The 57671-nt window shown below is 46.7% G+C and carries 55 protein-coding genes, 1 pseudogene and 2 riboswitches (1 of these 58 running past the window's edge); of the genes and pseudogenes, 49 read left to right on the top strand and 7 right to left on the bottom strand.

Going from position 1 to position 57671, the window contains the following annotated elements:
- From ACFFLE_RS09680 to ACFFLE_RS09575, 22 genes are all read left to right on the top strand, one after another.
- Positions 1–270, top strand: the final stretch of a protein-coding gene (locus ACFFLE_RS09680) for an SDR family NAD(P)-dependent oxidoreductase (protein WP_380572115.1). 414 nt of this gene lie to the left of the window's left edge; 270 of the gene's 684 nt are visible here — the last part of the coding sequence; its start codon lies off the left edge, out of view; the stop codon is at positions 268–270.
- A complete protein-coding gene (locus tag ACFFLE_RS09675; RefSeq protein ID WP_380570895.1) occupies positions 267–1097 on the top strand; it encodes a DUF3388 domain-containing protein in 831 nt (276 codons plus the stop codon). The genes ACFFLE_RS09680 and ACFFLE_RS09675 overlap by 4 nt, the downstream gene beginning before the upstream one ends.
- Before the next feature lie 10 nt (positions 1098–1107).
- The gene (locus tag ACFFLE_RS09670; protein ID WP_380570894.1) at positions 1108–1953 is read left to right on the top strand and encodes a helix-turn-helix domain-containing protein; all 846 of its coding nucleotides are present in this window, start codon (positions 1108–1110) and stop codon (positions 1951–1953) included.
- A 4-nt stretch (positions 1954–1957) separates the two neighbouring features.
- Positions 1958–2542, top strand: a complete 585-nt coding sequence (gene pgsA / locus ACFFLE_RS09665) for a CDP-diacylglycerol--glycerol-3-phosphate 3-phosphatidyltransferase (protein ID WP_380570893.1) — start codon at positions 1958–1960, stop codon at positions 2540–2542.
- 171 nt (positions 2543–2713) lie between these two features.
- Positions 2714–3766: a recombinase RecA gene (gene recA / locus ACFFLE_RS09660; protein WP_380570892.1), complete on the top strand. Its 1053-nt coding sequence runs from the start codon at positions 2714–2716 to the stop codon at positions 3764–3766.
- Between the two features lie 157 nt (positions 3767–3923).
- Positions 3924–5483, top strand: coding sequence for a ribonuclease Y (gene rny / locus ACFFLE_RS09655; RefSeq protein WP_380570891.1), 1560 nt, complete (start codon positions 3924–3926; stop codon positions 5481–5483).
- Between the two features lie 79 nt (positions 5484–5562).
- Positions 5563–6321, top strand: a complete 759-nt coding sequence (locus ACFFLE_RS09650; RefSeq protein ID WP_380570890.1) for a TIGR00282 family metallophosphoesterase — start codon at positions 5563–5565, stop codon at positions 6319–6321.
- A 99-nt stretch (positions 6322–6420) separates the two neighbouring features.
- The gene (locus tag ACFFLE_RS09645; protein ID WP_380570889.1) at positions 6421–8157 is read left to right on the top strand and encodes a 2-oxoacid:acceptor oxidoreductase subunit alpha; all 1737 of its coding nucleotides are present in this window, start codon (positions 6421–6423) and stop codon (positions 8155–8157) included.
- Positions 8157–9023 carry a 2-oxoacid:ferredoxin oxidoreductase subunit beta gene (locus ACFFLE_RS09640; protein ID WP_380570888.1) on the top strand — a complete coding sequence of 289 codons (867 nt, stop codon included), beginning with the start codon at positions 8157–8159 and terminating at the stop codon, positions 9021–9023. The genes ACFFLE_RS09645 and ACFFLE_RS09640 overlap by 1 nt, the downstream gene beginning before the upstream one ends.
- 121 nt (positions 9024–9144) lie before the next feature.
- Positions 9145–10866, top strand: coding sequence for an ABC transporter ATP-binding protein (locus tag ACFFLE_RS09635; protein ID WP_380570887.1), 1722 nt, complete (start codon positions 9145–9147; stop codon positions 10864–10866).
- Positions 10859–12685 carry an ABC transporter ATP-binding protein gene (locus ACFFLE_RS09630; protein WP_380570886.1) on the top strand — a complete coding sequence of 609 codons (1827 nt, stop codon included), beginning with the start codon at positions 10859–10861 and terminating at the stop codon, positions 12683–12685. The genes ACFFLE_RS09635 and ACFFLE_RS09630 overlap by 8 nt, the downstream gene beginning before the upstream one ends.
- 48 nt (positions 12686–12733) lie before the next feature.
- A riboswitch (TPP riboswitch) is annotated at positions 12734–12824 on the top strand.
- 70 nt (positions 12825–12894) lie between these two features.
- Positions 12895–13473 (top strand): ECF transporter S component, encoded by a 579-nt coding sequence (locus tag ACFFLE_RS09625; protein ID WP_380570885.1) that lies wholly within the window; start codon positions 12895–12897, stop codon positions 13471–13473.
- Positions 13474–14874 carry an ABC transporter ATP-binding protein gene (locus ACFFLE_RS09620; RefSeq protein WP_380570884.1) on the top strand — a complete coding sequence of 467 codons (1401 nt, stop codon included), beginning with the start codon at positions 13474–13476 and terminating at the stop codon, positions 14872–14874.
- The gene (locus tag ACFFLE_RS09615) at positions 14867–15658 is read left to right on the top strand and encodes an energy-coupling factor transporter transmembrane component T family protein (protein WP_380570883.1); all 792 of its coding nucleotides are present in this window, start codon (positions 14867–14869) and stop codon (positions 15656–15658) included. The genes ACFFLE_RS09620 and ACFFLE_RS09615 overlap by 8 nt, the downstream gene beginning before the upstream one ends.
- A 123-nt stretch (positions 15659–15781) precedes the next feature.
- Positions 15782–16207: a YlbF/YmcA family competence regulator gene (locus tag ACFFLE_RS09610; protein WP_344701462.1), complete on the top strand. Its 426-nt coding sequence runs from the start codon at positions 15782–15784 to the stop codon at positions 16205–16207.
- A gap of 169 nt (positions 16208–16376) precedes the next feature.
- On the top strand, positions 16377–18893 hold the full coding sequence (mutS, locus tag ACFFLE_RS09605) for a DNA mismatch repair protein MutS (protein ID WP_380570882.1): 2517 nt from the start codon (positions 16377–16379) through the stop codon (positions 18891–18893).
- 4 nt (positions 18894–18897) lie between these two features.
- Positions 18898–20751: a DNA mismatch repair endonuclease MutL gene (mutL, locus tag ACFFLE_RS09600; RefSeq protein WP_380570881.1), complete on the top strand. Its 1854-nt coding sequence runs from the start codon at positions 18898–18900 to the stop codon at positions 20749–20751.
- Between the two features lie 11 nt (positions 20752–20762).
- Positions 20763–21638, top strand: a complete 876-nt coding sequence (locus ACFFLE_RS09595) for an alpha/beta hydrolase (RefSeq protein ID WP_380570880.1) — start codon at positions 20763–20765, stop codon at positions 21636–21638.
- Entirely contained in the window at positions 21631–22560 is a 930-nt protein-coding gene (miaA, locus tag ACFFLE_RS09590) for a tRNA (adenosine(37)-N6)-dimethylallyltransferase MiaA (RefSeq protein WP_380570879.1), read from the top strand. The genes ACFFLE_RS09595 and miaA overlap by 8 nt, the downstream gene beginning before the upstream one ends.
- Positions 22561–22562: 2 nt before the next feature.
- Positions 22563–22757 carry an RNA chaperone Hfq gene (gene hfq, locus ACFFLE_RS09585; protein ID WP_380570878.1) on the top strand — a complete coding sequence of 65 codons (195 nt, stop codon included), beginning with the start codon at positions 22563–22565 and terminating at the stop codon, positions 22755–22757.
- Positions 22758–22911: 154 nt separating this feature from the next.
- A complete protein-coding gene (hflX, locus tag ACFFLE_RS09580; RefSeq protein WP_380570877.1) occupies positions 22912–24147 on the top strand; it encodes a GTPase HflX in 1236 nt (411 codons plus the stop codon).
- Positions 24148–24173: 26 nt separating this feature from the next.
- Positions 24174–25400: a methionine gamma-lyase family protein gene (locus ACFFLE_RS09575; protein WP_380572113.1), complete on the top strand. Its 1227-nt coding sequence runs from the start codon at positions 24174–24176 to the stop codon at positions 25398–25400.
- Between the two features lie 45 nt (positions 25401–25445).
- Here the strand turns inward: ACFFLE_RS09575 and ACFFLE_RS09570 are convergent, their stop codons facing one another.
- From ACFFLE_RS09570 to ACFFLE_RS09555, 4 genes are all read right to left on the bottom strand, one after another.
- The gene (locus ACFFLE_RS09570) at positions 25446–26750 is read right to left on the bottom strand and encodes a nucleobase:cation symporter-2 family protein (RefSeq protein WP_380570876.1); all 1305 of its coding nucleotides are present in this window, start codon (positions 26748–26750) and stop codon (positions 25446–25448) included.
- Positions 26750–27334 (bottom strand): xanthine phosphoribosyltransferase, encoded by a 585-nt coding sequence (locus ACFFLE_RS09565; protein WP_380570875.1) that lies wholly within the window; start codon positions 27332–27334, stop codon positions 26750–26752. Before ACFFLE_RS09565 ends, ACFFLE_RS09570 begins: the two co-directional genes overlap by 1 nt.
- Before the next feature lie 73 nt (positions 27335–27407).
- A riboswitch (purine riboswitch) is annotated at positions 27408–27509 on the bottom strand.
- A 195-nt stretch (positions 27510–27704) separates the two neighbouring features.
- Positions 27705–28202, bottom strand: coding sequence for a CueP family metal-binding protein (locus ACFFLE_RS09560; protein WP_380570874.1), 498 nt, complete (start codon positions 28200–28202; stop codon positions 27705–27707).
- Positions 28203–28282: 80 nt separating this feature from the next.
- Positions 28283–29155 (bottom strand): 2-dehydropantoate 2-reductase N-terminal domain-containing protein, encoded by an 873-nt coding sequence (locus ACFFLE_RS09555; RefSeq protein WP_380570873.1) that lies wholly within the window; start codon positions 29153–29155, stop codon positions 28283–28285.
- 87 nt (positions 29156–29242) lie between these two features.
- Here ACFFLE_RS09555 and panB point away from each other — a divergent pair, with 87 nt between their 5' ends.
- The 4 genes from panB to ACFFLE_RS09535 are packed head-to-tail and all read left to right on the top strand — an operon-like array spanning position 29243 to position 32327.
- The gene (gene panB / locus ACFFLE_RS09550) at positions 29243–30049 is read left to right on the top strand and encodes a 3-methyl-2-oxobutanoate hydroxymethyltransferase (protein ID WP_380570872.1); all 807 of its coding nucleotides are present in this window, start codon (positions 29243–29245) and stop codon (positions 30047–30049) included.
- Positions 30049–30888: a pantoate--beta-alanine ligase gene (gene panC, locus ACFFLE_RS09545; RefSeq protein WP_380572111.1), complete on the top strand. Its 840-nt coding sequence runs from the start codon at positions 30049–30051 to the stop codon at positions 30886–30888. The genes panB and panC overlap by 1 nt, the downstream gene beginning before the upstream one ends.
- Positions 30885–31277, top strand: coding sequence for an aspartate 1-decarboxylase (panD, locus tag ACFFLE_RS09540; RefSeq protein ID WP_380570871.1), 393 nt, complete (start codon positions 30885–30887; stop codon positions 31275–31277). Before panC ends, panD begins: the two co-directional genes overlap by 4 nt.
- A 60-nt stretch (positions 31278–31337) precedes the next feature.
- Positions 31338–32327 (top strand): CAP domain-containing protein, encoded by a 990-nt coding sequence (locus tag ACFFLE_RS09535; RefSeq protein WP_380570870.1) that lies wholly within the window; start codon positions 31338–31340, stop codon positions 32325–32327.
- 838 nt (positions 32328–33165) lie between these two features.
- Here the strand turns inward: ACFFLE_RS09535 and lexA are convergent.
- Positions 33166–33780, bottom strand: coding sequence for a transcriptional repressor LexA (lexA, locus tag ACFFLE_RS09530; RefSeq protein ID WP_380570869.1), 615 nt, complete (start codon positions 33778–33780; stop codon positions 33166–33168).
- 137 nt (positions 33781–33917) lie between these two features.
- Here lexA and ACFFLE_RS09525 point away from each other — a divergent pair, with 137 nt between their 5' ends.
- The 8 genes from ACFFLE_RS09525 (at position 33918) to ACFFLE_RS09490 (ending at position 41737) form a co-directional block, all read left to right on the top strand.
- Positions 33918–34169, top strand: a complete 252-nt coding sequence (locus ACFFLE_RS09525; protein WP_380570868.1) for a hypothetical protein — start codon at positions 33918–33920, stop codon at positions 34167–34169.
- A gap of 71 nt (positions 34170–34240) precedes the next feature.
- Positions 34241–34477 (top strand): DUF896 domain-containing protein, encoded by a 237-nt coding sequence (locus ACFFLE_RS09520; RefSeq protein WP_380570867.1) that lies wholly within the window; start codon positions 34241–34243, stop codon positions 34475–34477.
- A gap of 14 nt (positions 34478–34491) precedes the next feature.
- The gene (gene tkt, locus ACFFLE_RS09515) at positions 34492–36477 is read left to right on the top strand and encodes a transketolase (protein WP_380570866.1); all 1986 of its coding nucleotides are present in this window, start codon (positions 34492–34494) and stop codon (positions 36475–36477) included.
- 66 nt (positions 36478–36543) lie between these two features.
- Positions 36544–36801: a YneF family protein gene (locus ACFFLE_RS09510; protein WP_380570865.1), complete on the top strand. Its 258-nt coding sequence runs from the start codon at positions 36544–36546 to the stop codon at positions 36799–36801.
- 104 nt (positions 36802–36905) lie between these two features.
- Positions 36906–38681 carry an ABC transporter transmembrane domain-containing protein gene (locus ACFFLE_RS09505; protein ID WP_380570864.1) on the top strand — a complete coding sequence of 592 codons (1776 nt, stop codon included), beginning with the start codon at positions 36906–36908 and terminating at the stop codon, positions 38679–38681.
- Complete coding sequence (locus ACFFLE_RS09500; RefSeq protein ID WP_380570863.1) at positions 38682–40454, top strand: ABC transporter ATP-binding protein; 1773 nt, start codon at positions 38682–38684, stop codon at positions 40452–40454.
- An 89-nt stretch (positions 40455–40543) separates the two neighbouring features.
- The gene (locus tag ACFFLE_RS09495; protein ID WP_380570862.1) at positions 40544–41248 is read left to right on the top strand and encodes a cytochrome c biogenesis protein CcdA; all 705 of its coding nucleotides are present in this window, start codon (positions 40544–40546) and stop codon (positions 41246–41248) included.
- Positions 41249–41251: 3 nt separating this feature from the next.
- Complete coding sequence (locus tag ACFFLE_RS09490) at positions 41252–41737, top strand: CcdC family protein (protein ID WP_380570861.1); 486 nt, start codon at positions 41252–41254, stop codon at positions 41735–41737.
- Here ACFFLE_RS09490 and ACFFLE_RS09485 read toward each other — a convergent pair.
- The gene (locus ACFFLE_RS09485; RefSeq protein WP_380570860.1) at positions 41729–42223 is read right to left on the bottom strand and encodes a DUF2621 family protein; all 495 of its coding nucleotides are present in this window, start codon (positions 42221–42223) and stop codon (positions 41729–41731) included. The genes ACFFLE_RS09490 and ACFFLE_RS09485 overlap by 9 nt on opposite strands.
- Before the next feature lie 90 nt (positions 42224–42313).
- Between ACFFLE_RS09485 and ACFFLE_RS09480 the strand changes: the two genes are divergently transcribed.
- The 10 genes and pseudogenes from ACFFLE_RS09480 to rbsK all read left to right on the top strand — a co-directional run.
- On the top strand, positions 42314–42514 hold the full coding sequence (locus tag ACFFLE_RS09480; RefSeq protein ID WP_380570859.1) for a DUF1659 domain-containing protein: 201 nt from the start codon (positions 42314–42316) through the stop codon (positions 42512–42514).
- A 16-nt stretch (positions 42515–42530) separates the two neighbouring features.
- Positions 42531–42743 (top strand): DUF2922 domain-containing protein, encoded by a 213-nt coding sequence (locus tag ACFFLE_RS09475; RefSeq protein ID WP_344701020.1) that lies wholly within the window; start codon positions 42531–42533, stop codon positions 42741–42743.
- Between the two features lies 1 nt (position 42744).
- Entirely contained in the window at positions 42745–42864 is a 120-nt protein-coding gene (locus ACFFLE_RS09470; RefSeq protein WP_344701018.1) for a YvrJ family protein, read from the top strand.
- Positions 42865–42935: 71 nt separating this feature from the next.
- The gene (locus ACFFLE_RS09465) at positions 42936–44060 is read left to right on the top strand and encodes an exonuclease SbcCD subunit D (protein ID WP_380570858.1); all 1125 of its coding nucleotides are present in this window, start codon (positions 42936–42938) and stop codon (positions 44058–44060) included.
- Positions 44041–47052 carry an AAA family ATPase gene (locus ACFFLE_RS09460; protein ID WP_380570857.1) on the top strand — a complete coding sequence of 1004 codons (3012 nt, stop codon included), beginning with the start codon at positions 44041–44043 and terminating at the stop codon, positions 47050–47052. The genes ACFFLE_RS09465 and ACFFLE_RS09460 overlap by 20 nt, the downstream gene beginning before the upstream one ends.
- Before the next feature lie 33 nt (positions 47053–47085).
- Positions 47086–48498, top strand: a complete 1413-nt coding sequence (locus ACFFLE_RS09455) for an MDR family MFS transporter (RefSeq protein WP_380570856.1) — start codon at positions 47086–47088, stop codon at positions 48496–48498.
- 122 nt (positions 48499–48620) lie between these two features.
- Complete coding sequence (locus ACFFLE_RS09450; RefSeq protein WP_380570855.1) at positions 48621–49232, top strand: SCO family protein; 612 nt, start codon at positions 48621–48623, stop codon at positions 49230–49232.
- A gap of 95 nt (positions 49233–49327) precedes the next feature.
- Entirely contained in the window at positions 49328–50215 is an 888-nt protein-coding gene (locus ACFFLE_RS09445; RefSeq protein WP_380570854.1) for a cation diffusion facilitator family transporter, read from the top strand.
- Between the two features lie 20 nt (positions 50216–50235).
- Positions 50236–51177 carry a nucleoside hydrolase gene (locus ACFFLE_RS09440; RefSeq protein ID WP_380570853.1) on the top strand — a complete coding sequence of 314 codons (942 nt, stop codon included), beginning with the start codon at positions 50236–50238 and terminating at the stop codon, positions 51175–51177.
- A 2-nt stretch (positions 51178–51179) separates the two neighbouring features.
- Positions 51180–52022 (top strand): annotated as a pseudogene (rbsK, locus tag ACFFLE_RS09435) (ribokinase); the annotation flags it as partial.
- 44 nt (positions 52023–52066) lie between these two features.
- On the opposite strand, the gene ACFFLE_RS09430 reads toward rbsK, so the two are convergent.
- Positions 52067–52906, bottom strand: coding sequence for an aldo/keto reductase (locus tag ACFFLE_RS09430; protein WP_380570852.1), 840 nt, complete (start codon positions 52904–52906; stop codon positions 52067–52069).
- A gap of 285 nt (positions 52907–53191) precedes the next feature.
- On the opposite strand from ACFFLE_RS09430, the gene ACFFLE_RS09425 reads away from it, so the two are divergent.
- From ACFFLE_RS09425 to ACFFLE_RS09405, 5 genes are all read left to right on the top strand, one after another.
- The gene (locus ACFFLE_RS09425) at positions 53192–53689 is read left to right on the top strand and encodes an RrF2 family transcriptional regulator (RefSeq protein WP_380570851.1); all 498 of its coding nucleotides are present in this window, start codon (positions 53192–53194) and stop codon (positions 53687–53689) included.
- A gap of 34 nt (positions 53690–53723) precedes the next feature.
- A complete protein-coding gene (locus ACFFLE_RS09420) occupies positions 53724–53957 on the top strand; it encodes a DUF896 domain-containing protein (protein ID WP_380570850.1) in 234 nt (77 codons plus the stop codon).
- A 29-nt stretch (positions 53958–53986) separates the two neighbouring features.
- Positions 53987–54979, top strand: a complete 993-nt coding sequence (locus ACFFLE_RS09415; RefSeq protein ID WP_380570849.1) for an LLM class flavin-dependent oxidoreductase — start codon at positions 53987–53989, stop codon at positions 54977–54979.
- A 75-nt stretch (positions 54980–55054) separates the two neighbouring features.
- The gene (locus tag ACFFLE_RS09410) at positions 55055–55528 is read left to right on the top strand and encodes a SprT family zinc-dependent metalloprotease (RefSeq protein WP_380570848.1); all 474 of its coding nucleotides are present in this window, start codon (positions 55055–55057) and stop codon (positions 55526–55528) included.
- Between the two features lie 188 nt (positions 55529–55716).
- Entirely contained in the window at positions 55717–56676 is a 960-nt protein-coding gene (locus ACFFLE_RS09405; RefSeq protein ID WP_380570847.1) for an IS30 family transposase, read from the top strand.
- Positions 56677–57671: the final 995 nt, after the last annotated feature.

Raw genomic sequence — 57671 nt, 5'->3', positions numbered from 1 at the left:
AAAGGGGCTCAGGAAGCACTCATCAAATCTTTGGCGAAAGAATTGGCTCCAACGGGCGTAACGGTTAATGGAGTGGCACCTGGGATAGTCGAAGGTGCGATGACGGCACTACTTTCAGAGGCCGACCAGCAACATCTGCTGGATGAGCTGCCGCAGGCCTGTTACGTAAAACCTGCAGAAGTGATGCATGCTGTACAGTATCTGCTGGATGAGAATGCCCAATCTGTAACCGGTGAAATAATGAATGTTAACGGGGGATGGTATACATGAGTACTACAGACAGCAATAAGACGAGATATCCAGAACGTAATATCGAACAGTATATGGAGTATGAAATCATCAATAATCGGCCAGGGCTGCTTGGTGACATCTCATCCCTTCTAGGCAACCTCGGAATCAGCATCGACACCATAAATGGGGTAGAGAATGAAAGACGGGGGTTGCTGATCCGCACGGATGAGCTGAACAAATTGAAGCGTTTTGAACTGATGAGTGCGTATATCGACGACATCAATATTCTTAAAATAAGGAAGCCTCAAGTAAGGGACCGTCTGGCAGTACGGCATGGCCGTTTCATCAAAAGGGCCGAGGATGACAAGAAGATTTTCCGCTTCACACGGGAAGAGATCGGGATACTTGTCGATTTTCTGGCCGAACTGTTCAAGGAGGAAGGTCATAAAATGATCGGTGTCCGAGGCATGCCCCGTGTCGGCAAAACGGAATCCATCGTTGCAGCCAGTGTGACCGCGAAGAAAAAATGGCTTTTCTTATCTTCAACCCTGATCAAGCAGACAGAGCGCACAACTCTCATCAAAGGGGAGTACGACCGCAATAATGTCTTTATAATCGATGGCGCAGTTACGAACAAGTCCACCAATGAAGAGCATAAAAGCCTCATCAGGGAAGTGATGCGTTTTCCGGCTGTAAAGGTCATAGAGCATCCTGATCTGTTTGTGGACGGCATGAATTATACTCTTGCCGACTATGACTACATCATAGAGCTTAGGGAAGATGAAGATCAGGAGATAACCTATGAAAAACATCAGAAAAAACACTGGTTCCAAGATGAAGATATGAGCTTCTTCGGCGGGATGTAGGGAGGTTGCCATGAAACTTGGTACTTATTTAAAGGATAAAAGAGAAAAGTCAGGCATTACCCTTAAGGAGATGCAGGAGAAGTCGGGACTCAGGAAGGACATCATCCATATTATAGAAGCAGGAGATCTAAATGTCCTGCCAGAGCCTAGGCACGCACAGTTTCTCATTCAACAATATGCAGATGCAGTTGGCCTGGACCATGATAAGCTAAAGGAGCGCTTCGCCAGCGACTTACCGGATGATGGTGATCTGAGTGAGAAAAGAAGAGGCCATCCTGATGATGAGGAATATAAATATTTCAAGAGGACAATCATCGGGTTCCTTGGAATCATCCTAGGCTTGTTCATAATTTGGATGATCCTGCTGCAGGTTGGTTCCGAGGCGGATGTGTTTGAAGAGAAGCCAATATATGATTTCGATGAAAAGACTGCTGCATCCAAAGAGCCTGAGGAAAATTCCGAAGAAGAGAAGGATACAGCCGATGAATCAAGTACGGAGGAAGCTACGGAAGAAGAGGGGGAATCAGATGATTCACAATCAACATCAGATTATACCTTCAACAGTTCAGACGGTGCCACCTTCTATTATGATATCAAAGTGTCTCCCCCCCTTGTGATCGGTCTATCTGGAGAGACGCCCTCCTGGGTGACGCTGACGGATGACACAGGCAATAATTATGCCTATGAGACATTATCCGAGGGAGAATTCGAAATCTCTGAAGAAGCTAATGTACTGTATCTCACTTTAGGCGATGCAAAGAATTTCAATGTGGAAATTGATGGAGAACGTCTGCAGAACCCTAAGCAGGGAGATGCGGTCACCGTATATTACGAATTCAATCTGAAAAAGGAGTAGTCTAATGAATATACCCAATCAGCTCACTGTCTTCAGGGTCATACTGATTCCAATATTCCTCATTTTCATACTGATAGATTTCGGCTGGGGCAGCATTCAGGTCTTGGGCGGCGAGGAAGTGTCACTCAGCAGGTTCATTGCAGCGATAATATTCGTTACAGCCGCACTGACGGATTTTCTTGATGGTTATCTTGCGAGGAAATGGCACCTGATCACCAATATGGGGAAATTCCTTGATCCGTTAGCGGATAAATTGCTTGTTACTGCCGGATTGATTGTCCTGGTAGAGCTGCAAGTGATATCTTCCTGGATCGCAGTCGTAATAATAGCAAGAGAGTTCGCTGTAACCGGCCTAAGACTGCTTCAGATAGAGCAGGGTTATGTAAGTGCAGCAGGGCAGCTCGGCAAGATAAAGACCGTATTCCAGATGATTGCCCTTGTAATGTTGCTTTTTGGTGATATGTTTACGCAATATACACCATTCTCCCTTGGCATGACTGCAATGTACATCGCCGTCTTCTTCACCATCCTGTCTGGGATCGAGTATTTCTACAAAGGCCGCGCGGTCTTCAGTGGCGATGAAAAATGATGGCTGTAGGCCTTATGGGCCGTTATCAGCAATCTGAGCAGATGAATCTACAATATTCTATATACCGGACATATTTGTACAGAATCTGACGACCCACATACGAATATATGTTCGCATGAATTTGTGGATTATGTTATAATATATTATGAAATGAATTAATGGAGGGTAATTATGGACGAGAGACAAAAAGCGATAGATACAGTTATAAAAAATATGGAAAAGTCATTCGGTAAAGGCGCGGTCATGAAACTTGGGGACGACGCGGGACGTAAAGTATCAACGGTTTCCTCAGGCTCCATCACTTTGGATAAAGCACTTGGTGTAGGGGGCTACCCGAAAGGGAGGATCATAGAAATCTATGGCCCGGAATCTTCCGGTAAAACCACCGTGGCACTCCATGCCATTGCAGAAGCTCAAAAAAATGGCGGCATTGCAGCATTTATAGATGCTGAACACGCCTTGGATCCTGACTACGCCCAAAATCTCGGAGTCGATATAGAAAACTTGTATCTATCCCAACCGGACACTGGGGAACAGGCCCTTGAAATAACGGAGGCATTCGTCAGAAGTGGCGCTGTTGACATCGTAGTCGTCGACTCAGTCGCAGCGTTGACGCCTAAAGCTGAAATTGAAGGCGAAATGGGTGACGCGCACGTGGGACTGCAGGCGCGCCTGATGTCCCAGGCATTGAGGAAACTCTCCGGTGCCATTTCGAAAAGTAATACCACAGCGATGTTCATCAACCAGATCCGTGAAAAAGTCGGGGTCATGTTCGGTAATCCTGAGACGACATCAGGCGGCCGGGCCCTTAAATTCTACAGCTCTGTCCGTCTGGAAGTAAGGCGTGCCGAACAGCTTAAACTTGGCCAGGAGATTGTAGGTAACCGTACTAAGATCAAAGTTGTGAAAAACAAGGTCGCGCCTCCATTCCGTGTTGCAGAAGTGGATATAATGTATGGTAAAGGCATTTCAAAAACAGGTGAGATGATCGATCTTGGTGTCGAGTATGACATTGTAGAGAAAAGCGGTGCCTGGTATTCCTATGAAGGGGAACGCCTTGGTCAAGGTAAAGAAAATGCCAAGGAACACCTTACGAACAATCCTGCCACCCTTGAAGAGATTGAAAGGAAGTTGCGTTCTGCACTTGGCTTCGGAGGCGAAGCTAAAGAAGAGGAAATTGAGGAACCAGCAGAAGAAACCCTTTTTGAAGATGATGAATCATAAAAAAATAAGTCTTCACAGAGCGCAAGTATCGGGATGCTAAATTGATATTCCTGGTGCTTGCGTTTTCGCATGATTATCTTTAGAATTGAATCTATATAATATTTGTTTCAGTGTATTATATAATCAAGGAATAGAGCTTGTAGGAGAGGTGTTTATTATGGACATGATAGACATTTTCTTGATCTTGCTCGGTATTTTTCTAGGTGTTGTAATCGGATATTTTATTGTAAAAAATATTTTGACCAAAAAGCAACAGGAGGCGCGTGTTTCCGCAGAACATATTATCAGCGAAGCGAATAAGCAGGCGGAGAACCTCAAAAAAGAGAAGTTGCTTGAGGCAAAAGAAGAGAACCAGAATCTCAAGGATGCATTTGAACGTGAATCCACTGAGAAGAAAGAGGAACTCAGATCTCAAGAATCCAGGCTTTTGAATAGAGAACAGGTGCTTGACAGAAAAAGTGAAGTGCTTGATAAAAAAGACGAAGCCCTGGAAGTGAAGGAAGCTAAAATTGAAGAAAAGCAGCAAATGGTTGATGCCGAGGATCAGAAGATTAAAGAAATTATCGGTCGACATGAAGAAGAACTGACCCGCATCTCCGGGCTCACCCGTGAAGAGGCACGCAAAGAAATTTTCGACGAGGTGGAGCGTGAACTATCGCATGACATGGCTGTCATGGTCAAGGAGAAAGAGAACGAGATGAAGCTTGATGTGGATAAGAAGGCAAAAGAACTTCTTGCATCCACCGCCCAGCGTTACGCTGCGGAATATACGAGCGAATCGACAGTATCGGTAGTAACTCTGCCGAATGACGAAATGAAAGGCAGGATCATCGGCCGTGAAGGGCGCAACATCCGGACGCTCGAAACGCTGACGGGGGTTGACCTTATAATCGATGACACGCCTGAAGCCGTCATCCTTTCAGGATTCGATCCAATTCGTAGGGCCATCGCCAAAAATGCATTGGAAGCCCTTGTACAGGACGGTAGGATCCATCCAGGCCGCATCGAAGAGATGGTCGATAAGGCGAGACGCAACATGGAGACGAGCATTCGTGATGCAGGTGAGGCAGCTGCATTCGAACTGGATATCCATAATCTCCATCCAGAGCTGATCAAGCACCTTGGTAAGATGAAATATCGACTCAGTTATGGACAGAATGTGCTTAAACACTCTGTTGAAGTGGGTTATCTTGCAGGAATGCTTGCCAGCGAACTGGGAGAAGATGTTCAACTTGCCAAACGTGCCGGCCTGCTGCATGATATCGGTAAGGCCATCGACCACGAAATGGACGGTAGCCACGTTGAGATTGGCGTGCAGCTCGGAAAGCGTTACAAGGAGCCTGACACAGTCATCAATGCCATCCACTCCCATCATGGTGATGTGGAGCCGACAAGCATCATTTCGATTCTTGTCGCTGCAGCCGATGCACTGAGCGCTGCACGCCCGGGTGCGCGTAGAGAAACACTTGAGAACTATGTCAAACGCCTTGAAAGGCTTGAATCGATTGCAGAGGGCTATGATGGCGTTGAGAAAACATTCGCCATTCAAGCCGGTCGTGAAATCCGGGTGATGGTGAAACCGGATGAATTGGATGACTTGAAAGCACACCGTCTAGCGCGGGACATCAAGAAACAGATTGAAGAAGAACTTCAATATCCAGGGCACATCAAAGTAACGGTCGTCCGTGAAATGCGAGCAGTCGAGTATGCAAAATAAAGAGGCCAGCAGGCATGCCTGCTGGTCTTTTCTATTATCATGACCAAAAATATAAAGTGGATTAAAGGATGGATCTATAATGCGAATACTATTCATTGGAGATATTGTGGGAAAAGTAGGGCGGCGTATGCTGAAGGCGCACCTGCTTGATCTGAAGAGGCAGCATGGCGCTCAAGTGGCCATTGTGAATGGTGAAAATGCTGCACATGGTAAAGGCATCACAGAGAAGATATATAAGGAATTGTTGACGGCGGGTGCGGATTTCATCACTTTGGGCAACCATGCATTCGCCAAAAGGGAAATCTACCCATTTCTTGAGGGCGATGTGCGCATGGTACGTCCAGCAAACTTCCCGGAAGGGGCTCCAGGAAAAGGGCATGGAGTCATCAATGTGAACGGCAAGATGCTTCAGATCATCAATCTTCAAGCCAGAAGCTTCATGGATCCCATAGACTGTCCGTTTAAAAAGGCGGATGAAATACTGAAGCATTCGGAAGCGGATGAGATATTCGTCGATTTCCATAGTGAGACGACAAGTGAAAGTCTCGCCATGGGACATTATCTGGATGGTAGGGTAGGGGCTGTAGTCGGTACCCACACGCATGTCCAGACAAATGATGAGCAAGTATTGCCGAAGGGGACGAAATATATTACCGATGTCGGGATGACTGGTTTCAAAGACGGAATCCTCGGGATACGCAAAGAAGAAGTCATCGAACGGTTCATTCATCAAATGCCCGTCAGGCATAATGTTCCTGAAGAGGGGGCGGGGATACTATCCGGTGTCATCATTGATGCGGAGATGAATAGAATCAGTAAGATACGCATTGAGGAATAGGCTCAGCCGATAGACTGATTTTCATCGTGGAACCATCATGAAGATCGAAAAACATGCCGTATTTTGGTATATTAGCATAAGGACAAGGAGGCAATGTTTATGAAAGAGCAATTGTCATGGAAAGTCGGCGGTCAGCAAGGTGAGGGTATCGAGTCGACCGGAGAGATCTTTTCAACAACCCTAAACAGGATGGGGTACCATCTATATAGCTACAGACATTTTTCAAGCCGTATAAAAGGCGGCCATACAAATAATAACGTGAGAATTTCGACTAAAGAAGTTCGGGCGGTGAGCGATCATACTAATATATTGGTGGCTTTCGACCAGCAGACCATAGACTTGAACAGCCATGAGCTCGTTCAAGGCGGGATTGTGCTTGCAGACAGCAAGTTCGATCCAAAAAAGGAAGAGAATTTGGATATCCAACTCATCTCAATTCCGTTTACAGCCACTGCCAAGGAGCTCGGCAGCCAGCTGATGAAGAATATGGTGGCAGTGGGTGCAAGTGCGCGCTTGATGAATCTTGAGCTGCAGCCATTCAAGGATATGATCTATACGATGTTCATACGTAAGGGTGAACAGATCGTAGAAAGCAATAACCAGGCAATATTGGCCGGATATAACTTGATGGACGAGCAGATGCCGAACATTGACGGAGACTTTGAACTCGAGCCTACAGATGGCGAAAGTCAGCTTTTCCTGATCGGCAATGATGCCATCAGTTTTGGTGCACTCAATGCCGGCGTGCGTTTCGTGGCTGCCTATCCAATCACTCCAGCGAGTGAAATCATGGAGTATATGATAGACAACCTCCCGAAACTCGGCGGCACCGTAATCCAGACTGAAGATGAAATTTCAGCGGTGACTATGGCGATCGGCTCCAATTATGCCGGAGCAAGAAGTTTCACATCTTCAGCTGGACCGGGCCTGTCGCTGATGATGGAATCAATCGGCCTCTCAGGCATGACTGAAACGCCACTCGTCATAGTTGACACGATGCGTGGGGGGCCATCGACCGGTCTTCCGACGAAGCAGGAGCAGTCAGATCTGATGCAGATGATATATGGTACGCACGGAGACATCCCAAAAATCGTACTGGCTCCGTCCGATGTGGAAGATGCATTCTATACGACAATGGAGGCATTCAACCTGGCTGAATATTATCAGGTGCCGGTCATACTGCTTTCCGATCTTCAGATGTCCCTCGGCAAACAGTCTTCACGCCCATTCGACCAGTCCCGTGTCGAAATAAACAGAGGCAAGATAATCACAGAAGAAATCGACAATGATGAGGATTATTTTGAGCGCTACAGTGATGAGGAGGACGGCATTTCGCCGCGTCCGATACCAGGCGTCAAAGGCGGTATCCACCATGTCACCGGTGTAGAACACAGTACAGTCGGGACACCCAACGAAGGTGCAGAGAACCGCATGACCCAAATGGACAAGCGAATGAGGAAGCTGAAGGACTTTACAATGGATGAACCATTCAAAGTGCACGGTGGCGTCGAAAGCGACCTGCTCATCATCAGTATCCTGAGCGTCAATGGTGTGGTCGATGAAGCTGCCGAAAGAATAGATGCAGATATCACCACCATCAGCCTGAAGCAGATCCATCCATTCCCGACGAAACTCCTCAAGCCTTATCTAGATGGAGCGAAAGATATTCTGGTGATTGAGCACAACTACAGTGGTCAACTCCATAGTATCCTGAAGATGAACTATTATGGCCATGACCGTATGAATTCCCATGTAAAATATGATGGGACCCCTTTTAAGCCCGATGAGATTGAAGCACATATCAATTCGATTCTGAAAATAAAGGAAGTTATGTAATGGCGACATTTAAAGATTTTAGAAATAACATCAAACCGAACTGGTGTCCAGGATGCGGAGATTTCAGTGTCCAGGCGGCCATCCAGAAAGCGTGTGCGGCCAACGGACTTGAACCTGATGAACTTGCTGTCATAACAGGGATAGGATGTAGTGGACGTTTGAGCGGATATATCAAATCCTACGGTTTCCACGCAACCCATGGGCGCAGTCTGCCTGTAGCACAAGGTGTCAAAATGGCGAACGATGAACTGACGGTGATTGCTGCCGGCGGTGACGGTGATGGTTTTGCCATCGGTATGGGACATACTGTACATGCATTGAAGCGCAATATAGATATCACATACATCGTCATGGATAATCAGGTCTACGGCCTGACGAAAGGGCAGACATCGCCTTCTTCCGGCAAAGGTTTCGTTACGAAGACAACGCCGGACGGCTCGAAAGAGGATCCGATCCAGCCGATACGGACTGCCATGGCCAGCGGTGCGACATTTGTTGCACAAAGCGTCAGCTCAGACATCAAACAGCTGACTGCCATCATCCAGCAGGCAATGGACCACAAAGGATTCAGCTTCGTCAACGTCTTCAGCCCGTGTGTCACATACAATAAGGTGAACACTTATGATTGGTTTAAAGAAAATCTTGTGGCTGTAGAAGATCTGGATGATTATGATCATACGGACGCAGAAAATGCGATGCAGCATGTCATGGCGAATAATGGCCTTCTTAAAGGCGTCATCTATCACGACGCGGATTCAAAATCCTACCAGGAAAATATAGAAGGCTATCTCGATCAGCCTCTTGTCAAAAGGGACATGACGCTTGAAGATGAAACATTTGATGAGCTGATGGCGGCATTCCGATAAATTGATGCATTCGAAGCAGATATGCTTCGGATGCATTTTTATCTAGACTGTCAAAATTGAGTGAATTATGTCATAATTACTATAATACTTCGGTAATCGAAAGAAAAAAAGGTGGGAGAAATTGCTGACAGTCTATAAATTCGCATTGAAATATAAATGGTTCATAGCCACCGCCCTCTTCTTTATGCTGATAGAATTGACGGTTGAACTCACTCAACCCTATCTGATATCAAAAGTCATAGATGATGGTATTGTGGCAGAAAGCATCGACACTGTGTGGTTCTATCTGCTCATCATGTCAGCTATAAGCATGGTGGCATTTGTAAGCGGTATAATGAATTCGCTTTTTGCGAGTCATGTGGCAAATAGTTTCAGCTATGATCTGCGTACAGCACTTTTTCGGCGGGTCCAATATTTTACGCTGGCGACATTGTCCAAATTCCCTACCTCGAGCCTCATTACGCGCATGACCCAGGACGTCCTGCAGTCTGAGATGCTGCTGTATATGTCATTGAGGGTGATCATCAAGGCACCATTGCTTGTTGTCGGCTCCCTCATCATGTCTTTTGTCGTCAACCCGACGCTTGGGTTCTATCTTTCTTTTCTCACACCTATCCTTCTTATCTTCTTGATTTTTACAGCGAGAAAAGGTGGACAGATATTCTTAAGGGTCCAAAAACGACTGGATAAGATAAACCGCTTCATCCAGCAGAATCTGGAAGCTGTAAGATTGATCAAGGCAAACGACCGTGCAGGGTTTGAAATCAATAAATTCAGTAAAGTGGCAGGGCGCCTGCGTGATGATACCATTTATGCCCTAAGATTAATGGAATCCATCATGCCTGTGCTCCTTCTGATCATCAACGGAAGCCTGCTTGTTGTACTCTGGATGGCCTCCGATCTATTGCAGAACAACGCCGTCCAGGTTGGAGAAGTGGTGGCCGTCGTCAACTATGCATTAAGGATGCAGGGCGGCTTCTCGATGTTTGCATTCATCATCATCGCCTTCAGCCGCTCCAAAGCATCGAGCGACCGTATGGAAGAAGTGCTGAAATCTCCAATCAGCATAAATGATAACGCAGAAATCGTTAAAGAAAATCAGGCGGGGTCGGTCAAGTTTGAAGGGGTCTCCTTCAGATACCCGGGTTCTTCCCGCTATGTGTTGCGCGATATCAGTTTTGAAGTCCGCGAAAAAGAAAAATTCATCATTATGGGTGGGACTGGGTCAGGCAAAAGTACGCTGCTCAGCCTGATACCCAAAATGTACGAGACAGAGGAAGGCACCATCTACATCAACGGGCGGGACATCAAGGAATGGAATGAAGAAGACCTCAGGCAGGCCATTGGCTATGTCCCGCAATCGGCAGTGCTCTTCTCTGGAAGCATATTCGAGAATCTGCTGTGGGGTGATTTGGAAGCGCTGGAATCCGATATCTTCACATCGACCCAAAAAGCCCAGATCCATAATTCCATCGAATCGTTCGATCATCGCTACGACACGAGGGTCGGACAAAGGGGTGTAACATTGTCCGGTGGCCAGAAGCAGCGGTTGTCGATAGCGCGTGCACTCGTCAGGAAGCCGGGGATACTTATATTGGACGACAGCACTTCAGCGCTTGATATAAGAACGGAGTCTGCCCTTTGGGAGGCGATCAGGGAAGAGGAGACCACCCAGATCATCGTCACGCAGAAGATAGTCACCGCCAAGATGGCAGATCGGATTTTGCTGCTTGAAGGCGGCGAGATCAATGCGCTCGGTTCGCACGAGGAACTGTTGCAGCAATCCGACTTGTATCGTTCAATAGTCGAGTCCCAGACGGAAGGAGGGCAATTGGATGATTGATTTCATAAAGAAACCCTTTGGACACGAGCCTGTCCTGACCAAGGAAGACATCAAAAAAAGGAAGGATAAGGATGATCAGCGCCGTGCCAACGATATTTCAGGCACCTTGAAAAGACTCTGGAAATTCATTTCCGAGGAGCGGAAGCTGCTCTATTCGATCATCTTCCTGGTGACCCTGACCAGTCTGCTCAGCATAACCGGTCCGTTCCTGGTCGGCTATATCGTGGACAATTATTTCGTACCACGTGAATTTGATGGGCTCGGCCGCATACTACTTTTCCTCCTGGTCGTCTATATCCTGCTCTCCTCCATTCAGTACACAGCAGCTTTCTTTATGGTGGGTTTATCGCAGAGGACGATATTCAAGCTACGTTCGCGGTTGTTTTCGCACATGCAGAAGCTTCCTGTAAAGTTTTATGACAAGAGGCAGCATGGCGAGCTGATGAGCCGGATGACGAATGACATCGAAACCATTTCGCAGACATTGAACACTTCATTCATCCAATTTACGACAAGCGTCGTGACCCTGATCGGTACAATCAGCGTGATGCTTTACCTCAGTCCGCTGCTGACGCTGTTGACCGTCACCATCATACCGGTATTGATCGTGGCGGTGGCATTCATCACCAAGCGGACGGGACCGCTCTATAAAAAGAGGCAGAAGGCGACGGGTGAAATGAACGGCTATATCGAAGAAATGGTATCCGGCCAGGAAATCGTTAAAGTCTTTTCGCAGGAAGAAACGGCCATCCGCAACTTCAGCGAGAAGGCGGCGAACCTGAGGGAGATCACTTTTTGGGCCTTTTTGTTTGCAGGTCTGATCCCGAAGATCATGAATATGCTGAACAATGTCAGCTTCACAATTGTTGCCGGGGCCGGCGGCCTGCTCGTGTTCTATACAGACGGGCTTGTGACCATCGGGACGATTGTCGTCTTCGCTGAATATGCCCGCCAATTCACACGGCCCCTGGCTGACCTTTCGAACCAGTTCAACCAGGTGCTGTCGGCTCTTGCCGGCGCAGAGCGGGTTTTTGGAATCATCGATTCGGAGACTGAAACAGATGCAGGTCATATTGAGGATGTGACGATTCGCGGAGAAATAGAATTTGACGACGTTTCCTTCTCTTTTGATGCCGATCAGCAGAAGCCGACGATCAATCATCTAAGCTTCAAGATCGATGCCGGCGAATCGGTCGCCCTCATCGGCGCGACTGGGGCAGGCAAGACTACAGTCATGCAGCTGCTCGCCCGTTTCTACGAGACGGATGAGGGTGAGATCCGAATCGATAATCGGAACATATTGGATTATAAACGTACAGTAGTGCGTTCACAGACGGCTTTTGTGCTGCAGGATCCATATCTGTTCGAAGCGACGATACGCGAAAATATACGATATGGTAAATTGGACGCGACAGATGATGAAGTCATTGAAGCTGCAAAACTGGCTAATGCCCATGAGTTCATCATAGAGCTTGAAAATGGCTATGATACTGTGCTCGAGGCCGATGAGGGCTTCATCTCCCAAGGGCAGAAACAGCTCATTTCCATAGCGAGGGCCCTGATAACAGATCCGGCGATACTGCTTCTTGACGAGGCGACAAGCAGCATAGACACCGTAACGGAGCTGAAGATCCAAGAAGCGCTTGAGCGGCTGATGAAAGACCGTACAAGCATCATCATCGCGCACAGGTTGAATACCATCAAAGCGGTGGATCGTATATTCGTCATGGATCTCGGTGAACTCGTTGAAAGCGGCAGTGAAGAAGAACTGCTTGAAGCGGGTGGCAGATATCATCAGATGATTGCGGACAACAAGTGATTTTACAAAGGATTGAGAATGCGCTATCATGGAGTTAATTGAATAACAGCACACCACTAGGGGTGTCCTTTTGGACTGAGAATTACCCTTATCACCTGATCTAGATCATACTAGCGTAGGGAAGTGGCATATTACATAACATTAATATGCACACCACTACACTAGTGGTGTGCTTTTTTATTCTCTAATGATTTCAGGAGGGTATTAAAATGAAGAAAAGAAGAGGCTTAACATTGACGGACGTTTTGGTGACCGTCGTCGTTTCCCTGGTATTTGCAGTCATCTACTCGGTTTGGGGGGCTTTTTACACAGCTTTGAAACCTCTCGGCATCCATCTAAATGAATTGGTCTATGGCATGTGGTTCATCGCGCCGGTCATCGTATATCTGATAATCAGGAAGCCGGGAGTTGCATTGATTGCGGAATTTGCAGCAGCCTCTGCTGAAACGATAGTCCTGCTGCAGTTCGATGTCATGCTTATCATCTATGGACTTATCCAAGGGTTAGCCTGTGAACTTGTTTTTGCCATTGTACGATATAAAAGTACAGCGTTGATGGTTGCTGTATCAGCGGGAACAGCAGCGGCGCTCTCTACACTGCCTTTGGATTGGTACTATGGTTACCTTGCCCATCTCGAGATATGGAACCTGATTCTGATGGCTGGCTTCAGGATTTTGAGTGGGGCAGTGGTCGCAGGGTGGCTTGCGCATATCCTCTATAGAGCATTGCTTGAGACGGGTGTCCTTAAACTGCTCGGTCAGTATAAGGAAACAGAAAGGGAGGCATAGATGGGGATGGAAGTGGTGAATATGGCACTGCAGTTTCAAGGTGCCCATGAGCCATTGTTTACGGACATGAATCTGCAGATAGAAAAAGGTGAAAAAGTTCTGATAGTAGGACCAAGTGGTTCCGGAAAAAGCACTTTATTGAATATATTGAGTGGCCTCATGCCACGCGTCATTGATGCACTGCTGGAAGCGGACCATATGGATCTGCCTGATGGGGGGGCTGTGGTCTTTCAAGATCCCGATTCCCAGTTCACCATGCCTACAATCGGTGAAGAACTTGCTTTCATCATGGAGAACAATCAAGTGCATGTTGACGATATGACTTCGAATGCCTTGTCAACATTAGAAGCAGTGGGGCTGAAAAAGCCTCTTGAGACCCAAATCAGCAGCTTATCGGGAGGCATGAAGCAAAAACTGGCGATTGCTTCTGCATTGCTGCAGAAAGCCGATACTTTCTTTCTCGACGAGCCGACAAGCATGTTGGATGAAAACACTGCCTGTTCTTTATGGGAAACGATTCAGGAAGTGTGGGAAGAGCGTACCGTAGTAATTGTCGAACACCGGGTGGAACACGTGTGGTTTAGGGTGGATCGGATTATTTTGTTGAATGATGAAGGCTGTATCGTCGCTTCCGCTACACCAGGTGAGATGTTAAGTGACAATAGGGAAGCCTTGGATGCTCTGGGAGTGTGGCATCCACATTCATGGCAGAATGCCCCACGATTCACCAAAAGCATAGATAATGGCGTCCCGCTTCTCCAGATTAATGATCTTTCGATAAGTAGAGTAGGAAACGAGCTGCTCAGTGTGGATGAGCTGCATATTCCTAAAGGGCAATGGATTACACTGGAAGGGGAGAATGGAAGTGGAAAATCAAGTTTCATGATGGCAGTTATGAAGCTGATGCAGACACGAGGAGAAGTCATATTCGAAGACCACCCAATACGAAAGACCAAACAATTCCAAGGGGCACTCTATCCGGTTTTTCAGAACCCCGAACTTCAATTCATCACCAACAGTGTCTTTGATGAAGTATTCATCAATCTGGAAATGCATCATGATGAAGCGGCAGCTAAGAAGAAGACGGGGCAGGTGCTCTCACGGATGGGTCTCTCCCATATCAAAAGACTGCATCCGCTTGAAATATCAACAGGACAAAAGAGGCGGTTAAGTGTCGCAACCGCACTTGGCGGCATCCCGCAGATCATCTTTTTGGACGAACCGACCTTCGGCTTGGACGCGCGCCACACATTCAAACTGCTCGAATTGATTCATGAGCTGGTCGAAGACGGTACGACGATCATCATGATCACCCACGACAAGGAAATAAAAGAACGCTATCCGTCGCGGCGCCTGAAAATCCATAATGGTATGTTGGAAGAGGTGGGTGGCGGTGTTTGAATCCATAAAACGCTATTCCACATTTATAGATAGGACCAATCCGCTCACTAAAATAGTGGCGGCAATCTGTCTATTTATAGCGGTAGTATTGATACATGATCCGAACCATCTATTCCATCTGTTACTTTGGATGCTTTTATTATTTTTGGTCATGAGTGGAATTGAACTCAAGTATCAAGCATTGCTGATTGCCGTCACCGTTTTAACAGGGCTTGTGTCCAGCGCATATATGATTTTATATGGCGAAGGTGACACGACCCTATTTGAATTTGGTCTCGTGCATATCACTGAGGAAAGTGTAGTGAGGGGACTTCATATTACGATGCGTGGCCTGACGCTGTCATTCTTCGGCTCACTCATCATTTTTACCACAAGGTTGACCGATGTATTCTACAGTATGATGCAGCAGGGGAAAGTAAAGCCGAAATACGCCTATTCATTTATGGCCGCGATTCGTATGTTGCCTGTTATAGTCAATGAGTTCATCACCTTGAGGAGGGCACGCAAGGTGCGTCGTTCATTGGTCAGCCGAAAACATATCGGAGGGCTCAGGGGGTTCACGAGTACGGTGGTGATATTGCTCAGTCAGAGCATCAGACGGGCCCACCGTCTTGCGGTGGCGATGGAATCGAAAGGATTCGATGATGGGGCTAGGACCTACTATCGTCAGACAAGATTTTCCGGATATGACGTCTGTTTTATAGCGCTCATTGCTGTAGGTCTCATTGCATCCTACTATTCAGGGCAGTGGATAACGCCTTTTGGTACATCCGATGCAAGATAATGAAAGAATCGCTTTGAAATATAGCGATAAAAGATATATACTGATAGGAGATTTTAATAATCCGTAAAATATCATCTGCTATAAATGAAAGCCGGATGCAAAATAAGAAAAGGTGGCAGTCGAATGTATACGAAGGACGATATTGTAAATGAAGCGAAAGATCTTGGGAAGATGATCGCTCAAACCGATCAGGTGGAGTTTTTCAAAAAAGCCGAAGCCAAAATCCATGAAAATAAAGAAGTGCGCGAAAAGATGGCCAGTTTGAAGAGTCTCCAGAAGCAGGCGGTCAATTTCCAGAACTACGGTAAGGAACGGGCCTATCAGATGACTGAGGAGAAGATCAAGAAGATCGAAGCCGAGCTCGATGAAATGCCGATTGTCGACCAGTTCAAGGAATCCCAAGGACAAGTGAATGAACTCCTTCAGATGGTATCCCACGCAATCAGCCAGACTGTAACAAACGATATCATCACCTCAACCGGTGGAGACCTGCTCCAAGGTGAAACGGGCGCGGCAATGGAAAACATGCCGAACCAGAAAAAAGACTAGACATTCGGGAAGCTGCATATCCTTTTGGGTATGCAGCTTCTTTTTCGCTTGACGTGTGTATGGCTATGGTGAGAGCGCCCTTGACACAAGAAGAGTCGGTAAGGTTAAACAATGGAAGCGACACATGATATAATGCAGTTATATTTCAATCGATAATGGAAGTGTTTAAATGGCTACAGTTACACCTATGATGCAACAATATTTGAATATCAAAGATGAACATCCCGATACACTGCTTTTCTACAGGCTTGGTGATTTCTATGAGCTTTTCTATGAAGATGCAATTACAGCAAGTAAAGTGCTGGAGATTACATTGACTTCAAGGGATAAGAAAAAAGACCCGATTCCGATGTGCGGGGTCCCTTATCATTCGGCTGATGGCTATATCGAACGCCTCATCAATCAAGGCTATAAAGTTGCGATATGCGAACAGATGGAAGACCCTAAAAAAACAAAAGGCATGGTCAAGCGTGAAGTTGTGCGCATCATTACACCGGGTACTCTGATAGACGATTTTGGCATGGATGATGGACGGAGCAACTACATACTGGCGATCGGGGAAAACGATGGAGCATTCGCTGTCGCCTACTCCGATATATCGACCGGTGAGATACAGGCATTCACAACCGATCAACTCTCCCTTTTAAAAAGTGAAATTGAGCGCATCAACCCACGGGAAATTGTTGTGGAAGAAGAGATAACGGGAGTTTTATCAGAAATCTACCGGGATCCGCCAATCAATACGCCGTATACGGCACAGGGACATTTCAGCCTGGATTATGATGATGGTATAGGTGAAGCGGAGAAGGAGACGCTGGATCTTCTCATATCCTATATCAATGCACACAACATGAAAGAGTTGAAGCACTTCAGACAGGTCAAAAAGCACCGCCTCAACGAGACGATGCAACTGAATTATGCCGCCATCGCCAACCTCGAACTTCTTGAAAGCCTACAGACGAGAAAAGTGAAAGGTTCCCTGTTTTGGTATTTGAACCGTACCGAGACACCTATGGGGAAGCGCAAGCTCCGCAAATGGATCGAAAGGCCCCTGTTGTCAGAAGAACTCATCAGGGAACGGCAGGACACTGTTGCCGTGCTGCTTGAAAACTTTCTTGAGAGGGAAGATATCCGGGAATTACTGAATAATGTATATGACATTGAAAGGCTGGTCGGAAGACTGAGTTTCGGCAACATCGATGCAAAAGACCTGGTCCAGTTGAAGGATTCGCTAGAAGGCCTGCCCCGTATAGCCGATGCACTTGAGAAAACAGGGCTATCCACTTCGCCGTTATTCAAGGATTTTGATGTGTTGGATGATGTCCGCAAGGTACTGGAAGAAAGCTTGTCGGATACACCACCTAAAACCATAAGAGAAGGTGGCATATTCAAAACGGGATATGATGCACAATTGGATGAATATCGCTATATCGCCACCAACGGTAGAAAGTGGCTTGATGACTACATTGCAGGCGAGCGGGAAAAGACCGGCATCAAAACACTCAAGGTGGGATTCAACAAGGTTTTTGGCTACTACATTGAAATATCCAAGGGCAGTGCAGTCAACTTCGATGCCGAAGCATTCGATTACCAGCGAAAACAGACGCTGGCGAATGCTGAACGATTCATCACTCCGGAACTGAAGGATATGGAATCCAAGCTTCTGAGTGCGCATGATGAGAGCATCATACTGGAATATGACTTGTTCATTGCACTGAGGACGCATATGGAACAGTTCATCGGGCGGCTGCAGTATACGGCCGAATTGATCAGTACTCTCGACTGTCTTGTGTCCTTCGCCACTGTTTCAAATGACTACAGGCTTGTCCGTCCGGTATTCAGCGATGGTGAACTCAGCGTCAAGGAAGGGCGTCACCCGGTCGTAGAAAAAGTGATCGGTGAGAACACCTACGTGCCGAACTCGCTCGATATGGATGATGAAACTTTCATCTACCTTATTACCGGACCCAACATGTCCGGCAAAAGTACTTATATGCGTCAGACCGCAATCATCAGCATAATGGCTCAAATCGGAATGTATGTGCCTGCACAATCTGCAGTATTGCCGATCTTCGATCAGATATTCACACGCATCGGTGCGAGCGATGATCTGGCGAGTGGCAAATCGACATTCATGATTGAGATGATGGAGGCAAATGAAGCGTTGCTTAATGCGACAGAAAAGAGTCTCTTGATATTTGATGAAATCGGCCGTGGAACATCGACTTATGACGGTATGTCATTGGCGCAAGCCATGCTTGAATATATCCATGACAACATTGGTGCAAAAACACTGTTTTCAACGCATTACCACGAGATGACCCGGCTCAGCGGTGAGCTTGAACATCTGAAGAATGTCCATGTAAAAGCAACTGAATATGACGGTAAGCTGATTTTCCTCCATAAGGTCAAGCCAGGCGCCGTCGAAAAAAGTTATGGGATACAAGTAGCAAAGCTTGCAGAACTGCCGGATGCAGTTACAAAGCGGGCGCACGAACTGCTTAAAACCTTTGAAGACGGTACAGGCGTGGCAAGCCAGCAACTCGCACTGCCCCTTGACGATACCGAGAGTGAACAGCTGCATCCGGTGATGGAGAAATTGAAATACGTCGATATCAATCAGATGACGCCAGTCGATGCTTTGATGAAACTACAGGAGCTGCAGAATGAAATGAAGGGGGAATGATCCGATGGGCACCATAAAAGTATTGGAGAGCGCCATACAGAATAAGATTTCAGCAGGCGAAGTGGTGGAGCGTCCGAGTTCAGTGGTCAAAGAGCTTCTGGAGAACTCCATTGATGCCAATGCCACTGAAATCGAAGTGTTCATAGAGGAGTCGGGCATGAAGAAAATCCGCATCGTCGATGATGGCGACGGCATCCACCATACGGATGGCCCGCTCCTTTTTCAGCGGCATGCGACCAGTAAGATCTCCTCTGATTACGATCTGTTCCAGATCCGCTCACTCGGTTTCCGTGGAGAGGCGCTGGCCAGCATTGGCGCCGTCGCCAAAGTGTCCGTGGAGACGAAGCACCATTCTGGAGACCCCGTATTCATCCGCTTTGAAGGTGGGGAACTAATGAGACAGAGTCCTGGCAAGGAACGGCAGGGAACCGACATCACCATTACAGATCTGTTCTTCAACACACCCGCCAGACTCAAGTATATCCGTTCTTTGAAGACCGAGAGCGGCAAAATTATTGATGTGGTCCAGAAGATGGCGATGGCACATCCAAAAGTGAGCTTCCGGCTGGTGTTGGACGACCAGCAGAGACTGATGACTAAGGGGAACGGCAACCTCAAAGAAACCATGAGTGATATATATGGCCTCAATGTTGCGCGCAACGCGGTGGAAATCCAGGCGCAAGATGCTGATTTCAGGATACATGGATTCGTGGTTCGTCCAGAGATCAACCGCAGCAACCGCAATTATATGAACATTTCCGTCAATCAGCGCCACATTAAAAATTTTGCTTTGTCACAGTCGATAGTTAAAGGGTTTCACACACTGCTGCCTAAAGACAAATATCCAATTGCTGTAATTGATATTGAAATGGATCCGAAATTGGTCGATGTAAACGTACATCCCGCCAAAATAGAAGTGAAGTTCTCGAAAGAGAGGGAGTTGAACCATCTGCTTGAGAACGCAGTGCTTGAGAGCATGCGGAAAGAAGTGCTCATCCCTGATGTGGCAAAAAAGATACCGGACAGACAAAAGCCTGTCCAGGATGCAATTGATTTCACCCAGCGGAATACCTTTGATCGACCAAGATACGATGCGCCCCCGATGCCACGCAATTTTGAGGGGCGGCAATCTGAGCAGCCCGAAACAGTATACACTGTCGACCCCGTGCCGACCATCGCCCGGGAGGAGGGTCCTTCCCCAGAAACCAATCCTCCACCGGAACTGGAAGAAGAGCATGTTCCAGCTCCATCAAAAAGCGAAGGTGAAGCGGAAAAACTGCCTTATATGGAGATAGTCGGTCAACTCCACGGTACCTACATCATCCTCCAAAACGACTCCGGCATGTACATGATGGATCAGCATGCCGCACAGGAGAGGATCAAATATGAATATTATTCTGCAAACATCACTGCGGGGAAAACAGCTGCCGTGCCGCTCCTCATCCCATATACGTTTGAATTTCCGATGAATGATATAATAGAAATAGATGGGAAACTTGAGAAACTTAAACAATTGGGCTTTGACATCGACAAGGTCGGTCCGACACAGTATGCCGTGACCGGTTACCCGAATTGGATCGATGAGAAGCGTCCGGAAGAGGATATCGGGGAACTCATCGATTTTGTCAGCGAGAAGGAAGATTTTTCGGTAAATCAATATAAAGAAGAACTCGCAATCATGATGAGCTGTAAGCAGTCCATAAAGGCCAACCACTATTTGGACAGAAGCCAGATAGAAGCGCTGCTCGAGGCGCTGGGCAGCTGTTATTCACCCTATACATGTCCGCACGGAAGACCAGTGCTCATCCATATGAGCACGTATGAAATCGAGCGGATGTTCAATAGGATCATGAAATAGGATGTGGATATATGAGAATGATCGAAAAGATTGTAAGTAACAATGGCAGAGATATAGAGGTCAGCATATTCTTGCCGGAGGAGCCCATATGTGCGATTCAACTGATGCATGGCATGGCCGAACATAAAGGGCGCTACACTGCAATGATGACCTGGCTTGCGATGAATGACTGCATGGTGATCATGCATAATCATAGGGGACATGGCCCTGAAGCAAAAAAGCTAGGGCATTTCGAGTCCCTCGACATTCTGGCTGATGATGCCATTGCGGTGTCCCGCCTGTTGCCGGCAAATATCCCCTCATTCATACTCGGACATTCGATGGGTTCCATCATTGCCCGTAGGTTATTGGAGCAGAATATTTATGATGGTGCAATCATTGTAGCGACGGGCAATAAAAAATCCATGATTGAAAACATGGGCGTCAAACTACTCAAGCTCCTCGCGGCCGTCGCTCCGGAATATCGCTCCCCGATAATCAACAATGTGGCGGTGTCGGGATATGATGGTGCGTTTAAAGGTGAACAGAAAAACAGATGGCTATCGGAGGATGACTCCCGTGTATCTGACTACAATCAAGACCCTTACTGCGGCTTCCTGATGAGCAACCGGGCATTATTTGAGATTGCCCGCAATATCGATGAAAGTCTTGAGAAGAAGAATTTGAAGCGGTTGAATGTGGATGTGCCGATACTGCTTATAGGCGGTAAATCGGATCCATTCTCGAAGTATGGTGCTGACATCAGGAGTTTGGGTCGGACCTACAGGAAATATGTGGATTCCGTGACCGTACAACTCTATGATGAGAGCAGGCATGAAGTACTGTTCGAGAAGAACCGTGCACAAGTTTACAATAGACTGTTAGGGTGGGTGAGGAGACATGTCTGAAAGGAAGAAACTTCTGATACTCGTTGGGCCTACGGCCGTAGGTAAATCTTCACTCGCTGTGGAGATCGCCAAAAGATTCGATCTTGAAGTCATTAGCGGAGACTCTATGCAGGTCTATCAAGGCATGGACATTGGTACCGGAAAGATTACAGAAGAAGAGATGGATGGCGTACAGCATTATATGATCGACGTCATGCCACCTGATACGACATTCTCCGTCCACCAGTTCCAGCACCATGTGGAGGATCTGATTGATGAATTCCATGAAGATGCCCGTACCCCTTTTATAGTAGGGGGGACCGGACACTACATCCGTGCGCTGATATACGGCTATGAATTCGATGAAGAAGACGATGAAGAAAAAAGAAGATTGACCAGCCACTTCGAAAAGCTGGCCACACCGGTTTTGCATAACCAACTGCAAAGTATTGATCCGAAAAGTGCAGAAGAGATTCATCCAAACAATCGCAAACGGGTGATCCGTGCCTTGGTGAAACACGAACTGAGCAACAGGATCAGCAACAGGACGGGCCCTGGCTACACAGATGAAATGAAATATGATACATTTATAGTAGGATTGACACGTAACCGTAAAGTACTTCATGAACGGATCCGGAAAAGGGTCGAAAAGATGTTTGAGATGGGACTTGAAGCAGAAGTCCAGAAATTATTGGATAACGGACCATTATCAAAAACGGCGAGTGCTGCAATCGGCTATAAGGAATTTCTGCCCTATTTTGAAGGGCATGGATCTTTGGATGAGGTTAAAGAAGCGATCATTCAACATTCCAGGCAATATGCCAAAAGACAACTCACATTTTTTAGAAATCAGCTGCCTGTAACATGGTACGATCTGGATGTAGTCGATACGGATATAATATTGGAAGATATATATCAATTTCTGCAGGCGAAGGAGAGATAAAAATGACAAGTCTTAATTTGCAGGATACATTCCTGAGTGACTTCAAGGAAACTGAAGTTGAAGTGACGGTATTCTTGGTTAATGGGTTTCAGATGCGGGGTACAGTGATTGATTTCGATAAGTACGTGATCCAGCTCAGTTCCGGAGGCAAAGATCATTTGATCTATAAGCATGCGATCAGTACATTTACGAAATAAAAGGACATCCCACCAGGTGGGATGTTTTTTTAGCCTTCGGCGATGTTATTTTCTAAGGCAAGTAAATATTTGACGTGATCTGGGCATCCAGCAACTAGTGGCTGAAAAACACATACTATAGTGAAGAGCAGCATCAAAATTCGGAGGTGTCATAATGACTCATATATATAAAGGCGTCATCATCGCAGTCGATACACCAGACCGCACATCAATAGACACCGAGGTGGAAGAGTTGAAAAGTCTGGCGGAATCCGTCGGGATAGAGATCGTCGGCGTCCATGTCCAGAACAGGACCCGGGTCGATGCACGCTCCTATGCAGGCACAGGATTCTTAACGGAAACGGCTGAAGCATACGGGGAAGATGACCTGATAGACTATACCATCGTCAACGATGAAATCACGGCGAGCCAAAACCGTTCCATTGAATCCTATATGGACACTAAAGTAATTGACCGGACGCAAGTCATATTGGATATATTCAGTATGCGTGCCCACTCCAAAGCGGGCCAACTGCAAGTCGAATTGGCACAGCTCCAGTATCTCGTACCAAGACTGAAGGGCCAAGGCATCAACCTCTCGCGTCTTGGGGGCGGCATTGGTACAAGAGGGCCGGGGGAGACGAAGCTGGAAACTGACAGAAGGCATATCAACCAGCGTATAAAAGAAATCAAGAAGCAGTTGAAGACGGTTGAAGCCCATCGGGAGAGATACCGGGCACAGCGCAAACGCAATCAGGTCGTAAAGGTTTCGCTGATCGGCTACACGAACGCAGGCAAATCTTCACTGTTCAACACAATGGCAAAAAGCGATACGTTTGAAGAAGATGCACTCTTTGCCACACTTGACCCTAAGACGAGGCAGATTGTATTGCCTTCTGGTTTCGAGTGCATCATATCGGATACGGTGGGCTTCATTCAAAACTTGCCGACAACATTGATTGAAAGCTTTAAATCGACGCTCGAGGAAGCGGCGGACAGTGATTTCATCATCCATGTCATCGACAACAGCACTGATGCCCTCGGCACCCATTACGATACTGTAAAGCGTCTGATCGAACAGTTGGGGATGGATGACATACCGTCATGCGTGTTCTTCAACAAGACTGATATCGATGATGGACGTTATCTGACGCCTGGAGAACCGCATGCCTATGTCAATAAAGAGATGGCGGGAGAAGAGATTTTGGACATACTGGAAAACTTCCTGAAAGAGACGATGGAGGCCTATCACGTCAAATTGCCAATCTCTGAGCCACAGAAAGTCTATGACCTGAAACGTTATACAATCGTAGAAGAGGAGTCTCTGGATGAGGACGATGGATCCTATACCTTCAAAGGCTTCGAGCCACCAGGAGACTGGAGTAGAAGAATCGTTCAAAGAGGAGAATAAGTGTGGAACATACTGAAATAGCGAAGATGGTGTCTGACGCCGTCGAAGAGATTGACCCCATCATAAAAAAGAATAAAAAGATAGGACAGGCGAACTTCAATAAAGTCATGTCGGCGTTCTATGAAAATGGTGTCACCGAAAGTGACTTCAGCGGCACGACCGGGTACGGATACGACGACACAGGACGGGATAAGCTTGAGGATATCTATAGTGCAGTGTTCCGCAGTGAAGATGCACTGGTCAGAAGCCAGATCATCTCCGGGACGCATGCCATCAGCCTGGTATTACTATCACTGCTAGAAGCCGGTGATGAATTGCTTTATATCAGCGGAGAGCCGTATGATACTTTGGAAAAGGTGATAGGTACAAGTCATGACGATATCGGGAGTCTGATGGAAAAGGGCGTAGAATACCACGCTGTAGACCTGGTCGACGACCATTTTGATGAAGAGGCCATCATGACAGCAATCAATGAAAAGACTAAGATAGTCGCGATACAACGCTCCCGGGGCTACAGCATGCGCAAATCTTTGACTATATCAGAGATGGAAGAGATGATCCAAAAAATTAAAAAACAGCATCCTGAAGTGATCGTCTTCGTCGACAACTGCTACGGTGAGTTTGTGGAGACCCGTGAACCGATAGAAGCCGGAGCGGATGTAATTGCCGGCAGTCTGATCAAAAATCCAGGTGGCGGGATTGCGCCGATGGGAGGTTATGTCGCGGGCAATACGGATATCATTACGCGGGTAAGCTACAGGCTGACCGTACCGGGGATAGGCAAAGAAATGGGAGCAAGCCTAGATGGTCTCAAAGACATGTATCAAGGCTTTTTCCTGGCCCCACATACGGTGATTGAAGGATTGAATGGTGCGGTATTGACGAGCCATCTGTTGGCTTCGGTCGGACTCAAGACAGATCCACTACCGGATGCCGACCGGACAGATCTGATCCAAAGCGTCACGTTCAATACAGAAGAAGAGATGATTACGTTTACCCAAATGATCCAGAAGGCATCACCGGTGAATTCCAAGTTCCTGCCTATACCGGATGATATACCTGGTTATGAGAATCCGGTCATCATGGCTGCAGGCACTTTCATCCAAGGTGCATCGCTTGAACTGAGCGCAGACGGGCCGATCAGAAGTCCCTACACAGTATTTATACAGGGTGGGCTGGTCTTTGAGCATGTGGTATATGCTTTAACTATGGCCCTTCTGGAAATGACCGAAAAAGAAATGATTGAACTATAGAATAGGCGGCCCCCTATGAGGCCGCCTATTCTATTTATTCCTATACTATTCAATGATATGACGATTCTGCCTTTTATATCTAAGGAAGCTCAAGCGGGCATTGAATGCAATATTGAGTATAATTGCCGTCAGGCTTCCGAGGACGATGCCACTTTCCGTTATGACAGCTAAACTGTCAGGCACGATCGCAAAAAGGTCGGGCAAAGCCGTGACACCGAGACCCATACCGATCGATATTGCGACGATCATCAGATTGTTCTGGTCCTCAAAGTCCACTCTTGAAAGCATCTTGATGCCGTATGAGACAACCATCCCGAACATTGCCAGCATCGCACCGCCAAGGACTGGTGTCGGAATTGCCACTGCTGCAGCACCGATTTTTGGAACGAGACCGAGCAGAATGAGCATGGTGCCGGCAATGTAGATGATTTGTCTGCTTTTTATGCCTGAAAGCTGAACGAGGCCGACATTCTGGGAATAGGTGGTGTAGGGGAAGGCATTGAAAATGCCGCCGAGCAGGATAGCCCAGCCCTCTGCCCTGTAGCCTCTTTTCAAATCTTCTTGTCCGATATCCTCATCGCATATATCTCCAAGGGCAAAGTAGACACCAGTCGCCTCTATCAGACCGACGATTGTCACGAGCATCATCGTCAGTATAGGCACTATATTGAACTCAGGAAGCCCGAAATAGAAGACCCTAGGAAGATGGAGCCAATTGGCCTCACTGACTGCACTGAAATCCACCATGCCAAAAAAGCCACTGATGAAAGTCATGATTACTATACCGCATAGTATGGCAATCGATTTCAGGAAACCTTCTCCGAATCGGAACAGCACCAATATGACTGCAAGTGTACCGAAACCAAGTGCGAGATTCAGGCCTGATCCATAGTCGGCACTGCCCTGACCACCTGATATATCGTGCATGGCGACCGGCACGAGAGTAATTCCGATGATGGTCACTACGGAACCTGTGACCACAGGAGGGAAGAATCTGATCAGTCGACTGAAATATTTGGCAATGATGACGACGAACAGACCTGCAGCAAGGATTGCTCCGTATATTGAAGGGATGCCGTAAGTATTGCCTATGGCGATCATCGGCCCTACAGCAGTAAATGTACAGCCAAGGACGACCGGGAGCCCGATGCCCGAGTATTGCCTTTTCCAAGCCTGCAGGATCGTTGCGACGCCGCACATCATGATATCGATGGCAATGAGGTAGGTGAGCTGTGCGGGGGTCAAGCCGATGGCCGCGCCAACGATCAAAGGAACGACCACCGCACCGGCATACATGGCAAGGATATGTTGAAGGCCGAGTGAAAGTTTTTTAAGTGAAGACATCTGCATCACACTTCCACTCCAGACATGAAGGTTATCTCACCTTCCGCCAAAGAGGCGATCCGGGCAAGGGAATGGACATCGTATCCAGCAGTACGAAGCACCTCGCCGCCTTCCTGAAAGGCTTTTTCGATGACGATGCCGATACCGGCTACCGAAGCTTCAGTCTGTTCCACAAGTTCGAGCAGACCTTTAGCGGCTTCCCCGTTTGCCAGAAAGTCATCGATGATCAATACTTCATCTTCAGGTGAGATAAATTTCTCGGCGATGGCAATGGTATTCGACTCGTTTTTAGTATATGAGAAAACGTCAGCCGTCAGCAGTCCCTCATTCAAGGTCAACGACTGGCGCTTTCTGGCAAAGATTACAGGAACACCAAGTTCAAGACCAGTCATGACCGCCGGTGCGATGCCGGAAGATTCCAGCGTCAATATTTTAGTTATCCCGCGGTCGTCGAAGTATTCTTTAAACGCTGTCCCAATTTCTTTCATCAGCGATGGATCGATCTGATGGTTGAGGAAATGGTCGACTTTCAATACAGTGTCTGAAAGCGCAGTTCCTTCATCCAATATCTTCTGTTTAAGCAACTCCATGAAATCCACTCCAAAATCATATTTTGAAAAAGCCAAAAGCACACATCATGAGATGAGCAGACTTCAAGTGGTTGCACGAGAGTTACTCACTCATAGTCAAGGCGTTTACGGCGCCCCGGTAGAAACTTGCAGGCCATATTCCTGCGATTATATGAGTGCTTTGTATTCAAGATGCTTATTATGATAACACAAAAAACGAACCTTTCAATAATAATAATTGATGAAGTTCATTTTTTGATATCAAATAGAGTATTTACACCTGTCAACTTTCGTCAATAGAGGATTTCAGATTAAAAAATGCCAAAAAATATCCTTCCAGATGTGAACTCCTAAATTAAGGTTTTGGATCCACATCAGCAAGGATACTCTTTTACTTTTCCAGTTGGAAATCTGTCAGGCATGTCGAATCATTCTCATATGTTGAAAACGAGCCCTCGGTTTCATAGTCCCCGTATGTGATGGTGATATCATATTCACGGTCTCTTGGCAGCCACAGATCTATAAAGCCATTCTCAAGAGTCTCCATATTTTCATCTACATGGACCTCTCCTTCTTTATCGGCAATCTTTACATGCATCTCCTTGGACACGAGTTCACCCTGACAGCCTGTCAGGCTATGGAATTCGCATGGGTGCGTGTAATTGATGAACGGCGCGATCGATACAAAAAATTCATCGTCAGGCAAGTCGTGCCGCTCTTCCTGATTTTCGCCGATGATCAATTCGGAACCAGTGATGGAGGCTGCTTCTGCTTCCTTGTTTGCACTATATTGATCAACCTTTTCCTTTATATCCATTTGACCATCTTCACCGCCGCATCCGGCAAGAAAGAAAATGAGCAACAAAAATGGCAATATTAGTCTCTTCATAATCATTCCCTCCTTCTGAACACCTATTTTAGCATGAATAAATGTGTCTTAGGCAAGATGTACGAAATGACACAACATAGTCAATATCCGCGCTTATATTGATAGGCTTCCAATAGGGTAACGATGACGTCCAGGACAGGGGTTTCAAGAGGCCCCTTCCTGTCATGGAGATGCTTTTGGATATAGGCATACTCCGTTTTCACATCTGCCATGACATCATAGTACATGCTCGTGCCCATTTCCGGATTATAGTTTTTATAGATTGCCATAGCCCTATCTACGAATTCAGGCGACACGATTTCCCGCTCGCTATTGACGATGGCTACGCCTTCCTCCAGAATGGCGCGCGTCAATTGTGCGACAGACTCCAGCTCAAAGATCTTCGATGTGTTTTTTGACAAAGCCGTTACAGAGTTGATGCCGAGATTGATCAGCAGTTTTTCATAGCGGATGCGTTCGAAATCTTCGCTTTTCTTTATCTCCAATTGTGTCTCCGGATGTTTATCCAACGCTGTAATCAAACGATCAATATTGGGGCGGGACGTATCCTCAATCAACAGCGTGGCATCCTGGAAATGTTCAATTCTATCATTTTTCTTCTGTCCGCTTATATAAACGACTGCCGGCACCGGCCGATCGAAATAGTGCTCATAGCCCATGCCGTTCTCACACAGGATGACCTCTGTTTCCTCGTTGATGAGATGGTGAAAAGTCTGGCTGATGCCCCTTAACGCCGTCGCCTTTACCGCAACGAATACCACATCAAACGATCCGCCCTGATAGGCATCCATCGTCTCTATCCTGTAGGGGTAGGAATGTTCCTCTCCCGCTTCGGAAATGGTGAATCCGGATTTTGGCTGTCTGCCGAACAGCACCGTATCATAATCGAGCATCTTCAGCTCTCGGGCGATGACACTGCCCACAGCACCTATGCCTATCACTGCAATTTTCATTTTTAATCCTCCCGACGTATTTCGAACATCCAAATATATGATAAACTAATTATAATATAACAGGATTTAAATAAAAGGAGCAGTATGATGAAAACAACCAGTGAATGGAATCAGATGAAACAAAATGGCGAAAAGATCACCATGGTGACCGCCTATGATTACCCGAGTGCAAAACAAAGCGAGGCGGCAGGGATGGACATGTTGCTTGTCGGTGATTCACTCGGCATGACGGTGCTTGGGTACACAAGTACTGTACAAGTGACGATGGGGGATATGATCCATCATGCCAAAGCGGTCAGGCGGGGTGCTCCGGACACATACATGGTGGTCGATATGCCTTTTGGTACGTATCATGGAGACGTTGATACAAGCGTGGAAAATGTACTGTCGCTTTATCAGCAGACGGACGCCAACGCCATCAAACTTGAAGGGATAGACTGCCTGCCCGTCGTCAAACGGGCAGTGCGGGCTGGTGTCCCGGTTGTTGCGCACCTAGGATTGACGCCGCAGTCAGTCGGCGTAACAGGATTTAAGATGCAGGCCGGCACCCAGGAAGCAGCCATGCAGCTGATTGAAGACGCCAAGGCAATGGAGGCCGTGGGTGCATCACTGCTTGTACTTGAAGCGATTCCATCAGATCTAGCCCAGAGGGTGACGGAAGCCCTCACAATACCAACCATCGGTATCGGTGCAGGTAGAGAGGTGGATGGACAAGTGCTGGTCTACCACGACCTGCTCCAGTACGGCACCGACCGTCTGCCGAAGTTCGTCAGGGCATATGCAGATTTCAATACTGCCGGGGTAGAAGGCTTGTCCGCTTATGTACACGCTGTAAAAAATGCGGAATTTCCCGATGAAGCCACGACTTATAAAAGAAAGGTTTTTGAAGAGTGATGAAAAATACAGACACAATAGAAGGTATACGCAGCATATTAAAACCTTTGAGGACATCGGACATTGCCTTCGTGCCGACCATGGGATACCTGCATGAAGGTCATGTTGCGCTTATAGAAGAAGCGAGGCGCAGGGGTGACACGGTAGTGGTCAGCATCTTCGTCAACCCCCTCCAATTCGGGCCCGACGAGGATCTGGAAAGTTATCCGAGGGATCTCGAGCAGGATCTGGAAATATGCAGACAAGCTGGAGTCGATGTGGTTTTCCATCCTTCTGAAGAAGAGATGTACCCAGAACCACCCGAACTTCAACTTGGCTTAAAATCCATGGCCTCGATACTCGACGGCATCAGAAGACCCGGCCATTTTGAAGGGGTGGTGACCGTTGTCAACAAATTATTCAACATCATACGCCCGGACTTTGCGGTATTCGGAGAAAAGGACCGTCAACAGCTGATGATCATAAAGCGCATGGTCCAGGACTTCAACCACGAAGTCGAAGTCATCGGCGTGCCGACCGAGCGCGAACATGACGGATTGGCAAAGAGCAGCCGGAACGTTAATCTCTCCGAAAGCGAACGTACTGAAGCTCCTGAAATCCACCTCGCGCTTGTAAAGGCAGAGGAAAGCATAAAACACGGCAAAGTTGACGCTGAAGCGATCAAAGAGGACATAAGGACCCATATCGAATCGAAGACATCAGCGCACGTGGACGATCTGCAGATCTACACCCATCCAGGACTTGATGCTGTTCAAAACATCGAGGGGGATGCTATAATATTCATTGCTGTAAAGTTCGAAAGAACACGGTTAATAGATAATATGTTGGTGATGAAATGATCAGAACAATGATGAATGGCAAGATCCATCGTGCAAAAGTGACAGAAGCAAACTTGAATTATGTCGGCAGCATCACAATCGATCCTGATTTCCTTGATGCAGCCAATATCCTCCCGAATGAGAAGGTCCAGATCGTCAATAACAATAACGGCGAGCGGATTGAAACGTACGTCATCGAAGGCAAGCGGGGCTCGCGTGAAATATGCTTGAATGGGGCAGCAGCCCGTAAGGTACAGGTTGGGGACACAGTCATCATCATCAGCTATGTTCAGCTGGATGACAGTGAATTGGAGACATTCAAGCCGAATGTCGTGCTGATGGGTGAGGATAATACAATTGTAGATGAGGCGTATTTCGAAGAGCGGCAAACCGAATATATTCCAAGATAAAGTAATTAGACGAAAGTTTAATTACTTTTTTTAAAATATACGCGGAGGGGAGGTGCCTGTATGATAAGAAAAGTGTTTATGATCGTAATCCTATACTTCGTTTGGATGTTTACAGCTCCTGTGCTGCAATCCTATGATTTTGAAGAAGGGATGGAGTTGTCCTACTTGCGTGGATGGCTTGAAGAGAACATTTATCCTTCTTATAATATGGATAAAATCCATCAGGTGAACAGCGACCAGACACAGGAAGTGGAGATTGCGCTCGACAATGAATATGATACTACCGGTAAAGAACATATCGGCTCGGAATATGAAGGAGAGTTCTACATTGAAAGTGAGCCAGGCGTGTTCCATATGGTATTGGTTAAAGATCAGAGGGTAGTCGGCGCCTATACAAACAGTGGGGACGTATCAGTCGAGACGATCAACATTGAAGGGTTGGAGAGGGAACAGGTCGACTCCATATATGGTACTCCGGAATCAACCATCAAGAAGGGATGGAAGCGGCTGCGTGTGGATAATGAAGAATATGCAGTCTATGATATTAATGGCACATACGTCTATTTCTTCTATGATCTTCACAAATCGGATCAGGTGAACGGTCTGCTTGTCGTCGATAAAGAGGCCTTTGGTGAAAGCAGCGCCCTTTATAATCATCCTGAACCGGCAGATAATTCCAAAATGAACCATCTACTCGTTAATGCAACCAGACAGGAATACGGTCTAGAACCTTTGTCCTGGGACGAAGCGGCTTCAAAAGCCGCGCTCGGACACAGCAGCGATATGGTTGAGAAGGATTACTTCAATCATGATTCCCCGGACGGCGTGACGTTGAAGAGTCGTTTGGAGTCAGCTGATGTATCGTACAGGATGGCAGGGGAGAATATCGCTATGGGGCATACTTCACCCATCTTCTCCCACCATAGCCTCATGAATTCGCCCCCGCACCGGGAGAACACATTGAAAGCCAGTTTTACACATCTGGGGGTCGGTACAGCATATAATGAAGAAAATGTGCCCTACTATACGGAAAATTATATAAGGAAGTAAAGAAGACGATTCTTTGGTCGTCTTTTTTATTTCATCAGGAATATCGGCTGGAACAGATTTCATATGCACCTTTCATGTCAAAGAAAAGGGCCCGGAATAATTGCTTGGAAGGTGACAAACTGCCCAGTTCTCTATACGTTGCTACTTGTTATATAGTGAAATATGCATCATATGGCCCTCTGTATTGACTCTATGGTCAAGTGACATACATTCTGTTCATCAGAATGGCTCCACATTGTTGAAGTACGAGTTCGAAATGCTATAATTTAAGTATTAATGCACTTGGGGGGGAGCGTGTATTGATGGCGATTAGATATCAATGGGGAGAGAAGGGGGACTCACATTGCATTGTCGACTATAGCCTTGGATGAAAACTTCAGAACGCAAAGACATAGCCGTAAAATTTTTTTGGGCGTCAATGATTCGGAGCGAAACCATATCACATGTGGTTACATAGTTGGACTGTTTTTTCATTATAGTGTATAGAAAGGCGTCTGCAATAATTTTTTATTTAGATGACCCTCCCATTCATGTATTGAGGATTAAATTTGCGAATAATGTTTCGTCTGCCGAAATAAAGGGAATATAAAGGAGCCGCCTTATATATTTAATATGGAATCATCTTTCCAGATCACCATCCTGAATCAAGCAAAAACGAGGGGATGCAATTGAAACATAAAACAGAGGATAAACAAACACAAGATCCAAAAGATATTTTAGAACAAATCAGAATCATACTTGATAGATAAAACATTCGAAACAAAGGATATTGACAGGATGGATACGGAAAGGCAAAAGGGCGCATCGTAAAGATGCGCCCTTTTATATATGAAATCCTTTAAAATGCACGGAACAGCCCGACGACTTTACCGAGGACAGCGACACTGTCCAAGATGATTGGTTCCATTGTCGTGTTTTCAGGCTGCAGCCTATAGTAGCCATTTTCCTTATAGAAACGTTTGACCGTTGCTTCATCGTCATCCGTCATTGCGACGATGATATCGCCATTATGGGCAATGTTCTGCTTGCGTACTATCACTCTGTCCCCATCATGGATGCCTGCATCGATCATGCTGTCCCCAGCTACATTGAGGAGGAATATCTCACTGTTGTGGTTCGCTGTGAAGTGTTCGGGGAGAGGGAAGTACTCATCGATATTCTCTACGGCAGTAATCGGCAGTCCGGCTGTAACCTTACCGAGGACCGGGACATGGATTACAGCACCATGGTTCTCGTTCTCTTCCGTGATGACTTCGATAGCCCTGGGCTTTGTCGGGTCCCTTTTGATGAAACCCTTTTCCTGCAGTTTAGCCAGATGGCCATGGACCGTTGAGCTCGATTGGAGCCCGACTGCATTGCCGATTTCCCTGACACTCGGCGGATAGCCTTTATCCTTCACTGTGGATTTGATGAATTGGTATATTTGTTTCTGCCTGTCTGTTAGCGCCTTCATAGTTATTACCTCCGCCTTATTGTTGTTTAAATTTTATCATATGAGAGGGCATCTTACAAACATTTGTTCGCTATCCATTGACCCGGAACAGGCGTTCTGTTACTATGTTTATACAAACATATGTTCTGGAGGTAGTAATGATGACATTGAAGGAATTTAAACTACTGGGTATGGTCTTTATATTTGTTTTCGCTGCTGGCCTCATTTTCATGTTGGATTCCCACAAGGAAGGGAATAGTAATTCTGAAGTTGTCTATATAGATGAGTACCAGGTCGTCACACATGACGATGCCCCCCTCCCTGTAGAGGAGACGGATCTATCGGCTGAAGAATACGCCGAGCGCAGCAATATGGAGCAGTTGATGGAAATGATTGGATTCATAAGATGACTTTAAAGTGTGAGAATGGTCTCACACTTTTTTTTATGGTAGATTATAAGAAAGTGGACAGGAGGGCTGCTATGTTAGACAAAGATAAGATTCAGCGGATCAATACGCTCGCTGCCAAAAAGAAGTCGGGCAGCATTACAGGGGAGGAACTCTCTGAACTGAAAGGTTTGAGGACAGAGTATCTTAAAAACTTCCGTTCCTCATTCAAGAAACAGGTGGAGAACACTAAAGTCATCGATCCTGAAGGCAATGATGTGACCCCTGAAAAAGTGAAGAAAATCCAAGCAGATAAAAATAAAAATTCATAAAGGAGTATGCGCAAATGACTTTTGATAAGACAGACCAACTGGCTATCAACACAATCCGCTCACTATCCATCGATGCGATCGAAAAGGCGGCTTCCGGCCACCCGGGCCTCCCTATGGGGGCCGCGCCGATGGCCTACACACTCTGGTCCCGCCATCTGAACTTCAACCCGAACTCAATGGACTGGTTCAACCGTGACCGTTTCGTATTGAGTGCGGGCCATGGGTCCATGTTGTTGTATAGTCTGCTGCACTTGAGCGGTTCGCTTGAAATGGAAGAGTTGAAGAATTTCAGGCAGTACGAGTCGAAGACGCCTGGGCACCCTGAATTCAAACATACCGAAGGAGTGGAAGTGACGACAGGACCATTGGGTCAAGGCTTCGCAATGAGTGTCGGTATGGCAATGGCTGAAAAGCACCTGGCAGCCCGCTTCAATAGGGATGGCTATGATGTGATGGACCACTACACTTATGTCATCGCGAGCGATGGTGATTTGATGGAGGGTGTCTCCCATGAAGCAGCATCACTGGCCGGTCACCTGGCGTTGGACAAACTGATTGTGCTTTATGACTCAAACGACATATCGCTTGATGGTGATCTCGACATGAGTTTCTCAGAAGATGTGGGCACACGTTTTAAAGGATATAACTGGCACTACATCAAAGTGGAGGATGGCAATGACTGCGATGCCATAGATAAAGCGATAAAGAATGCCAAGACATCAACTCGTCCGACACTTATCGAAGTGAAGACGATCATCGGCTACGGTTCCCCGAACAAGCAGGGCAAAAGTGCCTCACACGGTGCGCCGCTTGGTGAAGAGGAACGCAAGGCAGCTTTTGAATATTATGGTTTGGACCCGGAGAAGACATTCGATGTCGACCCGTCGGTCTATGAACGCTTCAGTGAAACGATGAAAACAAGAAGCAATGAAAAAGAAGAAGCCTGGAATGAAATGCTTAAAGGCTATAAAGAAGCACATCCAGAACTGCATGCTGAGTTCGAGGAGGCCGTCCACCACCGTCTGCAAGACGATTATGATAAGGATATGCCTTATTATGAAGCGGGCGAGGCGAAAGCCACACGTGCTGTTTCAAGCGATATGATACAGGCGCTCTCTGACTCCGTTCCGACATTGTTCGGTGGTGCTGCAGACCTCGCGAGCAGCAATAAGACCAATGTAAAGGATGAGGAGGATTTCGGTCCCGATAATTATGCCGGACGGAACATCTGGTTTGGCGTCAGGGAATTCGGCATGGCCGCTGCATTGAATGGCATGGCAGCACACGGCGGCCTCCGTCCTTACGGTGGTACGTTCTTCGTCTTCAGTGACTATTTGAAGCCAGCCATGCGTTTGAGCGCGCTGATGAAGCTGCCTGTAACTTACGTACTCACCCATGATTCAATCGCAGTAGGAGAAGACGGTCCGACGCATGAACCGGTAGAACAGCTTGCCGGTCTGCGCGCCATCCCGAACCTCAATACAATCAGACCGGCAGAAGGCAATGAAACACGTGCGGCCTGGAAGATAGCGATGGAAGCTGAAGATACACCGACGGCCCTTGTGCTGACACGTCAAAATGTCAAAACGATAGATGTGCCATACGATGTTGTTGAAGAAGGGGTCAAAAAAGGTGGATACCTGGCCTACGACGAAGGGGATGATGCGATCCTATTCGCTTCCGGAAGCGAGTTGCCACTGGCTGTCGATACGGCAGAACAGCTTAATGCACAAGGTGTAAAAGTGAAAGTCGCCTCCATCCCGAATATGCAGCAGTTCCTGAAGCAGGATGAAGCCTATATCGAAAGTGTACTGAACACGCACATCGAAAACCGGACCGCCATTGAAATGGCAGCCAGTCTGGGATGGCACCGTTTCATCGGCATGAAAGGCAAATTGCACACAATCGATACGTTCGGTGCGAGTGCGCCTGGCGACATAGTCGTCGAAAAATATGGATTTACCGTCGAACGGATCCTAGAGACGGTGATGGAGAAATAATCTGTTGAAAAACACCTGTTTTTAATGTAGACTTTATACTGTTCTACGAAGAAAGAGGTGAGCAGTTTGGCTACATGGATCTGGATACTGATTGTTATTGTTGCACTCATCGGTGGCGTTGCCCTTGGCTTTTTCCTGGCACGGAAATATATGATGGATTACCTCGAAAAGAATCCACCTATCAATGAAGAGATGCTCAGGATGATGATGATGCAGATGGGACAGAAACCTTCCCAGAAGAAAATCAATCAGATGATGACAATGATGAATCGCAGTGCCGATTCCAAATCAACAAAAGAGCGTATGAAAGCATCAAAAAAATAAAGATGAACCCTTCTCTATAGAAGGGTTTATTTTTTCACCCAAAATATTTCAATTTTCGAAATATATGGTAGAATTTAATTGCACTCAATTGAAGGGGGGATGGCATGAAAGTATTTAAAAAGTTGGGATGGTTCTTTAAAAGGGAACGAAAAAATTACACCGGCGGCATCATCATGCTGATACTCGTTGCATTGATGGAACTGGTGCCCCCGCAAGTCATAGGATGGGTCATCGACGGGATAAGGCAGGAGACGCTGACCGCGGAGATACTCGGACAATTCATCATTCTGCTTATAGTGGTGGCGATTTTGACATACATATTCAGATATTTTTGGCGCATCATGATCTTCGGTGCGAGTTATCGGCTGGGTAAAATTCTGCGTGCATCGCTCTACAATAAATATTCACAGATGAGCCCTGCGTTCTATCAGAAGAGGCGTACCGGGGACCTGATGGCCCATGCCACCAATGATATACAAGCAGTCCAGGCTACTGCCGGTGCCGGTATTCTGACCATTGCCGATTCACTGATCACCGGAGGGGCGGTGCTGGTGACGATGGCTGTTACAATCAGCCCCAAACTGACATTGATGGCGATGATTCCGTTACCTTTCATGGTGATATTAACGAGCTATTACGGCACACTCCTAAACCGCGGTTTCAAGAAGGCGCAGGCTGCCTTCAGCATGCTCAACGATAAGACTCAAGAAAGCATATCGGGCATCAAGGTGACCAAGACGTTCGGATATGAGTCGCATGACCAGGAAGACTTCAGGGTGTTGAGTGATGATGTCGTCGATAAAAATCTAAAAGTATCGAAAATCGATGCGCTGTTTGATCCGACGATAATGACAGTGATTGGGGCGAGTTACTTCATCTCCATATTTTTCGGGGCACGCATGGTGCTTGACGATGCAATCACCGTTGGACAGCTGGTGACATTCACAACCTACCTCGGCATGATGGTTTGGCCGCTCCTTGCGCTTGGGATGTTCTTCAACCTGATTCAAAGGGGGAGTGCCTCCTACGCGCGTATAGAGAAAATCATGGAGACGGAAAATGATATCGGGGAGGAGTATCTGATAGAAGATCAGCCTGAAGGTGACATTCACTTTGATATCGGCGCATTTAATTTTCCGGGGGAAGATGCAGGCGGCGTACGGGATGTGCGTTTTACGATCGAGAGAGGGGCGACGGTTGGTATAGTCGGACGTACCGGCTCTGGCAAAAGCGCGCTGCTTAGGCTCCTGCTCCGCGAGTTCGATACAGTCAATCCGGAAGATATCGTCTACGGCAGTCATCCGCTCAGAGATTATAACATCAGCAACCTGAGGGCGCAGTTCGGTTATGTGCCCCAAGACCATTTCCTCTTCTCCACGACGATCCGCAATAATATTGCGTTCAGTAATCCGGATATGGATGATGCCCTTATCCATGAGGCGGCGCGTCTCAGCCAGATACATGATGATATAGAAGCATTCACCTACGGCTACGAAACCGTTGTCGGGGAGCGTGGCGTATCATTATCCGGAGGACAGAAGCAGCGCATCTCCATTGCACGTGCACTGATTCTTGATCCTGAAGTGCTGATACTTGATGACTCATTATCAGCCGTTGATGCAGAAACCGAAGAGCGTATACTCGAGAGCCTGCAATCCAATCGTCGTGGTAAGACGAATATCATTACAGCACATCGCATGAGTGCTGTCAGCCATGCAGATCTGATCATCGTCATGGATGCCGGCACCATAACAGAGATGGGCACGCATGAAACGCTGATGGCGGAGCAGGGCTGGTATCACGACACCTATAACGCACAGGCGCTTCGTGAATCTCTGAAGAGTTCCTTGGAAGACATGGCGGAAGGGAGGCGGAATTAGATGGAGAATGACAAGTTGAATCTAACGTTCAATGATCAGAAGGATGTCCTGATCCGTCTGATGAAATATACGCTGCCCTTCAAAGGTGTGCTGACATTGGGATTCCTCATGCTTGCGGTATCCACTGCCACAGGTGTCGCAACACCTTATCTCGTCATGATTTTCATCGATGATTATTTGACGCCAGGCGTCTTTCCGGAGCAGGATATCATGTGGCTGATCATCCTTTTCGCCATTGTCCAGATACTCGGGGCAGTCACCACATACATGAACATCTACCTTTTTCAATATTTGGCGTTCAAGGTGATCCAGCAGCTGCGGATCGATGCATTTGAAAAGATTGGTCGCCTTGGCATGCGCTATTTCGATAAAGTGCCCGGAGGCAGCCTCGTCTCCCGCATCACAAATGATACGGAAGCCATCGTCGATATGTTCATCGGTGTACTGGCAACATTCCTCATGGCGATCTTCATGGTCATTTCAAGTTTTGTGATGATGTTCATCCTGGACGTCAAGTTGGCTTTGTTTGCACTGCTATTCATGCCCGTAATCGCTGTCATTTTGGCAGTATACCGTAAGTATTCAGCCAATTTCTTCTCCCATGCACGCCAACTTTTGAGTGAGATGAATGCGAAGTTGGCAGAATCGATAGAGGGTATGAAGATCATCCAGGTGTTCAATCAGGAAAGGCGTCTGCAGGAGGAATTCAATACCATAAACGAGACGCACTATAAATATAATATGAAGAACGTCAAACTCGATGGATTGCTTCTGAGGCCCGCGATCAGCATGATCTATGTGCTGGCCATCGCAGTGATACTTGGCTATTTCGGCTTGCTGAGCTTTGAGTCGACCGTTACAGCCGGTGTCGTCTTCGCATTTCTGCAGTATATGGAACGGTTCTTTGAACCGATCAACCAGGTCAGTCAGAATCTGAACATTTTTCAACAGGCACTTGTATCCGCAAGTCGGGTATTCACACTGATGGATGATGAGCGTCTGGAACCGGTCCAAGATAAGGATGAGGAAGCGGAGATCACCGATGGGCATATTGAGTTTAAAGATGTGACCTTCAGCTATGACGGTGAAGTGGATGTGCTGAAGAACATCACATTTACAGCCAGACCAGGTGAGACTGTGGCATTGGTCGGCCACACCGGTTCCGGCAAAAGTTCCATCATCAATCTATTTATGCGCTTTTATGAATTTAATCAAGGCGATATCACCATCGATGGGCATTCCATCAAGAAAATGCCGAAAGGTGAACTGAAGCAGAAGGTTGGTCTTGTGCTGCAGGATCCCTTCATCTTCTATGGCACCATTGCTTCAAATATCCGACTGTACCACCCCGACATGACGTTTGAAGAAGTGAAGGCTGCAGGGGAGTTCGTCTACGCGGATAAATTCATAAATGACCTCCCGGGTGGCTATCAGCACAAGGTAATCGAAAAGGGTGGTGCTTTTTCAAGTGGACAGCGTCAGCTCATCGCGTTCGCCCGGACGATGGCGATAGATCCTAAAATATTGATTCTGGATGAAGCGACCGCAAATATCGATTCCGAAACAGAAGAGCAGATTCAGCATTCTCTGGAGAAGATGCGGCGGGGGCGCACGACACTCGCCATTGCACACAGGTTATCGACCATCCAGGATGCCGATCAGATCCTCGTCCTCAACCGTGGTGAAATCGTCGAACGTGGCACGCATGATACGCTGATCCATGAAGGAGGCATCTATCATAAGATGTATCAGCTGCAGAATGGTCAGCAATAATTGTCATACAATGTTCGCATATTCAGTCTGAGGGAATATCTAAATCGAGGGGATGTCTGATAGAATGATATCTGATTGGAGGTTTTTCTATGGGTAGTGAAGTGACATTCCTTCTCGCATTTGGTGCAGGCGTACTCAGCTTCGTCTCCCCATGTGTACTTCCGGTCTTTCCGGCTTTCATCTCCTACATAACAGGTATGAGCTATAATGAAGTGGAAAGTCAGAAGTTCAATGTGCGGGCGATCCTTCATACTTTATTTTTCTTGATCGGATTCAGTCTGATTTATATCGCACTCGGATTCGGCACCGCATTCCTCGGCGGATTATTGATAGAATACTCGAATCTGATCCGTCAACTTGGTGCCATCCTGATTATAATATTCGGTCTTATTGTAACCGGTGTGCTGAACTTCAACTTTTTGATGAAGGACAGGAAGGTCCAGTTTAAGAACAGACCATCCGGTTTTTTTGGTTCCATTCTGATCGGTATGGCTTTTGGTGCGGGGTGGACACCGTGCAACGGTCCGATCATCGGCGCAATATTTGCAATGAGCGCAACTGAGCCGAACAATGCCCTTATGTTGATGATTGTATATTGCCTCGGGTTTGCGGTGCCGTTCTTCACTTTGAGTTTCTTCGTATCGCGGACACGCTGGATGCTGAAATATTCAAACCTCATCATGAAGGTTGGCGGCGTCATCATGATTCTGATGGGTGTATTGCTCTACTTTGATGGATTGACGCAGATCATCATCTGGTTGCAGCCATTCTTCGGCGATTTCCAGGGGTTTTAGATTATGGGCATTGAAAGCATTTTGTTTACGGCCGCCTCCATTATGGCTGTCATCATGGGTATCGGTGCCATAATCGTCAGACAGCGCGCAGCCAAACGACCATTGACACTACGGAAAATCATCATACCGCCAGTGATGATGTCGACCGGCGCCTTGATGTATGTATTTCCATATTTCAGGCTCAGCGCTTCCGAAATCTTAGAAGCAGTGGCTATGGGACTCATCTTTTCCGTCCTGCTCGTCATCACCACCCGTTACGATGAGAGGGACGGGGCACTGTATGTCAGGCAATCGAAACTCTTCCCCGTCATATTGTTGGGATTGCTTGTGCTGAGGATTATACTGAAGACCATCCTGTCGATGAGCATCTCCCCGGGTGAAATCGGTGGCATGTTCTTTCTGCTCGCCTTCGTCATGATCATAATATGGCGTCTGTCGATGCTGCTGAAATTGAAGCAATATGAAAAGCAGCAGATCAAGTCAACTTGATCTGCTGCTTACTTTTTCTGTCTGCTCAAATATGGAGAATTTCTGTTTCTCATCGTCGGCATATTCGAAGAGCGCCTCATACGGTGTATAATCAATGTCCAATTCATTGAGTTTCTTTTTCATGAATTTGTGATCACGCTTTGGCGTGGCAATGATATAGCCTTTCATGATATGGTCCAAAGTGATCTTTTTAGCGCCCTCATCAAGGGCGATCTTTGAAATTCTACCTGCAATCCGTTCCTTCGCCACATCCCTGAACAGTTCCGGAACGGGAGTGACAAGCTCATTCAGCATGGATTTAGCCTCGTCATGCCACAGGGGCAACGCCTTATCTATATAAAACGCCTGCCAATCGAGTTCACTATATCCATCTCCTTTTGGCATACGCTTCAAAAATTTCCTGAACATGAAGTATCCGCCGATTACCATGAGCCCCAACATGATGAAAGTCCATAGTGCAATCAGCCACATAAATAGATCGTCCATTGCCTCACCTCAAAGCTATTATAAGAAATAAAAAGAATATTGTCCATCTAATCATCCACTTCGATATATAAGGCGAAGGAGGTGAAGGACATGTTGAAAAACTTAAGTGCCAAGTTCTACTTTTTTGAAGCAGATGGAAAAGGCGGGGAAAAACTGCGTTTCAGATCTGTCAGAAACCTGGAGTTGTCAGCAACTGATGCAGATATCAATGCTGCAGCCGAGGTGTATCAAATGTTGACGAATGATGTATACGCAATCGTTGAAAAGGAACAGACTTATGTCATCAATTAATAAGGGGGAATAAACCATGACCAGGAAACTTGTCATCGTCTTCAACACATCGGCAGACCGCCGGTTTACACTGAACATCAGCAACCCGAAGGATAACCTGACAGAAGAAGCGATACTCCTAGAGGCCAGAAAGCTTATGGACACAGGTGTACTGGCACCGTCGCAGGGCACGCCGGTGTCTGTCCATTCGGCTAAAATCGTCGAACAGAATGTTACCGAGATAATCTAGCATGGAATGGGTGCCATTAGTCAGCGATGTTGGTTTTCCGGCAGTGATCACATTCTTTCTGCTCTATAGGATGGAGCAGAAACTGGATGCTCTCATCATATCCATCCGACAGCTGCACTGAAAAACCGTCCCCTGAACTTACTTGGGGGGCGTTTTTCTTGTATAATTAGAAGATACGAGGTGATAGATACAATGAAAATTCTACATACAGGAGATTGGCATATAGGAAAGCGGCTGAACGGCATGGATCTTATTGAAGATCAGCAACACATGCTCGAACAGGTCCTCGATTGCGTAAGGCAAGAGGACATTGATGTGCTCGTCCTTGCAGGGGACGTCTTCGACCGCGCCAACCCTTCCCAATCCGCATTGAAGCTGGTGAATGATTATCTGTATAAGATAAATATAGAGGAAAATGTACCAGTCCTGGCGATCAGCGGAAATCATGACAGCCGCTCGCGCCTTGACTACGGCAGCTACTGGTTTGCCAAGAGCGGTTATCACATGCGCACGGCGATCGACGACATTACCACACCAATTAAAATGGGGGGTCATCACTTCTATATGATCCCTTATCTGGATGTTCTGGAAGCGAGAGTCCATTTTCAGGACGACGGGATAAAAACCCATCACGACGTATATGTCCGCATTACAGAAGAACTATCGAGAGTGATGGATAAAAACGCCTTCAATATAGTGGTCGGCCATATGTTCATATCTGAAGGCAAGACATCGGAGTCCGAACGTCCGCTGTCGATAGGTTTGTCGGAAGAGGTAAGTGCTGAACTGTTTGAAGCATTTGATCTTGTGCTGCTCGGCCACCTGCATCATCCGTTTGCCATCACCCATGACAAGATATTCTACAGTGGCTCGCTGCTCAAATACTCATTCTCGGAAGTGAACCAGCCGAAAGGATATCGCCTCATCGACACAACTGGCATTATGCAGTGCCGTTTTGTTCCGCTTGAGATGAAGCGTGACCTCATCCATTATACCGGAACATTCGATGACGTCATTGAAGAAGCGGTCCATTTTAATGATAAGGAAGCATATTTCAAATTTGAATTGTCTGGCATGTCGCACATCAATGATCCCATGTCCAAGATCAAGATGATATACCCGAACACATTGGAACTGAGGCCCATAAAAGAAGTCAGCGAAGAAAGCATAAAGGCTGTTGATGCGGACAGTTCGACCGATGGGGAGATATTCGGTTCATTCATCGAGAACATTTTCGGTGAATCACCAAGCCGCTATCAGACAGAAATATTCAATAACCATTTCAAAGGTGATATAGATGAAACCGATACAGATTAGCATGCATTATTTCGGCCCGTTCGAGAATGAGACGATAGACTTCACTAAAGTCAAAGACAGCATGTTCCTGATCAGCGGCAGGACAGGATCCGGTAAAACGATGATTTTTGACGCCATCACCTATGCGCTCTACGGCACACTGTCGACAAGAGATCGTACCGAAGGTTCGGTCAGAAGCCAATTTGCGACGGATGATGATATCAGTTCGATCCGGTTGCAGTTCGAAATACGCGGACGTACATATACAGTGGAGCGTACGCTGTCCTACCACAAGGCGGGGCGGAAGACCCCGGTCCCACCAAAAGCGGTATTATACAGCGGGGAAGGTGAGGTGATCGACAGCAGCATCAACGGCGTCAAGCAATCGATCATGGATATCATCAAGTTGAATGCGGACCAGTTCAGGCAGATCCTCGTACTCCCCCAGGGTGAATTCAAGCGCCTGCTCACTTCTTCCAGCGAACAGAAGCAGGAGATACTGCGCACTCTTTTCCGGACAGAACGCTTCGTCCAGTTCGAAAACAAACTCAATGAACTGAAGAAAGAGAAATTGAAGGATACTGCAGTGATGGAGACCAAAATCCAGGAGCTCTTCAATTCCTTAAGCGGGGATGAACATGACGCGGTCAGAAGCATGATGGAGGCGGACTATCCCACATCAGCCAAAAGGGTAGAAGCGATCAGCCAAATCCAGAAGCTGCTAGCAGAAAAACTTGAAGCGGTAATGACAGAAGCGACCAGCCAGCAGAAAGCATTTGAGACCATCAAGAAAAGGTTGGACGCCAAGGAACTGCATAACGCAAAGGTGAAGGAACTGCAGGAGATTGCAGACGGATTAAACAATTTGGAGAGCCGGAAATCCGAGATAAAAGAATTGGAGAAGGTGTTGACGGATTACCGGATTGCAAAAGAGAAGGAGTATGCACTCAAAAAAGAGAGTGACGCCCTTGCTGAGCAGAAAAGGCTTGGCTTGAGCCTTAAGGAATTGAACGAAGCGCAGCATGCTTCACAAAAAAAGTACGAGGGTCATCTTTCAGAATATGAAGAGTTGAAGGCCGCTGAAGGCCGCTTCTCTGAAATGGAGAAATGGCTGAACCGGACGGAACGTTTCATATCGGACGCACACATCCGGGAAAACATCTCTGGAATCGAAGAGTTGCAGAGAGCCAAAACCGACAGCGAAGAAGCATCAAAGAGGCTGGCATGCCAAATTGAAGAACTGAAGGGGCACATGCAGGAAGACGCATGGGACCGCGACGCATCAGACCGGTTGGCCCGGGCCATCTTCGAAAATGAAAAGGAGAGGATGGCGCTTGATACAGCCATCAAAGAAGAGCAGGGTAACCGGCGCAATGATGAAGAGAAATCCAAGATAGATGAAGAACTCCTTCAATTGGAAAAGCAGTCTGAAGAAACGAAAGAAAAACTGGAAAAGCTGAAACGCAGCGTAGAAGATAAGTTCTCGACCGAAGACGGTCATCATATCAGCCATCTTCTACAGCACCTTGAAGTCGGCCATGACTGTCCGGTGTGCAGGCAGCCGGTCGAGACATTACCGCACGATGTGGAAATGCTGACTGAGGCTGAAGAGGAGCGTCTGAAAACCCTCAATGATGCGATGCAGCACCTGGCCGAGCGCCAATCGGAACTGCAGGCGAAGCGTAGAGTGATGGAAGAGATGACGCCGGATAAGAAGCGGATGGATCTGGAAGTGCTCAAAAAGAGTTATGCAGATCTTGAATCGGCCTATCAACAGCTTACGCAAGATCAGCAGGCAGATTCTGAGAGGTACGAGAGGCAGTCTGAGTATAATGAGGAATATAAGCGTCTGGAACAGAGATTGGCGGACGGCAGAGTGGATGAAAATAACATCACCCACCAGTTGCACCGGGCCCAGGAATTGAAGGATATGTTCATAACCGAGACAGGCTACGAGCAGTTCGAAGCATTCGCACAAGCCTTCAAAGAAAAACGTAGAGAGGTTGACGGGTACCGCCACCGCCTGCAGCAGAATGAATCGATGCGCCTCGCGACCAAGGATGCGCTTGCCAGAATGGAAGAAAAGACAGCGGCGCTGAACGAACAGGCGGTGAAAGTGCAACAGACACTATCCTCCCTGACACCTGAGATAGATCAATTCACACATGAAGTATCAATGGATCGGGAAGAATTGATCAGAATCTCGGAACGCACCGACATCGGAGAGATAGAGGCGAGCATCAAATCTTATCATCGTGAAAAAGAAGTGGCGTTAGATAGGAAACGCCATCTGGAAAGTCAGATGGACGGCCGTGAATGGATGGATCCATCAGGGGAACAGGAAAAACTTGCAGCTATTGAAAAACATCTCGAATCACTGACGGAATCCCGGGCGAAGTTAAACGCCCAGATCGAGCATAACGATAAGAATCTAAAGCGGATAAACGATTTGATTGACCAGCATGAAGCAGCCCTTGAAGAGACGCAGGCCTTATTATCATTAGCGGATGCGGTAGCCGGCAGGAACGATCAGAAGGTCTCTTTGGAGCGATTCGTATTGACCTATTACCTAGATCGCATACTGCAGATTGCCAATATCCGGCTCCTTGAAATGACGGGGCACCGATATGAACTGAGGAGGAGCACCTCACGCAGCAACCGGAAAACCGGGTTGGATATCGAAGTGTTCGATTTCTACAACAATCAGCCAAGGCATATCTCTTCCCTATCCGGCGGTGAATCATTTCAGGCGGCACTGACGCTCGCGCTTGCATTGAATGAAGCATTGCAGCAGGAGTCCGGGGGCATCAGTCTAGAAACGATGCTGATCGATGAAGGGTTCGGTACCCTCGACCCCGAAACATTGGATGTAGCGGTGAATACACTCATCGACCTGCAGACGACGGGTAAGATGGTCGGCATCATTTCGCATGTAGAAGAGTTGAAGACGCGCATGGAGCACATACTCGAAGTCGATGCCGCCAATGAACGCAGCGTTACTCGTTTCAAGTAGACCCAAGTTCAATTCCAAGGAAGTAGTGAAGATATGAAACAAATGAAGATGAGTCCAAAAATGTTACTGATTGCGACATTATTGATGGGGTCATTCCTCGTCCTGCTCAACCAGATGCTGCTTGTCACTGCAGTCCCGCCGATCATGAATGACTTCAATGTACCGTTCAGCACTGCACAATGGTTGACGACGGGATTCTTTCTTGTCAATGGCATTATGATTCCAGTGTCAGCATTCCTGATCAACAAATTCACTTCGAGGATGCTCTATCTGACCGGTATGACAATCTTCATCACCGGTACGCTGCTCGCCGCCTTGTCGCCAGTCTATTCGGTTCTGCTTATCGGGCGGGTGTTCCAAGGTCTTGCAGCAGGCATCATGATGCCGCTGACACAAGTCATCCTACTGACCCAGTTTCCGCTTGAACAGCGTGGTAAGGCGATGGGCTACTTCGGCCTGGTCATCGGCCTGGCACCAGCCATCGGACCCCCACTTGCTGGATATATCGTAGGAATATGGCCATGGCGTGCACTATTCTTCATCGTGCTGCCGCTAGTATTATTGAATTTCGTACTCGCTTTGGTTTCGATGAAGAACGTCACCCAGCAGACGGATCCAAAAGTCGACTTGCCGTCGATTGTATTATCCACATTCGGCTTCGGAGGACTGCTCTATGGATTTTCGATTGCCGGTACGAGGGGATGGACAGATCTGCTCGTGATATTCACGATTGTGGTTGGCCTGCTGTTGGTGCTGGTGTTCGCGAAGCGACAGCTGAAGCTTAGGCAGCCTATCTTGGAAATGCGCGTCTTCAGGAATCGTCACTTCCTCTTGAGCTCGCTGATCGGTGTGGTGGTCTTCACTTCAATGGTCGGGGCAAATAATATATTGCCTGTCCTGATGCAGGATATGCTCGGCTATTCGCCGTTTGAGTCAGGGCTTGCGCTATTGCCTGGTACGCTGCTCATGGGGCTGACGATGCCGGTTGCAGGCACATTGTTCGATAAGTTCGGCATACGGATTTTGACGTTTACCGGATTGGCTCTGATTCTGGTCACTTCCATATTGTTGTCGGACCTTACGACCGAATCCACTTTCCGCTACATCACGATCATCTACACCTTCAGGTTATTGGGGACAGGCTTGACGATGATGCCGCTCACCACGTTCGCCATGAATGCGCTTAAGGATATATTGATTCCGCACGGCACCGCGATGAACAATACGATGCGGCAGATCGGCGGCTCCCTCTTTACTGCAATGATGGTCACCATCATGACCGGTGTCACACTCCGGCTCTCAGACGGCTCACCAACGGCGATGGAAGAAGTCACAGGGGTGAATGCCTCCTTCATCTTCTCGGCGGCGATGGCGGCGGCAGGCATAGTGATGGCCTTTTTCTTAAAAGAACAGACACATGGGGATAATGCTTCTCGGAAACAATAATCCAGATGAAATTGGGTTTTATTGTATCCGCCATATTATTTTCACAAATATCCCTTTTTTACAGGTTGTGTGGAGCCTCTTCTCTGATATAGTTGGATACAAACGTCTCCGGAGGGTTTTTAATGAAGAAAATATTGGTTACTGTTTTAATGGCATCATTCATACTCTCTGCCTGCAGTGATTCGGACGTCGAAGTGATGTCCCGTTATGGTAATGAGCTGGGCGATTTTGAAGTGACGAATCAGCAGGGCGAGACATTTACGCGTGAAGATATGGAGGGCAAAGTATGGCTCATCGATTTCATATTCACAAATTGCGCAACCGTCTGCCCACCTATGACGGCGAATATGACCGATGTCGTCAATGAACTCGAGGAACGAGGCGTAGAAGATTATGGCGTCCTTAGTCTATCAGTCGACCCTGAAACGGATACGCCGCAAGTATTGGCTGACTACCTGTCCCATTACGATGTGCCAGATGATACTGAGTGGCAGCTCGCCACCGGCTATGACTACAGCTTCATCAGAGGATTTGCCGAAGATAACTTCAAGACGATCGTGGCACCGCCACCGGAAGGCAGCAACCAGGTGACACACGGCATCAGCTTCTATCTGATTGATCAGGAAGGCAAAGTTATCAAAGATTATCCAGGAGTGGACACAGGGGATAATGAATTCCCACTCGAAGAAGTGGTCTCTGACGTAGAGACGCTGGCTGACGAAGAGGCAGAATAAAGGCAGAACCCGCCGGGTTCTGCCTTTTATATTCAATTAAAGGACAGACATTGATAGAATGAAGAAGCTAGCAATTTAAAAATGAGGGATATGATATGGAAAATAGGCATAAACAGGCACAAGTCGCCACTATTATAGGTATGGCCGTCAATATTCTTCTGGCTGTACTGAAGCTGATCGGGGGAATGCTTGGAAACAGCAGGGCCCTCATTGCAGACGCAGTGCATTCCGCTTCAGACGTACTGAGCTCACTAGCTGTCTTGATCGGTATACGCGCCTCACGTAAACCGCCTGATGAAGAACATCCATATGGCCACGGCAAGTCCGAAAACGTCGCCACCTTGATTATAGCGATACTGCTCATCGTCGTTGGCTTCGAGATCATATACAATTCAGTGCGCTCGCTGGTATCAGGCTCGGTAGGGAGCGAGACGACGCTCATTGCGCTATATATCATCATCTTTTCAGTGGTCGTGAAGGAAGCCCTCTTCCAGTATAAGTACCGTCTCGGCAGTAGGATAAAGAGCCCGGCTCTGATTGCAGATGCATGGCACCATCGCTCTGATGCCATATCATCCCTGGTGGCACTGGCGGGTATTGGACTGACTATAGTAGGCAGCTCGTTCAATATTCCTGCCTTGGCCTATCTGGACCCTATAGCCAGCGCTGTTATCGCCATTATCATCATGTATATGGGCTACCAGTTGGGAAAAGAAGCAGTCAGTGTATCCCTTGAAGTCGTGCTGAATGAAGAGGAGACCGAGGATATGAGAGAGGCAGTGCTTGCCGTCGATAAAGTGCGCAACATCGATAATTTGAGCGCACGTTCACATGGTTCCTACGTGATCATCGACATTAAAATCGCCGTCGATGCAAAAATGACGGTCGAGGAGGGGCACCATGTGGCGAGAGAAGTCAAACAACTATTGATGCGCCAGTTTGAAGAAGTACAGGACGTGAATGTCCATGTCAATCCATATTAATGAATAGGAGAAATTTATCAATGACACACAGAAAAGTGATATTAGATTGTGATCCGGGCCATGACGATGCCATATCGATCATCATCGCCGCTTCAGCACAAAGCAACCTGGACATCCTTGGCATCACCACAGTCGCAGGGAATGTCGAAGTCGATAAGAATACAATCAATGCCCTGAAGGTCAAGGACCTTCTGAAGCTTAATGTGCCAGTTGTCCAAGGTGCGGCAAGGCCGCTTGTCAAAGCAAGTGAAATCGCAACGGAAATCCACGGCGAATCCGGTATGGATGGCCCCGTACTACCGGATCCAAAAAGTCAGAAGGAAGAAGGGCACGCAGTCGATTTCATCATCGATCAAGTCAAAAAGGCTGATGGAAAAGTGAGATTGGTGCCAACCGGGCCATTAACCAACATCGCCATGGCACTGATCAAAGCACCTGAAATCAAATCGGATGTCGAAGAGATCGTCCTGATGGGCGGCGGCACATTCGGCAACTGGACCCCTTCTGCCGAGTTCAATATCTATGTCGATGCAGAAGCGGCAAAGGTTGTATTCAATAGTGGCATTCCCGTTACGATGTTCGGCCTCGATGTGACGCATCAGGTGATCGCCACAGATGAGATTCAGAAGCGTCTGGCTGGAATCAATAATCCAACAGCAAAATTCGTCTCAGAGCTCCTCGTATTCTTCGGGGATATGTATAAAGAGCATTTTGGTATGTCAGGCGGCCCCATCCATGATGCCTGCACGACGATGTATCTACTAGATCCGGACTTGTTCACATTCAAGCATGTGCATGCAGACGTCGAAACAAAAGGGGAACTGACCTATGGTGAAACAGTAGTAGATCTCCTCGGTGTCACAGGAAAACCTGCCAACACTAATTTTGCGTATGAGGTCGACCAGGAAAAGTTCTGGAATCTGTTTGAAGCCATACTGAAGGCCTACGACGAGGAGGAATAATCATGCACACCCCTAAAATCACCGTCATCGGCAGCATCAATATGGATTTGGTGACTATAACAGAAAATATGCCGAAGCAAGGTGAGACCCTGCCGGGCGAAAGCTTCAAGACCCTACCGGGCGGTAAAGGTGCCAACCAGGCAGTTGCCGCTGCCAGACTTGGTACAGAGGTATATATGATCGGCAAAGTGGGGGATGATCCGTTCGGTAAGACCCTCATCGATAATTTCGAATCACAAGGGGTGAAGACAGAAGCTATAGGAATAGAAGCGGACGTCTCTTCCGGGCTCGCCAACATTATCGTGTCGAATCAGGACAACAGAATCATCATCATCGCCGGTGCAAACGGCGAAATGCATCCCGATTATATAGACAAGTTCAAAAAAAGGATTAAGGCAAGCGACTATATCCTGATCCAGTTTGAGATTCCGAAACAAACAGTTGAACACATACTGGATCTCTGCGAGATGCTTGATGTCCCCGTCATCATCAACCCCGCACCCGCGATGCAGTTGGATGATGCCTATTGGGCGAAAGCCGCATACATCACGCCAAACGATACTGAAGCGGAGAAGCTGTTCGCGTACGATACTGATGGCCTGCCGAAGTTCCAGGATAAGCTGGTCATCACGAACGGCGCCAAGGGTGCATCCTTCTTCAGAGGAGACCGGATGATCACCGTGTCATCACAAAAAGTTGAAGTCACCGATACGACAGGCGCCGGCGATACATTCAATGGTGCACTCGCCGTCGCACTCGCTGAAGGCAAGGCGCTTGAAGAAGCGGTTGCATTCGCCAATAAAGCCGCCTCCTTTTCCGTACAGAAACTCGGCGCCCAAAGCGGCATGCCGAGGTGTTCTTGTCTAAACAACATTATAGATGGGCAATATTATCTGTTACCCGTGAATGTAGCAGGGTCCGGACCATTGCGTTCATCTTTATTCAACTGGTTGATCCGACTGATCTGTGTCTTGCTTAGGGAGAAGCCGAACACGTCTATATTCTCTTCTATCCGCTCAGGTGTCACGGATTTTGGTATGGTGACGAGACCATTTTCTATATTCCAGCGGATGACGACTTGAGCGGGTGACTTGCCGGTTTCTTCCGCAATCTCCTTGATGGTTTCATCATCAAGGATTTTGGCGTTCACCAATGGTGACCAGGATTCCATGACAATTTTGCGGGAGTCGAGGTACAGCTTCAAGTCGTTCTGGACAAGGTAGGGGTGATACTCCACCTGATTGATGACCGGTTTTACATCTGTCCGCTGCAGCAATGTCTCCATGTGGGAAACCATGAAGTTGCTGACGCCGATGTTTTTAACACGATTATTGTTGTATAGACGCTCCATTTCATGCCATGTCTCGATCATGAGGTCTTCATCGGTGCCCGGCCAATGCATAAGATACAGATCTAAGTAGTCCAGCTGAAGGTTCTCAAGGGATGTATCATAGGCCTTTTCCACATTTCCTGGACCATAGTCATCAAGCCAAAGCTTGGATGTCACGAAAAGGTCAGAACGATCGATGCCCGCTTCCTTAATGCCTGCTTTAATGCCTTCACCGACACTCTTCTCATTTTTGTAGATCATGGCTGTATCAATACTGCGATAGCCATTTACAATCGCATGTTTGACAGCATTCTTGCAGTCTTCACCGTCTTCCACCCTGAATACGCCAAGCCCTATCTGTGGCATTGTGTTGCCATTATGAAATTCTACCTCTCTCATTTACTGATCTCTCCTGTTCATGAAATTATATTATCATGCCGTATTGATTGGACATATAAATATCTACCCACATTTTGTATGCGATAAATAAAAAAGAGGCACCTTATATTATTGATACAAATTTAAATGCTATAAATTCATAATATTAAAACCTTCTCATCATATATGAAGTTGGAAATAGTGTAGCCTTCAAGTCGTCATAGTTGAAGGGAATCACTTCATCTGTTAAAGTCATTTAAAAATGGACAACAATTATCCAATATAAGGGAAGGAAGTGATGCCGCTGTGAAAATAAAAACAGGTGTGGAACAATCCGTCTATGCAGTCATTCTCCTCAATCTGCTGCCAGAAGGTGCCGTGCTGCACAGTGAGGAAATCAGCAGACATATCGGAGCCTCGCCCAGCTACTTCCAGAAGTTGTTGAGAAGAATGGTGAAGGCAGACCTGATTGCATCAATTCATGGCACTAAAGGTGGCTTCAGACTAAATCGTTCGCCGGAAGACATTCGGATATATGATATCTATACTGCGATTGAAGGCCGTCAGTCGCTCTATACATCGAGCGGCATATTGGATAATATGATGGATTCAATTGAGACGTCAGAGGAATGCATATTGAGGGATACGATGGGCGAGGCGGAGGAATCATGGAAAAGTGTGTTGAAGCGTGAGAATATTGCCGGCCTAACTGAGAAGCTGCGCGCCGGAAACTACAATGAACGCTTCAAAGCGCTTGAAGAGACATTGCAAGAGAGTTGCAGTGTGAAATATGAGCATATATAAAAAGGTAAAACTAATATGAAAGAAGATGTTAAATATGATAGTGGGACTCGACCGCATCAATGAACTGGCACAGAAAAAGAAACAGATAGGATTAACTGCAACCGAACAGCAGGAACAAAAGGAATTGCGTGAGAATTATCTGCGCCAATTCCGTGGACAGGTGCTCGATAACCTCTCAGGGCTTACGGTCATTGATCCTGTGGGAAATGACGTTACGCCGGAAAAACTGAAAAGAGAACAAGAGCTCAACCGATTATTCGATCACTAGGTCACCATATAAAGAGAGAAGGGTTTTCAATGAAATTAAGTGTATTGGATCAGGCGCCTGTAACTAAAGGCAATAACGGGCAGGATGCCCTCCATAAAGCAGAGGAATTGGCGGTATTGGCTGATTCCCTCGGATACCATCGCATGTGGATGGCAGAACATCATGGGCTCGGTACAGTAGTCAGTTCAGCCCCTGAAATCACTGCAGCCAGACTCGCTGCCAAGACCGAAAACATCAGGATAGGGACAGGCGGCATCATGATGATGCACTACTCACCACTGAAACTGGCTGAAGTATTCAAGACACTCAGTGCATTCTCCCCTGGCAGGATTGATTTTGGCGTAGGCCGGGCGCCAGGTGGGGACGGCAGCGCCATGTATGCATTATCACAGGGTAGACGTCCTGAACTCGATAACCTTTATGAAAAGTTTGAAATAGCGCTTCAGTTGATTAACGACGAAACTCCTGAAGGCCGGCTTTATGGTTCAACACCAGCATTTCCCCAAAATGTTACACTTCCTGAGGCATGGATGCTCGGTTCGAGCGGCAACAGTGCAGTAGAGACCGCTAAAATGGGAGCGGGTTATTCATTTGCCCAATTCTTCAATGGAGCCTTGAGCCGTGAAATATTGGATGCATACAGACAGAATTTTAATCCGACCGATTTCATGGAGAAGCCGGAAATCAATGTATGCTATATGGTGACGACTGCAGAAACACGTGAAGAAGCGGAATTCCAGGCCTTGCCTCAAGATATCGCAGGGCTCATGTTGTCACAAGGCAGGATAATGCCGCCCCTCACACCAGAGGAAGCACAGGATTATCCGCTGACAGAAATGGATAAAATGAAGATAGAGCAACGTAGGCCGCTCCATATCGTCGGTTCGGCAAAAGAAGTTGCAGACCAGCTGAAAGAAGAACAGGAACGGTACGGATTCGATGAAGCGATGATCGTCAGCATTCCGCACTCCCAAGAAGCCAGATTGAACGTTTATCGTCTCTTGGCAAAAGAATTACTGTAGAATAAAAAGGTCAGGATAATTGATATCCTGACCTTTTGTCATTTTCCAATCAAGATTGAAAGAAGGCTTATATCTATGACGCATGAACAACTCGAATATTATGCAAACAAATTTTTAATGGATAAATTCAACATGCCGCTTGGTATTCCCATCAGGATATCCAAACGCATGACATCAAAGCTTGGGGCATTCCGCATCAAATACATAAAAGGCAATCGCCAGAAAATCGATATGGAAATAATCATATCGTATAACTTCATTGTCCACAATACTGAACAGTTCATTCTGGATGTGCTCTACCATGAATGTGTGCATTATGCGCTATTTACTAAAGGGCAGCCATATAAGGATTCCGATCCGGAATTCAAAGAAACACTGAAACGCTTAGGCATATCGCAGACGCGCACGCACCAATTCAAGGGGCGCCGCCATCTATATGAATGCAAGAAATGCAGGTATCAGTTCAGTAGGAATATGAAAGGGTATGAGAAGCGGTATGTGTGCCGGAAGTGCCGGGGGAGGTTTAGTTATTTAGGAGAAGTAAAGTGAGGTACATCATTTAAATAATTCTCACATCGAACTTAGAGTTATGGTTGTATGATCAATAAATTATTCCTCTAAAATTTAAAGATTAAATTTCGCCGATTGTAAAATTAAGCTAGACACCTAAAAAGGGTCACACGTGATACACTCAAAATGAGTTTTCCGACCAAAGAAAATCATAGGAGTGATCACGCATGACCTATACCCATATTACCACGGACGAACTCGTAATCATAGAAGCCTATTTCCATCACGACACACCGACTTCTCATATTGCGAAACGGATTGGGCGTGCCCGTCAGACGGTTCATGATGTCATCGCATATCTCAGGGACGGGCACACCGCGCTGGATTACTATCATCGCTATCAAGAAAACAAAAAACGGTGGGGTAGAAAACGGATGGTCCTGCCGACCGACCAGCAGGCGTATATTGAAAAGCAGGTGGCTCAGGGTTGGACGCCGGATGTCATCGTCGATCCGCAGGAAATGTTGATTGACTGTTCAAGCCGTACACTGTATCGGATGTTCAAACGGGAAACCTTTGATGCGGCCACACTGCCGATGCAGGGCAAGCGAAAACCGAACGGCCATCAGGAACGCCGGGGGCGTCAGGCATTCAGGCGCAACATTTCAGAAAGAACAACTGACTACCCGACGTTCAATGATGAATTTGGTCATCTGGAGGGAGATACCATCGTTGGCGTCCGGCACAAGAGTGCCGTCATCACGCTGGTCGAACGCCTCTCAAAAGCCATCATCACCCTGAAACCCGAAGGCCGGACGGCGCAGGATATCGAGGTTGCCATAAATACATGGTGTCAAAAGATGCCCAGAAACCTATTCAAATCGATCACTTTCGACTGTGGCAAGGAATTTTCCAACTGGCGATCGATGAGCAATCGGAATGACCTGTCCGTCTACTTTGCCGATCCGGGGACACCATCCCAGCGGGGATTGAACGAACATTCCAACGGCCTGCTCAGAAAGGATGGACTGCCCAAAGACATGGATTTCAACACGGTCGATCAGATATTTGTCTCATCCGTCGTTGCAAGAAGAAACCACATCCTAAGAAAATCGTTAAACTATCGAACACCATTGGAAGTCTTTTTGAGTTACATGGATGATCAGCAACTGTCTAGCTTATTTTGACAAACGAAATCCTTTAAAATTGAGCAAGAGTTTCTAAGACGAATTCATAGACTCTGCAAACAGCTTACTTACTATATAATATATAACAAAATATAGGATATGGCACCAATGAGTGGCCGAAAAATTCCAACCAATTTAGAGCAGAGTGGATAACCCCTCCATAAATCATTGGAAATTCGACAGCTCTTATGAAGGTTTTCTAAGATAATGCATCAAATTAAACTGGTGAGAAATGTTTGGGTAACTTTACCTAATAAATTACTTCCACAAGACTTGGTCTGAGGCTATATTTCAAAGATTAGTTTAAACTTGTAATTCACAATTATTATAGTATTATAGTAAGAATATAAAAATCACATAATTGAATTGGGGAATAATATATGTTTGATTTGGAAATCGAAGAGTATATATTCTTATATTTTCTTGGGATACTCGTAGTTATTTTACCCATTGTACTCATTGTACTTCTGTTATTAATAATTAACAAAATAATAAAAAAACCAAAAATTAAAGAAAAAATTTGCAGTATTATTAAGTTATTAACAACTATAATTTTTTCAATTTTTTTTATGGTATTATTAACAATATATTCCAGATATATTTGGTACTTAATACTAGAGGTCAATATAATAATACAAGGAATTGATTTTAGTAAAGTGAGTGAAGATTTAACATATGACAAAGTACCAATATTTATTATGTCTTGGATAATAATAATGTTTATATCGACAATACTAATATTTGTACTATTTAAATATTTATCTAAATATATTCTTAAGGCTTGCTATCAGAATAAAGAAATACCTATAAGTAAAATCAGAAGACACTTAGTGAAATTCTTTTATTTTAATCAAATATCCGTGTTTATTTTAACAACATTTTTAATTTTATTAGGAATATATATATCTATCTGGGTTAATAATTAGAGAGCGTAAAATAGTTTGTGTAAATGAATAAATAGAAAAAGGGAGCCCTTTTCTTGTAGAATCAAGTTA

The organism is Salinicoccus siamensis, from assembly GCF_042429615.1.
In the GTDB taxonomy this organism is placed as follows: domain Bacteria; phylum Bacillota; class Bacilli; order Staphylococcales; family Salinicoccaceae; genus Salinicoccus; species Salinicoccus siamensis.
This window is presented reverse-complemented; position numbering and strand designations above follow the sequence as displayed.

Coding starts and splice junctions, on each gene's coding strand:
- ACFFLE_RS09675 (WP_380570895.1), top strand. CDS start 267: ATGAGTACTACAGACAGCAATAAGACGAGATATCCAGAACGTAATATC.
- ACFFLE_RS09670 (WP_380570894.1), top strand. CDS start 1,108: ATGAAACTTGGTACTTATTTAAAGGATAAAAGAGAAAAGTCAGGCATT.
- pgsA (WP_380570893.1), top strand. CDS start 1,958: ATGAATATACCCAATCAGCTCACTGTCTTCAGGGTCATACTGATTCCA.
- recA (WP_380570892.1), top strand. CDS start 2,714: ATGGACGAGAGACAAAAAGCGATAGATACAGTTATAAAAAATATGGAA.
- rny (WP_380570891.1), top strand. CDS start 3,924: ATGGACATGATAGACATTTTCTTGATCTTGCTCGGTATTTTTCTAGGT.
- ACFFLE_RS09650 (WP_380570890.1), top strand. CDS start 5,563: ATGCGAATACTATTCATTGGAGATATTGTGGGAAAAGTAGGGCGGCGT.
- ACFFLE_RS09645 (WP_380570889.1), top strand. CDS start 6,421: ATGAAAGAGCAATTGTCATGGAAAGTCGGCGGTCAGCAAGGTGAGGGT.
- ACFFLE_RS09640 (WP_380570888.1), top strand. CDS start 8,157: ATGGCGACATTTAAAGATTTTAGAAATAACATCAAACCGAACTGGTGT.
- ACFFLE_RS09630 (WP_380570886.1), top strand. CDS start 10,859: ATGATTGATTTCATAAAGAAACCCTTTGGACACGAGCCTGTCCTGACC.
- ACFFLE_RS09625 (WP_380570885.1), top strand. CDS start 12,895: ATGAAGAAAAGAAGAGGCTTAACATTGACGGACGTTTTGGTGACCGTC.
- ACFFLE_RS09620 (WP_380570884.1), top strand. CDS start 13,474: ATGGGGATGGAAGTGGTGAATATGGCACTGCAGTTTCAAGGTGCCCAT.
- ACFFLE_RS09610 (WP_344701462.1), top strand. CDS start 15,782: ATGTATACGAAGGACGATATTGTAAATGAAGCGAAAGATCTTGGGAAG.
- mutS (WP_380570882.1), top strand. CDS start 16,377: ATGGCTACAGTTACACCTATGATGCAACAATATTTGAATATCAAAGAT.
- mutL (WP_380570881.1), top strand. CDS start 18,898: ATGGGCACCATAAAAGTATTGGAGAGCGCCATACAGAATAAGATTTCA.
- ACFFLE_RS09595 (WP_380570880.1), top strand. CDS start 20,763: ATGAGAATGATCGAAAAGATTGTAAGTAACAATGGCAGAGATATAGAG.
- miaA (WP_380570879.1), top strand. CDS start 21,631: ATGTCTGAAAGGAAGAAACTTCTGATACTCGTTGGGCCTACGGCCGTA.
- hfq (WP_380570878.1), top strand. CDS start 22,563: ATGACAAGTCTTAATTTGCAGGATACATTCCTGAGTGACTTCAAGGAA.
- hflX (WP_380570877.1), top strand. CDS start 22,912: ATGACTCATATATATAAAGGCGTCATCATCGCAGTCGATACACCAGAC.
- ACFFLE_RS09575 (WP_380572113.1), top strand. CDS start 24,174: ATGGTGTCTGACGCCGTCGAAGAGATTGACCCCATCATAAAAAAGAAT.
- ACFFLE_RS09570 (WP_380570876.1), bottom strand. CDS start 26,750: ATGCAGATGTCTTCACTTAAAAAACTTTCACTCGGCCTTCAACATATC.
- ACFFLE_RS09565 (WP_380570875.1), bottom strand. CDS start 27,334: ATGGAGTTGCTTAAACAGAAGATATTGGATGAAGGAACTGCGCTTTCA.
- ACFFLE_RS09560 (WP_380570874.1), bottom strand. CDS start 28,202: ATGAAGAGACTAATATTGCCATTTTTGTTGCTCATTTTCTTTCTTGCC.
- ACFFLE_RS09555 (WP_380570873.1), bottom strand. CDS start 29,155: ATGAAAATTGCAGTGATAGGCATAGGTGCTGTGGGCAGTGTCATCGCC.
- panB (WP_380570872.1), top strand. CDS start 29,243: ATGAAAACAACCAGTGAATGGAATCAGATGAAACAAAATGGCGAAAAG.
- panC (WP_380572111.1), top strand. CDS start 30,049: ATGAAAAATACAGACACAATAGAAGGTATACGCAGCATATTAAAACCT.
- panD (WP_380570871.1), top strand. CDS start 30,885: ATGATCAGAACAATGATGAATGGCAAGATCCATCGTGCAAAAGTGACA.
- ACFFLE_RS09535 (WP_380570870.1), top strand. CDS start 31,338: ATGATAAGAAAAGTGTTTATGATCGTAATCCTATACTTCGTTTGGATG.
- lexA (WP_380570869.1), bottom strand. CDS start 33,780: ATGAAGGCGCTAACAGACAGGCAGAAACAAATATACCAATTCATCAAA.
- ACFFLE_RS09525 (WP_380570868.1), top strand. CDS start 33,918: ATGATGACATTGAAGGAATTTAAACTACTGGGTATGGTCTTTATATTT.
- ACFFLE_RS09520 (WP_380570867.1), top strand. CDS start 34,241: ATGTTAGACAAAGATAAGATTCAGCGGATCAATACGCTCGCTGCCAAA.
- tkt (WP_380570866.1), top strand. CDS start 34,492: ATGACTTTTGATAAGACAGACCAACTGGCTATCAACACAATCCGCTCA.
- ACFFLE_RS09505 (WP_380570864.1), top strand. CDS start 36,906: ATGAAAGTATTTAAAAAGTTGGGATGGTTCTTTAAAAGGGAACGAAAA.
- ACFFLE_RS09500 (WP_380570863.1), top strand. CDS start 38,682: ATGGAGAATGACAAGTTGAATCTAACGTTCAATGATCAGAAGGATGTC.
- ACFFLE_RS09495 (WP_380570862.1), top strand. CDS start 40,544: ATGGGTAGTGAAGTGACATTCCTTCTCGCATTTGGTGCAGGCGTACTC.
- ACFFLE_RS09490 (WP_380570861.1), top strand. CDS start 41,252: ATGGGCATTGAAAGCATTTTGTTTACGGCCGCCTCCATTATGGCTGTC.
- ACFFLE_RS09485 (WP_380570860.1), bottom strand. CDS start 42,223: ATGGACGATCTATTTATGTGGCTGATTGCACTATGGACTTTCATCATG.
- ACFFLE_RS09480 (WP_380570859.1), top strand. CDS start 42,314: ATGTTGAAAAACTTAAGTGCCAAGTTCTACTTTTTTGAAGCAGATGGA.
- ACFFLE_RS09475 (WP_344701020.1), top strand. CDS start 42,531: ATGACCAGGAAACTTGTCATCGTCTTCAACACATCGGCAGACCGCCGG.
- ACFFLE_RS09470 (WP_344701018.1), top strand. CDS start 42,745: ATGGAATGGGTGCCATTAGTCAGCGATGTTGGTTTTCCGGCAGTGATC.
- ACFFLE_RS09465 (WP_380570858.1), top strand. CDS start 42,936: ATGAAAATTCTACATACAGGAGATTGGCATATAGGAAAGCGGCTGAAC.
- ACFFLE_RS09460 (WP_380570857.1), top strand. CDS start 44,041: ATGAAACCGATACAGATTAGCATGCATTATTTCGGCCCGTTCGAGAAT.
- ACFFLE_RS09455 (WP_380570856.1), top strand. CDS start 47,086: ATGAAACAAATGAAGATGAGTCCAAAAATGTTACTGATTGCGACATTA.
- ACFFLE_RS09450 (WP_380570855.1), top strand. CDS start 48,621: ATGAAGAAAATATTGGTTACTGTTTTAATGGCATCATTCATACTCTCT.
- ACFFLE_RS09445 (WP_380570854.1), top strand. CDS start 49,328: ATGGAAAATAGGCATAAACAGGCACAAGTCGCCACTATTATAGGTATG.
- ACFFLE_RS09440 (WP_380570853.1), top strand. CDS start 50,236: ATGACACACAGAAAAGTGATATTAGATTGTGATCCGGGCCATGACGAT.
- ACFFLE_RS09430 (WP_380570852.1), bottom strand. CDS start 52,906: ATGAGAGAGGTAGAATTTCATAATGGCAACACAATGCCACAGATAGGG.
- ACFFLE_RS09420 (WP_380570850.1), top strand. CDS start 53,724: ATGATAGTGGGACTCGACCGCATCAATGAACTGGCACAGAAAAAGAAA.
- ACFFLE_RS09415 (WP_380570849.1), top strand. CDS start 53,987: ATGAAATTAAGTGTATTGGATCAGGCGCCTGTAACTAAAGGCAATAAC.
- ACFFLE_RS09410 (WP_380570848.1), top strand. CDS start 55,055: ATGACGCATGAACAACTCGAATATTATGCAAACAAATTTTTAATGGAT.
- ACFFLE_RS09405 (WP_380570847.1), top strand. CDS start 55,717: ATGACCTATACCCATATTACCACGGACGAACTCGTAATCATAGAAGCC.